The 56,213-nt window shown below is 71.1% G+C and carries 53 protein-coding genes (1 of these 53 running past the window's edge); 27 read left to right on the forward strand and 26 right to left on the reverse strand.

Annotation, left to right across the window (positions count from 1 at the left end; genetic code table 11):
- The first annotated feature begins 151 nt into the window (after positions 1-151).
- On the forward strand, positions 152-322 hold the full coding sequence (locus PUR53_RS30220) for a hypothetical protein (RefSeq protein ID WP_329910294.1): 171 nt from the start codon (positions 152-154) through the stop codon (positions 320-322).
- 712 nt (positions 323-1,034) lie between these two features.
- Here PUR53_RS30220 and PUR53_RS30225 read toward each other — a convergent pair.
- Entirely contained in the window at positions 1,035-1,493 is a 459-nt protein-coding gene (locus PUR53_RS30225) for a MarR family winged helix-turn-helix transcriptional regulator (RefSeq protein ID WP_329910295.1), read from the reverse strand.
- Positions 1,494-1,606: 113 nt separating this feature from the next.
- On the opposite strand from PUR53_RS30225, the gene PUR53_RS30230 reads away from it, so the two are divergent.
- The 4 genes from PUR53_RS30230 (at position 1,607) to PUR53_RS30245 (ending at position 6,222) form a co-directional block, all read left to right on the forward strand.
- Positions 1,607-2,005, forward strand: a complete 399-nt coding sequence (locus PUR53_RS30230) for an HGxxPAAW family protein (protein WP_329897484.1) — start codon at positions 1,607-1,609, stop codon at positions 2,003-2,005.
- Positions 2,006-2,151: 146 nt separating this feature from the next.
- Positions 2,152-3,267 (forward strand): LacI family DNA-binding transcriptional regulator, encoded by a 1,116-nt coding sequence (locus tag PUR53_RS30235; protein WP_329910297.1) that lies wholly within the window; start codon positions 2,152-2,154, stop codon positions 3,265-3,267.
- 259 nt (positions 3,268-3,526) lie between these two features.
- Entirely contained in the window at positions 3,527-5,587 is a 2,061-nt protein-coding gene (locus tag PUR53_RS30240; RefSeq protein ID WP_329897486.1) for a galactose-binding domain-containing protein, read from the forward strand.
- A gap of 29 nt (positions 5,588-5,616) precedes the next feature.
- The gene (locus PUR53_RS30245) at positions 5,617-6,222 is read left to right on the forward strand and encodes a TetR/AcrR family transcriptional regulator (RefSeq protein ID WP_329897487.1); all 606 of its coding nucleotides are present in this window, start codon (positions 5,617-5,619) and stop codon (positions 6,220-6,222) included.
- A 3-nt stretch (positions 6,223-6,225) separates the two neighbouring features.
- On the opposite strand, the gene PUR53_RS30250 is transcribed toward PUR53_RS30245, so the two are convergent.
- The 5 genes from PUR53_RS30250 to PUR53_RS30270 all read right to left on the reverse strand — a co-directional run bounded on the left by PUR53_RS30250 (position 6,226) and on the right by PUR53_RS30270 (position 11,349).
- Positions 6,226-6,807 (reverse strand): GTP-binding protein, encoded by a 582-nt coding sequence (locus PUR53_RS30250; protein ID WP_329897488.1) that lies wholly within the window; start codon positions 6,805-6,807, stop codon positions 6,226-6,228.
- On the reverse strand, positions 6,794-7,150 hold the full coding sequence (locus tag PUR53_RS30255; protein WP_239752096.1) for a DUF742 domain-containing protein: 357 nt from the start codon (positions 7,148-7,150) through the stop codon (positions 6,794-6,796). Before PUR53_RS30255 ends, PUR53_RS30250 begins: the two co-directional genes overlap by 14 nt.
- Position 7,151: 1 nt before the next feature.
- Positions 7,152-7,580 (reverse strand): roadblock/LC7 domain-containing protein, encoded by a 429-nt coding sequence (locus PUR53_RS30260; protein WP_020114533.1) that lies wholly within the window; start codon positions 7,578-7,580, stop codon positions 7,152-7,154.
- 49 nt (positions 7,581-7,629) lie between these two features.
- The gene (locus tag PUR53_RS30265) at positions 7,630-10,101 is read right to left on the reverse strand and encodes a nitrate- and nitrite sensing domain-containing protein (protein WP_329910299.1); all 2,472 of its coding nucleotides are present in this window, start codon (positions 10,099-10,101) and stop codon (positions 7,630-7,632) included.
- Positions 10,102-10,341: 240 nt separating this feature from the next.
- A complete protein-coding gene (locus PUR53_RS30270) occupies positions 10,342-11,349 on the reverse strand; it encodes a substrate-binding domain-containing protein (protein WP_329910301.1) in 1,008 nt (335 codons plus the stop codon).
- Between the two features lie 395 nt (positions 11,350-11,744).
- On the opposite strand from PUR53_RS30270, the gene PUR53_RS30275 reads away from it, so the two are divergent.
- The 4 genes from PUR53_RS30275 to PUR53_RS30290 all read left to right on the forward strand — a co-directional run bounded on the left by PUR53_RS30275 (position 11,745) and on the right by PUR53_RS30290 (position 17,145).
- Positions 11,745-13,802, forward strand: coding sequence for a pectinesterase family protein (locus PUR53_RS30275; RefSeq protein WP_329910302.1), 2,058 nt, complete (start codon positions 11,745-11,747; stop codon positions 13,800-13,802).
- Positions 13,803-13,940: 138 nt separating this feature from the next.
- Positions 13,941-15,440, forward strand: coding sequence for an alginate lyase family protein (locus tag PUR53_RS30280; protein ID WP_329910303.1), 1,500 nt, complete (start codon positions 13,941-13,943; stop codon positions 15,438-15,440).
- Positions 15,441-15,486: 46 nt separating this feature from the next.
- Positions 15,487-15,861: a DUF779 domain-containing protein gene (locus PUR53_RS30285; protein ID WP_329897493.1), complete on the forward strand. Its 375-nt coding sequence runs from the start codon at positions 15,487-15,489 to the stop codon at positions 15,859-15,861.
- 57 nt (positions 15,862-15,918) lie between these two features.
- Entirely contained in the window at positions 15,919-17,145 is a 1,227-nt protein-coding gene (locus tag PUR53_RS30290; RefSeq protein WP_443080376.1) for a phosphodiester glycosidase family protein, read from the forward strand.
- Positions 17,146-17,291: 146 nt separating this feature from the next.
- Here PUR53_RS30290 and PUR53_RS30295 read toward each other — a convergent pair whose 3' ends face one another.
- The 6 genes from PUR53_RS30295 to PUR53_RS30320 all read right to left on the reverse strand — a co-directional run bounded on the left by PUR53_RS30295 (position 17,292) and on the right by PUR53_RS30320 (position 22,666).
- Positions 17,292-17,486, reverse strand: a complete 195-nt coding sequence (locus PUR53_RS30295) for a hypothetical protein (protein ID WP_329910305.1) — start codon at positions 17,484-17,486, stop codon at positions 17,292-17,294.
- Positions 17,487-17,603: 117 nt separating this feature from the next.
- Positions 17,604-18,473 (reverse strand): phosphatidylinositol-specific phospholipase C/glycerophosphodiester phosphodiesterase family protein, encoded by an 870-nt coding sequence (locus PUR53_RS30300; RefSeq protein ID WP_329910307.1) that lies wholly within the window; start codon positions 18,471-18,473, stop codon positions 17,604-17,606.
- 193 nt (positions 18,474-18,666) lie between these two features.
- Positions 18,667-19,770 (reverse strand): acyl-CoA dehydrogenase family protein, encoded by a 1,104-nt coding sequence (locus PUR53_RS30305; protein ID WP_329897496.1) that lies wholly within the window; start codon positions 19,768-19,770, stop codon positions 18,667-18,669.
- Entirely contained in the window at positions 19,767-20,951 is a 1,185-nt protein-coding gene (locus tag PUR53_RS30310; protein WP_329897497.1) for an acyl-CoA dehydrogenase family protein, read from the reverse strand. The genes PUR53_RS30305 and PUR53_RS30310 overlap by 4 nt, the downstream gene beginning before the upstream one ends.
- Positions 20,948-21,925: an NADPH:quinone oxidoreductase family protein gene (locus PUR53_RS30315; protein ID WP_329897498.1), complete on the reverse strand. Its 978-nt coding sequence runs from the start codon at positions 21,923-21,925 to the stop codon at positions 20,948-20,950. The genes PUR53_RS30310 and PUR53_RS30315 overlap by 4 nt, the downstream gene beginning before the upstream one ends.
- A 144-nt stretch (positions 21,926-22,069) precedes the next feature.
- Positions 22,070-22,666 carry a helix-turn-helix domain-containing protein gene (locus tag PUR53_RS30320; RefSeq protein ID WP_329897499.1) on the reverse strand — a complete coding sequence of 199 codons (597 nt, stop codon included), beginning with the start codon at positions 22,664-22,666 and terminating at the stop codon, positions 22,070-22,072.
- 78 nt (positions 22,667-22,744) lie between these two features.
- Between PUR53_RS30320 and PUR53_RS30325 the strand changes: the two genes are divergently transcribed.
- From PUR53_RS30325 to PUR53_RS30345, 5 genes are all read left to right on the forward strand, one after another.
- Entirely contained in the window at positions 22,745-23,689 is a 945-nt protein-coding gene (locus PUR53_RS30325) for an NAD(P)/FAD-dependent oxidoreductase (RefSeq protein WP_329910308.1), read from the forward strand.
- A gap of 136 nt (positions 23,690-23,825) precedes the next feature.
- The gene (locus tag PUR53_RS30330; protein WP_329910309.1) at positions 23,826-25,364 is read left to right on the forward strand and encodes an ATP-dependent DNA ligase; all 1,539 of its coding nucleotides are present in this window, start codon (positions 23,826-23,828) and stop codon (positions 25,362-25,364) included.
- Entirely contained in the window at positions 25,361-25,828 is a 468-nt protein-coding gene (locus tag PUR53_RS30335; RefSeq protein ID WP_217176587.1) for an NUDIX domain-containing protein, read from the forward strand. The genes PUR53_RS30330 and PUR53_RS30335 overlap by 4 nt, the downstream gene beginning before the upstream one ends.
- Before the next feature lie 65 nt (positions 25,829-25,893).
- A complete protein-coding gene (locus tag PUR53_RS30340) occupies positions 25,894-27,279 on the forward strand; it encodes an NADP-dependent succinic semialdehyde dehydrogenase (RefSeq protein ID WP_329910310.1) in 1,386 nt (461 codons plus the stop codon).
- A gap of 25 nt (positions 27,280-27,304) precedes the next feature.
- Positions 27,305-27,538 carry a DUF6213 family protein gene (locus tag PUR53_RS30345; protein ID WP_329897503.1) on the forward strand — a complete coding sequence of 78 codons (234 nt, stop codon included), beginning with the start codon at positions 27,305-27,307 and terminating at the stop codon, positions 27,536-27,538.
- Between the two features lie 274 nt (positions 27,539-27,812).
- Here the strand turns inward: PUR53_RS30345 and PUR53_RS30350 are convergent, their stop codons facing one another.
- Both PUR53_RS30350 and PUR53_RS30355 read right to left on the reverse strand, forming a co-directional pair.
- The gene (locus PUR53_RS30350) at positions 27,813-28,226 is read right to left on the reverse strand and encodes a hypothetical protein (protein WP_329910311.1); all 414 of its coding nucleotides are present in this window, start codon (positions 28,224-28,226) and stop codon (positions 27,813-27,815) included.
- Positions 28,227-28,355: 129 nt separating this feature from the next.
- Positions 28,356-29,582 (reverse strand): acyl-CoA dehydrogenase family protein, encoded by a 1,227-nt coding sequence (locus PUR53_RS30355; protein WP_329897505.1) that lies wholly within the window; start codon positions 29,580-29,582, stop codon positions 28,356-28,358.
- A gap of 173 nt (positions 29,583-29,755) precedes the next feature.
- On the opposite strand from PUR53_RS30355, the gene PUR53_RS30360 reads away from it, so the two are divergent.
- On the forward strand, positions 29,756-30,400 hold the full coding sequence (locus tag PUR53_RS30360) for a TetR family transcriptional regulator (RefSeq protein ID WP_239752163.1): 645 nt from the start codon (positions 29,756-29,758) through the stop codon (positions 30,398-30,400).
- 96 nt (positions 30,401-30,496) lie between these two features.
- Here the strand turns inward: PUR53_RS30360 and def are convergent, their stop codons facing one another.
- Positions 30,497-31,036 carry a peptide deformylase gene (gene def / locus PUR53_RS30365; protein ID WP_329897506.1) on the reverse strand — a complete coding sequence of 180 codons (540 nt, stop codon included), beginning with the start codon at positions 31,034-31,036 and terminating at the stop codon, positions 30,497-30,499.
- Positions 31,037-31,188: 152 nt separating this feature from the next.
- On the opposite strand from def, the gene PUR53_RS30370 reads away from it, so the two are divergent.
- The 7 genes from PUR53_RS30370 to PUR53_RS30400 all read left to right on the forward strand — a co-directional run bounded on the left by PUR53_RS30370 (position 31,189) and on the right by PUR53_RS30400 (position 39,496).
- Positions 31,189-32,427 carry a Mur ligase family protein gene (locus tag PUR53_RS30370; protein ID WP_005475362.1) on the forward strand — a complete coding sequence of 413 codons (1,239 nt, stop codon included), beginning with the start codon at positions 31,189-31,191 and terminating at the stop codon, positions 32,425-32,427.
- A gap of 38 nt (positions 32,428-32,465) precedes the next feature.
- Positions 32,466-33,197, forward strand: a complete 732-nt coding sequence (locus tag PUR53_RS30375; RefSeq protein ID WP_220650223.1) for a type 1 glutamine amidotransferase — start codon at positions 32,466-32,468, stop codon at positions 33,195-33,197.
- 244 nt (positions 33,198-33,441) lie between these two features.
- A complete protein-coding gene (locus PUR53_RS30380) occupies positions 33,442-34,467 on the forward strand; it encodes a 6-phosphofructokinase (protein WP_329910312.1) in 1,026 nt (341 codons plus the stop codon).
- Between the two features lie 155 nt (positions 34,468-34,622).
- Positions 34,623-35,567: a cytochrome c oxidase assembly protein gene (locus PUR53_RS30385; RefSeq protein WP_329910313.1), complete on the forward strand. Its 945-nt coding sequence runs from the start codon at positions 34,623-34,625 to the stop codon at positions 35,565-35,567.
- Positions 35,568-35,777: 210 nt separating this feature from the next.
- Complete coding sequence (locus PUR53_RS30390) at positions 35,778-37,253, forward strand: DUF6777 domain-containing protein (protein WP_329910314.1); 1,476 nt, start codon at positions 35,778-35,780, stop codon at positions 37,251-37,253.
- A 16-nt stretch (positions 37,254-37,269) separates the two neighbouring features.
- Positions 37,270-39,318, forward strand: coding sequence for a serine/threonine-protein kinase (locus PUR53_RS30395; RefSeq protein ID WP_329910315.1), 2,049 nt, complete (start codon positions 37,270-37,272; stop codon positions 39,316-39,318).
- Between the two features lie 22 nt (positions 39,319-39,340).
- Positions 39,341-39,496, forward strand: a complete 156-nt coding sequence (locus PUR53_RS30400; protein WP_033529045.1) for a hypothetical protein — start codon at positions 39,341-39,343, stop codon at positions 39,494-39,496.
- A gap of 60 nt (positions 39,497-39,556) precedes the next feature.
- On the opposite strand, the gene PUR53_RS30405 is transcribed toward PUR53_RS30400, so the two are convergent.
- The 4 genes from PUR53_RS30405 to PUR53_RS30420 form a co-directional block, all read right to left on the reverse strand.
- Entirely contained in the window at positions 39,557-40,777 is a 1,221-nt protein-coding gene (locus tag PUR53_RS30405; RefSeq protein ID WP_329910385.1) for a sensor histidine kinase, read from the reverse strand.
- Between the two features lie 124 nt (positions 40,778-40,901).
- Positions 40,902-42,647 (reverse strand): sodium/solute symporter, encoded by a 1,746-nt coding sequence (locus PUR53_RS30410; RefSeq protein ID WP_239752197.1) that lies wholly within the window; start codon positions 42,645-42,647, stop codon positions 40,902-40,904.
- Between the two features lie 81 nt (positions 42,648-42,728).
- A complete protein-coding gene (locus PUR53_RS30415) occupies positions 42,729-43,112 on the reverse strand; it encodes a hypothetical protein (RefSeq protein WP_329910316.1) in 384 nt (127 codons plus the stop codon).
- Positions 43,113-43,121: 9 nt separating this feature from the next.
- Positions 43,122-43,889 carry a LytR/AlgR family response regulator transcription factor gene (locus PUR53_RS30420; RefSeq protein ID WP_239752199.1) on the reverse strand — a complete coding sequence of 256 codons (768 nt, stop codon included), beginning with the start codon at positions 43,887-43,889 and terminating at the stop codon, positions 43,122-43,124.
- Positions 43,890-43,991: 102 nt separating this feature from the next.
- Here PUR53_RS30420 and PUR53_RS30425 point away from each other — a divergent pair, with 102 nt between their 5' ends.
- The 3 genes from PUR53_RS30425 to rocD all read left to right on the forward strand — a co-directional run bounded on the left by PUR53_RS30425 (position 43,992) and on the right by rocD (position 46,659).
- Entirely contained in the window at positions 43,992-44,483 is a 492-nt protein-coding gene (locus PUR53_RS30425; protein WP_045562354.1) for an Lrp/AsnC family transcriptional regulator, read from the forward strand.
- Positions 44,484-44,605: 122 nt separating this feature from the next.
- Entirely contained in the window at positions 44,606-45,436 is an 831-nt protein-coding gene (gene ddaH, locus PUR53_RS30430; protein ID WP_329910317.1) for a dimethylargininase, read from the forward strand.
- The gene (gene rocD, locus PUR53_RS30435; protein WP_329910318.1) at positions 45,433-46,659 is read left to right on the forward strand and encodes an ornithine--oxo-acid transaminase; all 1,227 of its coding nucleotides are present in this window, start codon (positions 45,433-45,435) and stop codon (positions 46,657-46,659) included. Before ddaH ends, rocD begins: the two co-directional genes overlap by 4 nt.
- 34 nt (positions 46,660-46,693) lie before the next feature.
- On the opposite strand, the gene PUR53_RS30440 is transcribed toward rocD, so the two are convergent.
- Positions 46,694-47,569 carry a PP2C family protein-serine/threonine phosphatase gene (locus tag PUR53_RS30440; protein WP_443080377.1) on the reverse strand — a complete coding sequence of 292 codons (876 nt, stop codon included), beginning with the start codon at positions 47,567-47,569 and terminating at the stop codon, positions 46,694-46,696.
- Between the two features lie 621 nt (positions 47,570-48,190).
- Between PUR53_RS30440 and PUR53_RS30445 the strand changes: the two genes are divergently transcribed.
- Positions 48,191-48,910 carry a lysophospholipid acyltransferase family protein gene (locus PUR53_RS30445; RefSeq protein ID WP_329897514.1) on the forward strand — a complete coding sequence of 240 codons (720 nt, stop codon included), beginning with the start codon at positions 48,191-48,193 and terminating at the stop codon, positions 48,908-48,910.
- Between the two features lie 134 nt (positions 48,911-49,044).
- Positions 49,045-50,070, forward strand: coding sequence for an NAD-dependent epimerase/dehydratase family protein (locus PUR53_RS30450; protein ID WP_329910387.1), 1,026 nt, complete (start codon positions 49,045-49,047; stop codon positions 50,068-50,070).
- A 63-nt stretch (positions 50,071-50,133) separates the two neighbouring features.
- Here the strand turns inward: PUR53_RS30450 and PUR53_RS30455 are convergent, their stop codons facing one another.
- From PUR53_RS30455 to PUR53_RS30480, 6 genes are all read right to left on the reverse strand, one after another.
- Positions 50,134-51,723, reverse strand: a complete 1,590-nt coding sequence (locus PUR53_RS30455; protein ID WP_329910319.1) for an alpha/beta hydrolase — start codon at positions 51,721-51,723, stop codon at positions 50,134-50,136.
- Positions 51,724-51,887: 164 nt separating this feature from the next.
- Positions 51,888-52,685: an urease accessory protein UreD gene (locus PUR53_RS30460; RefSeq protein ID WP_329910320.1), complete on the reverse strand. Its 798-nt coding sequence runs from the start codon at positions 52,683-52,685 to the stop codon at positions 51,888-51,890.
- Entirely contained in the window at positions 52,682-53,365 is a 684-nt protein-coding gene (gene ureG / locus PUR53_RS30465) for an urease accessory protein UreG (RefSeq protein WP_329897517.1), read from the reverse strand. Before ureG ends, PUR53_RS30460 begins: the two co-directional genes overlap by 4 nt.
- A 281-nt stretch (positions 53,366-53,646) precedes the next feature.
- Positions 53,647-54,321: an urease accessory protein UreF gene (locus tag PUR53_RS30470; RefSeq protein ID WP_329910321.1), complete on the reverse strand. Its 675-nt coding sequence runs from the start codon at positions 54,319-54,321 to the stop codon at positions 53,647-53,649.
- 75 nt (positions 54,322-54,396) lie between these two features.
- Positions 54,397-56,118 carry an urease subunit alpha gene (locus tag PUR53_RS30475; RefSeq protein ID WP_329897519.1) on the reverse strand — a complete coding sequence of 574 codons (1,722 nt, stop codon included), beginning with the start codon at positions 56,116-56,118 and terminating at the stop codon, positions 54,397-54,399.
- Positions 56,111-56,213: the end of an urease subunit beta gene (locus PUR53_RS30480; protein ID WP_329910322.1), read on the reverse strand. The gene runs 209 nt beyond the window's last position; only the last 103 of its 312 coding nucleotides appear in the window; its start codon lies off the right edge, out of view; it ends in the stop codon at positions 56,111-56,113. Before PUR53_RS30480 ends, PUR53_RS30475 begins: the two co-directional genes overlap by 8 nt.

Consider the following 56,213-nt stretch of genomic DNA (forward strand, 5'->3'; position numbering starts at 1 on the left):
CACCCGGTCCACCAACCCCGGCGGATACACCCAGGTCAGAAGACCAAGACCCGATAAGTCAGACGCACTCGCAGCCACACCAACCACCCCCGGGGACCCACTGCCAACCAGCCTACGCCCACGGTAAAAGCAACGGCATTGCCTCTAGGGCGTGTTTCTGGCGGGTGTCTCCTACGGTGTCGTCACGACCTTGGGGGCGGCGATGGGCTCGTTGTTCGAGATGGACTGCCGCACTTCCGGCGGCGGAAAGGCGACCGTCATCTACGCCCGCGACAAGGGCCACACCGGCAACGGTCCCAAGCAGGCAATGCCAGAAGGCTGATCTCAGCGCTGCGGTGAGTTGGCCGGTGAGCAGTTCGAGCTGGACGCCGGTGTCCTGAAGCTGTCCGGAGAGGGTCAGTCGGGCCAGCATGGCCGAGTCCGGCCCCCACCCAACATGCGGCGCCCGGCTCCACCGACCGGTCCACGAGTCACAGACCGTCACAGATCACCGGTTCTGACACAGCTTCTGAACTTCTTGGCGTCAAAGAAAGAGAAGTCCGACGTCCTTTTCGACGCATAGACGCAGGACGACCGCCAACTGCCGAGCGTCATCGGTGTGCTGTCGAAGGAGAGGGTCGTCGGCCTGGTGCCGCCACTAGGCCGTGATCGCGTCCAGCCGAGGCAGGATCGTGGCGCACTCGGCAGCCGAGAGCTCACCACCGCCGCCGTCCGGACGATCGAACAGAATCAATCCCACGCCGTCCTCCTCATTCCCCGGGCGCACAGGATCAGCAGGAAAGAACGACATCTGCAACTGAGATGACCTCTGCGTGGCTGGTGTGGTCTGACCTCGGCGTGCAGCAGAGGCCGGTGGGTCGGCGTGGTCCGTTGGTGTGCAGGACGACCAGCGGTATTCGACCGCGCTCGAAACGCGCGGCGTGGGCTGAGGGGCGGCACTGACCCCCGGGGCCATCAGCGCCCCCGACCACATCGCCGTCCACGAGCAGGCCCCAGCCACTCCAACCGGCCACAACCACCGACCGAGGAAGCCATCAGGACTCGTCCAGATACCCCCGCGCCAGTTCACCCGCGCGCGTGAACCAGTCGACGAGCAGGGCCAGTTCGTCGGGTGAGTAGCGGGTGAAGAGTTCGGCGAGGCGGGCGTAGAACGGGCCGTAGATCGCCACCACCCGCTCCGCCGCGTCGGGGACCGCGACCACCCGGACCCGGCGCCGGTCGGCCGGATCGGGCTGTCGGGTCACGAAACCGCCGCGCTCCAGCCGGTTGAGGACACCCGTCACCGCTCCGGTGGTGACATGGGCGCGCGTGGCCAGATCACCGGCGGTGACCGGCGCGTCCCCGGCCTCCAGGACGTACGCGAAGCAGACGAGGTCGGTGACGCTCAGCCCGAGATTCCGGGCGAACTCCTGCTGGCCGACGATCATCGTCGCGATCAGGCCGTCCATGGCACTGATCGCCTCAGGGACGGTGGGGCGGCGTTCGGCCTCCATTGAAATTGCCTCCGGGGCAGGCTAAATTCCTTACTTGCTAAGATATCTTACGACGCCGTGGGCGTGGCCGCGGCATGCCGTGACGCGCCCCGGCGCGCGAGGGGAGCGGACACATGAGTCTCTACGACGAAGGACACACCGTCGCCGGCTGGACCGGCACCGCCATCGGCACCCTGGGCTCGACGGCCCTCGGCCTGGGCGTCTGCGGCTGGACCCCGGGGTTCGTGCTCGGCGCCGTCGTCTCGGTCGCGGCACTCGTCGTCACCTGGGTCCTGCACCTCGCCGGCTGGGGCAAGCCGCCGGGCCCCCGCCCCCGCGACCAGTGGAGCCTCCGGGTCCGCGACCGCTCCGCGCACGGCGGACACGTCGACTGCCTCGGCTGCCGCCTCGCCGGCCGCCGCCGCGCCCCGGCCCCGCTGCCCGCCGTACCCGGCGCCGCCACCGGTCCCGACCTCACCGCCGCCGACCTCACCAGCGCCACACCCGCCACGGTCCCGGCCGGCGAGGCGTAGCTCTGAGTCGCCCCAGTCGCCACAAGCCGTGCCGAGTCGCACTGATCGGAGTTCCCGACCGAGGAGAGTAAACGCTTACCCTCTCTCGGCATCTCAGTTCCGCGACCACCCGCCGTCATCAACCTCCCATGCAGTAACGTCGAACCGTGACGGTCAACGAAAACGGTCGCCGAAGCAGCACCGAACCCGGCGGTGCCAGGCGTCGACGGAGCAGCGCCTCGGGCGGCGAGCGGCCCAGCACGATTCGGGACGTCGCCGCGCGGGCCGGGGTCTCCGTAGCAACCGTTTCCCGCACGCTCGCCGGGAACTACCCGGTATCCACCGAGACCCGGGCCCGGGTCATGGCCGCGGTCGAGTCACTGCACTACGTGGTGAACGTGCACGCCAAGGCCCTCTCCGGCCGCGTCGCCGGGCCGGTCGCCCTGGTCATCAAGGACATCACCGGCCCGTCCCTCGCCCATGTCGCGGCCGGGGTGGAGCAGGCGGCCGCCGACCGGGGCCGGCTGAGCCTGGTGTGCGCCACGCACGACGACTCGGCCCGCGAGGACGACCTGGTGCAGCTGATGCGCGAGCAGCACGCGGCGGCGGTCGTCCTCGTCGGCGGCGCCCGCCAGGACGAGGCGTACCGGCGGCGGATGGCCGAGTACGCGACGGCGCTGGACGCGGCCGGCTCCCGCCTGGTGCTGGTGGGCCGTCCCCCGCTGCCCGGCACCCTGCCGGTCACGGTGGTGCAGTACGACAACCGGGGCGGCGCCTTCCAGGCCACCGACCATCTGCTGACCGCCGGGCACCGGCGCGTCCTCTTCCTGGGCGGCGACCCCGGGCTCAGCACCGCCGACCAGCGCCGGGACGGCTTTCTGCACGCCCTGCGCGCCCACGGCGTCGAGCTCGCCGAGGAGTTGGAGCTGCCGGGCCCGTACACCCGGGTCTCGGGATACCAGCGCACCCGGGAGGCGTTGGCGGCCGGCCTCGACTTCACGGCGGTCTTCGCGGGCACCGACATGGTGGCCACGGGCGCGCTCGCCGCGCTGCGCGAGGCCGGGCTCGACGTCCCGGGCGATGTCTCCCTGATCGGCTTCGACGACGTCCCGTTCGCCGCCGACCTCTCCCCCGCACTGACCACGGTGCGGGTGCCGTACGAGGATCTGGGGCGCACGGCGGTCCGGTTGGCGCTGGAGCGCGAGGAGCGCCTGGGCGGCGACGACCACGTGGTGCTGAGCACACAGCTGGTGATCCGCCAGTCGGTACGCACGCTTTCGTAGTCCGAGAGCGGGCACGCGCGCCTTCGTACCGTCGACCGACACCGCCGACCTACAGTTTGACGAAGCGTCACTCCGTCGTGGGGTCGAAGGCGCCATCAGGTCAACCGTCCCGGACTATTGACTCGGATCACCCCAGTAGCGATTCTCGTCACATCGCTTGTGCCAGCCATGACAATCGGACTATGGCGTCGTGGGTGTTCAACGCGTCCCGCAACGGTCTGGCCGATCGACCGCGCACCCCCCGACCGAGGACGTGAGTATGACCAGGACTCCACGCGCCCACCGCAGACGCAGACCTCTCATGGTGCTGGCGCTGTTCCTGACCGCGATGGGCATGCTGCTCAGCCCGTCGTCGAGTTCGGCCGCCACCGGCGAATGGTGGCTGCCCACCTCACGGCCGTCCCCCGACTCCCAGATCAATGTGACGGGCGAGCCGTTCAAGGGGACCGACTCGGCGGGTGACGTGCGCGGGTTCGTCGACGCGCACAACCACCTGTTCTCCAACGAGGCGTTCGGCGGCCGGCTCATCTGCGGCAAGGTGTTCTCGACGTCCGGTGTCGCGGACGCGCTGAAGGACTGTCCCGAGCACTACCCGGACGGCTCCCTCGCGATCTTCGACTACATCACCCACGGCGGCGACGGCAAGCACGACCCGGTCGGCTGGCCGACGTTCAAGGACTGGCCGGCGTACGACTCGATGACCCACCAGGCCAACTACTACGCCTGGATCGAGCGCGCCTGGCGCGGTGGTCAGCGGGTGCTCGTCAACGACCTGGTCACCAACGGGATGATCTGCTCGATCTACCCGTTCAAGGACCGCAGCTGCGACGAGATGACCTCGATCCGGCTCCAGGCGAAACTGACGTACGACCTCCAGGCGTACATCGACGCGCAATACGGCGGCACCGGCAAGGGCTGGTTCCGGATCGTCACCGACAGCGCGCAGGCCCGTGAGGTCATCAAGCAGGGCAAGCTCGCCGTCGTCCTGGGCGTGGAGACGTCCGAGCCGTTCGGCTGCAAGCAGATCCTCGACATTGCGCAGTGCAGCAAGGAGGACATCGACAAGGGTCTCGACGAGCTGTACGACCTGGGTGTGCGCAGCATGTTCCTGTGCCACAAGTTCGACAACGCGCTGTGCGGCGTCCGCTTCGACGAGCACGGTCTCGGTACGGCCATCAACGTCGGGCAGTTCCTGTCGACCGGCACGTTCTGGCAGACGGAGAAGTGCAAGGGCCCGCAGAAGGACAACCCGATCGGCGGCGCCTCGACGGAGGCCGAGCAGGACCTGCCGGCGGGCACCGAGGTGCCGGAGTACGACGCGGACGCGCAGTGCAACGTGCGGGGGCTGACCGATCTCGGTGAGTACGCCGTCCAGGGCATGATGAAGCGCAAGATGATGCTCGAGATCGACCACATGAGCGTCAAGGCCACCGGCCAGGTGCTGGACATGTTCGAGGCCGCGTCCTACCCGGGCGTGCTGTCCTCGCACAGCTGGATGGACCTCAACTGGACCGAGCGGGTCTACTCCCTCGGCGGTTTCGTCGCCCAGTACATGCACGGGTCCGAGGAGTTCAGCGCGGAGGCGAAGCGCACCGACGCCCTGCGTGCGAAGTACGACGTGGGCTACGGCTACGGCACCGACTTCAACGGCATCGGCGACCACCCCGCCCCGCGCGGCGCCGACACCTCCAACCCGGTGAAGTACCCCTTCAAGAGCGCCGACGGCGGCTCGACGATCGACAAGCAGACCACGGGCCAGCGCACCTGGAACTACAACACCGACGGTGCCGCCCATGTCGGCATGGTCCCGGACTGGATCGAGGACATCCGGCTCGTCGGCGGACAGGGCGTGGTGGACGACCTCTTCAAGGGCGCCGAGTCCTACCTCGGAACCTGGGGTTCCTCCGAGGCCCACCAGGCGGGGGTGAACCTCGCCAAGGGCGCGGCGGCGACGGCCAGTTCGTCGGAGTCGAACCCCGTCACCAGCTACCAGCCCGGTCGGGCGGTGGACGGCGACGGCGGCACCCGCTGGGCGAGCGACTGGAGCGACAGCCAGTGGCTGAAGCTGGACCTCGGTTCCTCGCGCGTCATCAAGAAGGTCACCCTCGACTGGGAGCGGGCCTACGGTAAGGCGTACCAGGTCGACGTCTCCACGGACGGCTCGACCTGGAGGACCGTGTGGTCCACGACCTCCGGTGACGGCGGTCTGGACACGGCCGCGTTCTCCGCGGTGTCGGCCAGATATGTTCGAATGCTGGGGACCGACCGCGGCACGGACTGGGGTTACTCCCTCCACGAGGTCGGCGTATACAGCGGCTGACCGCACACCACGGGGGAAAGAGGCACCAGATGGCACGCCTGCCGTCGGCCGAGCGTCGCAGACAGCTCACCGAGGCCGCGATCCGCGCGATGACCCGGGACGGCGTCCCCAGGACGACGACCCGGTCCATCGCGGCCGAGGCGGGCGTGTCACTGAGCGTCTTCCACTACTGCTTCGAGTCGAAGCAGGAACTGCTCGAGTCCGTCATCACCACCATCACCGGGCACTACGTCGCGCTGGTACGGGAGGCGATCCGGCCCCGGGACACCCTCAGGGAGACCGTGCGGGCCGGGTTCCAGGCCTACTGGGACCATGTCGCCGCCCACCCGGGCGAACACATGCTGACCTACGAGCTCACCCAGTACGCCCTGCGCGAGCCGGGCTTCGAGCATCTGGCGCGGCGGCAGTACGAGATGTACCAGGACACCTACGCCGAGCTGATCGAACAGCTGAGGCTGTCCATGCGATTCGAACTGATCGTCCCCGTCCCGGTCCTGGCCCGCTACCTCGCCGCCATGACCGACGGCCTCACCCTGAACTTCCTGGTCCTGGGCGACGACGCGGCCTGGACGAACATCCTCGACACGATCACGGACCACGTGGCGGGTCTGGTGCGCGAGGAGGTCGGCCCGTAGCCGTCAGCGCGCCGACGCCGCGATCAGTTGGTCCAGGAGGGCGATCAGGACGTCGCGGGACGAAGCGCGTTCGCGGGCGTCGAAGAGGATCACGGGGGTGTTCTCGGGGAGGGCCAGGGAGTCGCGGATGTCGTCGGGCTCGTAGGGGTGTTCGCCGTGGAAGCCGTTGACGCCGATGACGAAGGGGATCTTGCGGCGTTCGAAGAAGTCGATGGCGGCGAAACTGGACTCGGGGCGGCGTACGTCGACGAGGACGACGGCGCCGAGGGCGCCGATCGCGAGGTCGTTCCACATGAACCAGAACCGCTGCTGTCCGGGCGTGCCGAACAGGTAGAGCACGAGGTCCTGGCCGATGCTGATGCGGCCGAAGTCGAGGGCCACCGTGGTGGCGTGCTTCTCTGGGATGCCGTCGAGGTCGTCGACCCCGAGCCCGGCGGTGGTGAGGGGTTCCTCCGTGCGCAGCGGGACGATCTCACTGACCGACCCGACCATGGTCGTCTTCCCGACGCCGAATCCGCCGGCGATGAGGATCTTCACCGTGTCGGGTGCCGGAATGCCCTGTGCGGTGTGGTCAGAGCCGGCCAAGGCCGTCCCTCACTTTCTTCAGCAGGTCCAGGTCGGGGGCGCGGGCGATCAGGCGTGGCTGGCGGACGCTGATCCGGCCCGCTTCCAACAGGTCGCAGAGCATGATCGCGACCACGCTCACCGGGAGGTCGAGCTTGCTGGCCAGCTCCGCCACCACGATCGGCTTCGCGCACAGCCTGACGATCCGCGCGTGCTCCGGCTGCGGCCGGGTGCCCCCGGCCGGCTGCGGGTCCACGGCCGTCACCATGGTGATGAGGGTGAAGTCGCCACGGGCGGGCCGGGTCCGGCCGCCCGTCAGGGTGAACGGGCGAACCAGCCGGCCCGCCGCGTCGCCTCCGTTCACCTCACTCGCCGCTGTCGGCCGCGACGACACCGGCGCGTGGGGCCGCGCTGAGGTGCTCGCCGATCTTCTTCACCAGCATGTTCATCTGGTACGCGACGACGCCGACGTCGGCGCCCTGCCGGGTCAGCACGGCGAGGTTGGCGCCGGGTCCGGCGTTGGTGAGGATCAGGAAGGCGTTGCCCATCTCGATGAGCAGCTGGCGGACGGGCCCGCCGCGGAAGTCCATGCTGACGCCCTTGCTGAGGCTCATCAGGCCGGACGCGGTCGCCGCCAGCCGCTCGGCGTCGTCGCGCAGGAACGCGGTGGACTTGCTGACGACCAGTCCGTCCTCGGAGAGCACGACGGCGTGGTCGACCTCGGCGACCCGGTCCACCAGTCCGGTGAGCAGCTGGTCGAGCTGGCTGTGGGTGGCGGGGATGGGGCGTGTCATCTGTGTGTCCTTCAATGAGCGGTCTGCGGGGGAAGGAGTCGTGGGGACGTCAGGTGCCGGAGGCGGGGACTCGGTCTCCTGGGTCTTCGGATGCGGTTTCCTCCCCTGGTGCGAGTTCGGGTTCCGCGTCGTCACGCGCCTGGAGCGTTCCGCGCTGGAACCCGGCGAGCGAGGAGGCGGCCCGCTCGGCGGTGAAGTCGTCGGCGTCGCCGTCCGGGCAGGGCTCCGCCTCCTCCTTCAGCTCCGCCGCCAGACTGGTCTGCGGGATCCGGCGGGGCAACGGCATCGGGCCGCCCTTCTTCCCGGCTCGGGGCTTCCCGGCGCGGGCCGGCCGTGTCCCGTTCGCGTCCTCGACGGTGTCGGCGGCCCGCGCGTGCGCGGTGGATCGTTCCTCCGGCATACCGTCCCGCGTGACGCCGTCCCGCGTCGCGCCATCCCCGGTCGCACCGTCCCGTGTCGCGCCGTCCGGGTCCTGCCGTGCGGCTTCGGGCTGCGGCTCCGCTGTGGCGGCGGCGACGCGTGCGGCCATCAGCGAGGTACGGGACGGCGGTTCGACGGGATCGGTGCCCTCGTCCTCGTCGGGAACGGGGGCCTCGCGCACCACGATCTCGTCCGGGATCAGCACGATCGCGGTCGTTCCGCCGTACGGCGAGGCGCGCAGCGTGACGGTGATGCCGTGCCGGGTGGCGAGCCGGGCGATGACGAACATGCCGAGCCGGAGGTCGTCGGCGAGCGCGACCACGTCGAACTGGGGAGGCACCGCCAGCTGGGCGTTGAAGGCGGCGTAGTCCTCCTCGGACATGCCGAGGCCGCGGTCCTCCACTTCGAGGGCGAGCCCCTTGGCGACGATCGCGGCGCGGACGCTCACCGGGCTGGGCGCGGGCGAGTACGAGGTGGCGTTGTCGATGAGTTCGGCGAGGAGGTGGATGACGTCGGCCACGGCGGGCGGGGCGATCCACACCTCGTCGTCGGCGTGCACCTCCACCCGCTGGTACTGGGCGACCTCGCCGACGGCGCTGCGCAGGATGTCGATCAGGGCGACCGGTTCGGTCCAGCTGCGGCCGGGGCGCTCGCCGCTGATGATGACCAGGTTCTCCTCGTAGCGGCGCAACTGGCTCGCGGTGGAGTCCAGTTCGTACAGGCCCTTGAGGATCTCCGGGTCCTGGTGCTGGCGCTCCAGCTGGTCGAGCTTGGTGAGCTGGAGGTTGACCAGGTTCTGGCTCTGCCGGGCGATGCCGAGGATGACGCGCTGGAATCCGCGCCGGGTGTCGGCGAGTTCCACGGCGGTGTGCACGGCGGTGCGCTGGGCGGCGTTGAACGCCTTGGCGACCTGGCCGAGTTCGTCGGTGCCGTAGTCCAGCGGTGCCGCGGCCTCGTCCACGTCGACCTTCTCGCCCCGGTCGAGGCGGGCGACGACGTCGGGCAGCCGGTGCTCGGCGAGGCTGAGGGTGGCCGTGCGCAGGCCGGTGAGCCGCCGGGACAGGGAGCGGGTGATGCGCCAGGAGATCACAACGCACACCAGCAGCGCGGCGAGGCCGCCGGCGCTCAGCGAACCGGCCGTGATCAGCAGCCCGCGCGCCTCCTGGCCGCTGCGGTCCAGCAGATCCTGGGTCTGGCTGCGGATCAACTTCTCGTACTGGGCGGACAGTTTCGCCATCGCGGCGTCCCAGCGGTCCTGCGCGTCGGGCAGCTTCGTCCTGCGGGAGGCCCCGGTGCCGGTCGTGTGCGCCGAGAGGACCTGGTCCTCCACGGCCTGCAACGACTGCCAGTCCCGGCCCTGCACGATCCGCTCGACCTCGGACTTCACCTCGCCCTCCAGTGAGGGGACGAGCTGGTTGTCGACGAGCCAGCGGCGGGCGTTGACCACCTGGGCGAAGCGGTCCCGGTCGGCCTCGTCCAGTTCGCCGACAGGCCAGTTGAGGGTGAGGAGGGCGTCCTCCTGGGAGACCAGTTCCGCGGCCTGTTCGAGGGTGACGAGCGGGCCGGCCTGCGAGGTGAGGTCGCCGTCGTCGACCTGGGAGAGCGCCTGGAAGGCGTGGATCTGGCCGTCGATGATCTCGGTGTACTGGTCGAGGATCTGCTCGGGGGTGATGTCGGTGGGGCTGTCCACCTGGTCCCGGTAGTACTCCAGGCTGCCGGAGCCGGCCATCACCGAGTACAGCCGGTCACCGATGCGGTCGGGGGCGTCCTCGATGGCGCTCGCGCGCGCGGCGAGTTTCGCGACCGCCTTGTCGGTCTGCCGGCGCTGCTGCTCCAGGGCGGTCATGGAGCTGCCGGGGGCCGCCATGTAGGCGGCCGACAGGGCGCGCTCGCGCTGGAGGGCGAGGGTCGCGTCGGTTCCCATGGCGCCGGTGGACTTGCTCAGTCCTGTCTGCGTCCGCAGCCGCAGGCCCTCCGAGAACATCTGGGACGTCGTCACACCCCAACTCACGGCCAGTGTGACGCTGGGGATCAGAGCCAGGAGGATCAGCGAGAGACGTATGGAGCCGAGACGGCGCCGGGCGCCGGTCCGTGGGGGCATCGTCGTCCTTGGGCGGTTGGCGGGGAGCGGAGGGATCGGGGGTGGGGGCGACAGGGGTCCGGGGATGGTGGGTGGACACCTGTCAGTACGGCGCACAGGGGATGCGCAGGATGTTATCCGCACAAGTGAACGCACGTCGCAGGGGTGGCCGGAAGTTTGGGGTCGCCGTTACACGACCGTTCCGGATGCTTGGGTTCCGGTGCGCGGTCATGTCCGAACGGAAGGTTCCGTTTGCCGGTGTCAACGGGTCCCGTTCGCCGCGAACTCGGCGATTCCGGCGATGTTCTTCTTGGTGACGAACGCCGGACCGGTGAGCACGGGCTCGACGCCGCCGCCGCTGGTGTTGCCGTTGGTCCGGTAGAGCCAGAGCCCGTCGACCGCGAGATAGCCCTGGAGGTAGGGCTGCTGGTCCACCGCGAACTGGACGTCACCGTTCTTCACCGCCTCGACCAGGTCCTTGTTGAGGTCGAAGGTGGCGACCTGGGCCTTGCTGTTCACGTCGTCCACCGAGTCCACGGCGGCGAGCGCGAACTGGGCGCCGAGGGTGACGACCTCGTCGATGGTGGGGTCCTGGCGGAGCTTCGCGGCGACGGAGGCGGTCACCGAGTCCCGGTCGGTGCCGTCGACGTAGAGGTTCTCGGTCCGACCGGCGAAGGTCTTGCGCACACCCGCGCAGCGGGCCTCCATGGCGACGTTGCCGCGCTCGTGGATGACGCACAGGGCGTGTTTGGCGGCGCGGGCGTCGAGTTCGTTGCCGAGGGCGCGCCCGGCGACGCTCTCGTCCTGGCCGTAGAAGGCCAGCAGGCCCTGCGCCTGCCAGGCGTCGATCCCGGAGTTGAGGCCCACCACGGGTATCCCGGCGGCGCGGGCCTCGGCGACCGCGCCGCGCATCGCCTGCGGTTTGGCGAGGGTCACGGCGATGCCGTCGACCTTGTCGGCGATCGCGTCCCGCACCAGCTTCGCCTGCCCGGCGGAGTCGGGGTCGCTGACGAAGGTGAGTTCGACACCGTCCTTCGCCGCCGCGACCTCCGCGCCCTTGCGGACCAGGTCCCAGAAGGCGTCCCCCTCGGCGCTGTGCGTGATCAGCGCGATCTTCATCCCGCCCGAGGATCCCGGCGCGCCCGTGTCCGAATCGGCGTCCGAGCCGCCGAACACCGAGCAACCGGCGACGGTCAGACAGACGGCCGCGGCGAGCGCCGTGGCACGGAACGCCGTGAAGATCCTGTGGGGCGCGGGGGGTGGGTTCATGGGGGCGCGGCACCTCGCTGTGCGACCGGTGTGGGACGTCTGGGGAGAGCAGAATCGCCGGCGTCACCGCGATGACGTGCGGTGACTGGCCGACTTTCGCTGGGCGGAGCCAATCGCGTGTGACGCCCGGTAGTCAAGTGAACAACGAAATCGATGTACTGCTGTGACAGCCCCGGCCTGACCTGCGCACACGTGTCAACGCCCGCCGGGGGCCCGGCCCGAGCGGACTGAACTGTTCCGCCCTCGAAACGGGGGGCGATTCTCGGCCACCCGCCGCCTGCGATGCGAAGTTCCGTTTCTCTGACCGAAATTCGTTCCGGAGGACGGCAACCTCTCCCGATCCGGCGGCGACTGCTCGGCTGACGACCCTCCCCCGGACGGAACGGAAGCGACGCGTGAGCGACAACCACGGCAAGGCCCGCCACCGCAGAAGGAAGACGGCGCTCGTGGCCGGTGTCCCCCTGGCCCTGGCCGCCGCCGGGACCATGGCCTACGGCACCGTCTTCGGTGTCTTCGGCGAGGCCGCGCAGCCCCGCGCGGCGGCGGCCACCACCGCCTGGGCCGGCGAGACCGCCGACGGCTTCGCCTCGGTGAACGCGCTGGGCCAGAACGGGACCTACGGCGGCCGGGACGGGAAGACGGTCACCGTGCGGACCCTGGCCGACCTGGAGAAGTACGCGACCGCCGCCGAGCCCTACGTCATCGTCGTGGCCGGGACCATCGACATGAACCCGGTGGGCAAGGAGATCAAGGTCGCCTCCGACAAGACGATCGTCGGCTCCGGCACCTCGGGCCACATCGTGGGCGGCGGCTTCTTCCTCGGCTCCGGCGTCCACAACGTCATCATCCGCAATCTGACGATCCGGGACTCCTACCAGGGCACCTGGAACGACAAGGACCACGACTTCGACGCGATCCAGATGGACGGCGCCCACCACGTCTGGATCGACCACAACGATCTGCGGCACATGGCGGACGGTCTGATCGACAGCCGCAAGGACACCACGTACGTCACGGTCTCCTGGAACAGGCTGAGCCAGAACAACAAGACCTTCGGCATCGGCTGGACCACCAACACCACCGCCGACCTGACGATCCACCACAACTGGTTCCGCGAGACCGAGCAGCGCAACCCGTCCACCGACAACGTGGCGCACGCGCACCTGTACAACAACTTCCTGGAGGACGTCTCGGGGACGGACATCACCTCCTCGTACGGCAACTACGCGCGCGGCAACACGAAGATGGTCCTGGAGAACAGCTACTTCCAGGGCATGCGGAACCCGGTCACCAAGGACGCCACGGCCGCCCTGGTGCAGCGCGGCAACGTCTTCTCCGGCACCTCCGGCCGCAACGAGAGCGGCGGCACGGCCTTCGACCCGAAGACGTACTACAGCTACACCCTCGACAAGGCCGCCGACGTGCCCGCCCTCCTGAAGTCCGGTGCGGGCCCCCGGAGTTCCATCGGCACGACGGCGACGACCAAGGCCGCCGCGGCCACCACGCTCACCGTCGCCAAGGACGGCAGCGGCCAGTTCACCAGTGTGCAGAAGGCCGTCGACGCCGTGCCCGCGAACAACGCCTCGCGCGTGGTGATCTCGGTCGCGCCGGGCACGTACCGCGAGGTCGTCAAGGTCCCGTCCAACAAGCCGCACGTCACCATCCAGGGCTCGGGCGGCAGCCGCAAGGACACCACGATCGTGTACGGCAACGCCGCCGGTATGCAGAAGCCGGACGGCTCGGGCACCTACGGCACCCCCGGCAGCGCCACCGTGTCCATCCAGTCCGACGACTCCCAGGTCCGCAACCTGACGGTCACCAACGACTTCGACGAGGCCGCGAACCAGTCCCTGAACGGTCACCAGGCCGTCGCGCTCCTCACCCAGGCCGACCGGATCGTCCTCGACGGCGTCATCGTCAACGGCGACCAGGACACGCTGGAGATGGAGACCGCCGCCAAGGACAAGCTCGGCCGGGTCTACGTCACCAACTCCTACATCACGGGCAACGTCGACTTCGTCTTCGGCCGGGCCACGGTGGTCGTCGACAAGTCGGTCATCACCCTCAAGAAGCGCTGGAACGGCACCTCCGCCGGGTACATCACCGCCCCCAGCACGCCCGCGAACCGCAAGGGCATCCTGATCAACCGCTCGACCGTCAACGGGGACGTGTCCGCCGCGAGCTTCTTCCTCGGCCGCAACTGGCACCCCGGCGGCGACACCACCGTCGACCCGCAGACCACGGTCCGCAACTCCACCCTGAGCGCCGCGATCAAGTCCACGCCCTGGTCCGACATGGGCGGCTTCTCGTGGAAGGACGACCGCTTCGCCGAGTACAAGAACACCGGCGCGGGCTCCGGCAGCGCGAGCGGCGACCGTCCGCAGCTGACGGACGCCCAGGCCGCCGACCAGGAGGTCGCGGACTGGCTGGGCGGGTGGGCCCCGGGCGCCTGACCCCGAGTACGACGAGAGACGCACCGCCCCGGTTTCTGTTATCCGCCCCGGGGCCGGTGCGTCTCCTGTGCGTGGCCGCCCGCGCGGGCCGACGCGGGCACCGGCCGCCACCTGTACCCGAGACCCGAGGACCCCCACGTGACTGCACAGATCAGCCGCCGGAGCACGCTGAAGATCGCCGGTATCGCCGCGGGCGCGGCGGGCCTGGGAATCGGCACGGGCACGGCGGCGACGCCCGCCTCCGCGGCGGGCGCCGGCTTCGCGCACCCCGGTCTGCTCCACACCACGGCCGACCTCGCCCGGATGGCGGCGAAGGTGAAGGCGGGCGCCGAGCCCTACACGGCGGGCTTCGCGAAACTGACCGCCAACGCCCACGCGCAGACCTCCTGGACGCCACGCCCGGCCGCCACCGTCTACCGGGGCGGCGGCTCCCCGCAGAACTACGCCGCGCTCTACAAGGACATCCACGCCGCCTACCAGAACGCCCTGCGCCATCGCATCACCGGCGAGACCGCGCACGCCGACACCGCCGTGCGGATCCTCAACGCCTGGTCGGGGACGCTGACCAGCGTGCAGGGCAGCGCCGACCGCTTCCTCGCGGCGGGACTGTACGGCTACCAGTTCGCCAACGCCGCCGAACTCGTCCGCGACCACGACGACTTCGAGCTGGACCGCTTCAAGACGATGCTCAGCGAGGTCTTCGCCCCGCTCAGCGACGACTTCCTGGTCCGCCACAACGGCGCCGTGATCACCAACTACTGGCCCAACTGGGACCTCGCCAACATGGCCTGCGTCCTGGCCACCGGCATCTTCTGCGACGACAAGGCCCAAGTAGCGCGCGCCGTCGACTACTTCAAGAACGGCGAGGGCCTCGGCGCGGTCCGCAAGGCCATCCCCGTCGTCCACGACGACGGACTCGCCGAGTGGCTGGAGGCCGGCCGCGACCAGGGCCACGCGCTGCTGGGCGTCGGCCTGATGGGCACCTTCTGCGAGATGGCCTGGAACCAGGGCATCGACCTGTACGGCTACGACGACAACCGCTTCCTCAAGGGCGCCCAGTACGTGGCCAAGTGGGCCATGGGCGGCGAGGTCGCCTACACGGCCAACACCCGCGCGAAGGGCGCGGTCGACGGCTGGTCGGGCAGGGAGACGGCGTCCGACGCGGCCGGTGTCGACCCGAACATGACGCGCCCCATCTGGGCCATGATCGCCAACCACTACACCAGGCGGCGGGGCCTCGACGCCTCCTACCTCACCCGCATCGCGGCCAAGGCGGCACCCGAGGGCGGCGGCGGCGACTACGGCCCCAACAGCGGCGGCTACGACCAACTGGGCTTCGGCACCCTGGCGTTCACCCGGGACAAGGCCACGGCCGCCGAGGCGAGCGCGCCCCCGTCGGCGTCCACGGACGCACACTCCGGCACCGGCACCGGCACCGGCACCGGCACCGGCACGAAGAAGAGCGCGTCGTCCGCCTCCCCCTCCGCGAGCGCCCAGGGCGGCCGCGGCGAGGACCTGGCCGCGACAGGCACCTCCGACTTCCCGGCCTGGACGGCCGCGGGCGGCCTCGCGGCCCTCACGGGCGGCCTCCTCCTGCTGCGCCGCCGCACCCGCACCGGCGGCGGGCGGCAGAGCTGAGGGACACGCAACGTCCTCGCAACCTGACGAGGCGTTCACTGCGCCCATGGATGTCGTCCCGCGCGTAGAGCTCACCCCCGCGGCCGCCGATCTCGTCCGGCGGCTGCGGGCGGCCCACGGCCCGTTGATGTTCCACCAGTCGGGCGGCTGCTGCGACGGCAGCGCCCCCATGTGCTACCCCGACGGCGAGTTCCGTACGGGCAACTCGGACGTCCTCCTCGCGGAGCTGACCGTCGACGGGGTCGACGAGGCGGTGGGGTTCTGGATGTCCCGCAACCAGTACGAGGTGTGGAGCCATACCCGGCTCATCGTGGACGTCGTGCCGGGCCGGGGCAGCGGCTTCTCCCTGGAAGCACCCGAAGGGGTGCGTTTTCTGATCCGTTCCCGCGTCGTCGAGGCGGAGCCCCCGCCCGGCCGGTAGTCGTCTGGTGCACTTCCCCTGAGTCCTGGGACATTTGACGAGACATCAGGGGGCACCGTGACACGGCGTGCTCGACGGTTCAGAACGGTACTGACGGTTCTCTCGGCGTGGAGCGTGCTGGCCGGCGCGGCCCTCGTGGGGGCGGCACCGGCCAGTGGCGCGCCCAGGGCCGTCGCCGTCGCGCCGGGCGTGGAGTACAGCCAGTTCGACATCCAGGCCGCCAAGGGCCTGACGCACGCCCATGTGCTGAGCGTCGACCTGAGCCATCCTCAGGTGGGCGTAGGGCTGCTGTACCCGGGGAAGGTGGCCTCGCGCGCGACCGTGTCCCGGCTGGCCGCCGCGGCGGGTGCCGTGGCCGGGGTCAACGGCGACTTCTTCAACATCACCGAGACCCAGCACCCCGGCGTCGCGGCCACCGGAGCGCCGGTCGGTCCGGCGATCGCCGCCGGGCACGCGCTCAAGGCCGCCGTACCGAAAGGTCAGCGCTTCGGCCCCGCCCTGCCGCCGGGCACCGCCACCACGGACGTGCTGGGCGTCACCACCGACGGTACGGCCCGCCTCGACCGCATCGCCCTCGACGGTTCCGTCACCACCGCCGAGGGCGATCTCCCGCTCCGCGGCCTCAACCAGTACGCCCTGCCGGTCGGTTCCGTGGGGGCGTTCACCTCGGACTGGGGCAGCGTCTCCCGGCTGCGCGCCGTCTGCGGCACGGACACCGACCGGGCCGCGCCGTGCAGCACCGACACGCACGAGGTGCTGGTCGAGGACGGCCGCGTGGTGGGTACGGCGGGAACCCCCGGCAGCGGTTCGATCGCGGCCGGGGCGACCGTTCTGGTCGGCCGCGAGGCGGGCGCCCAGCAGCTGCGCAAGCTCGCGCCCGGTGACACGGTGGAGGTACAGCACCTCCTCGTCTCCTCGACGGGCACGCCGTACGCGTTCGCGCTCGGCGGCTACCCGGTCCTGCGGGGCGGCCAACCGCTGCCCGGCCTCGACGGCACGACCTCGGCGGTCCGCACGGCCGCGGGTGTCGCCGACGGTGGCCGCCGCCTGCTGCTGCTCGCCCTGGACGGTGCCGCGACCTACCGCACCGGGCTGACCATCGCCGAAGTCGCCACCACCATGCGGGGCTTGGGTTCGGTCGACGCGTTCAGCCTGGACGGCGGCGGCTCCTCCACGCTCGTGGCCCGCGCCCCGGGAGCGAGCGCGGTCACGGTCCGCAACCACCCGAGCGACGGCACGGAACGAGCCGTCCCGAACGGCATCGGAGTCTTCACCAAGCCATGATCGACGCGTTCTCCGGCTGCGGGGCGTAGCCCCTGCTTTTCAGGGGCGCGGGGAACTGCGCGAGAAGCCCCACCGGAGCCGCACCCGCCGACGCACCCGCCGACGCACCCGCACCCCCCACCCCATCAGGCGCCCCCGGTCTCACCTCACGGCTTCACACTGCTCACGATGTCCGCCGTGGCCGTCAACCCGTCCTGCACCGTCGGCGCCAGACTCGTACCGGCCATGGAGAACCCCAGCAACACACAGACCGCGGCGTGCGTGAACTTCAGCGCGCCGCTCCGCAGGAAGACCACCGTCAGGATCATCAGCAACACCACCACAGAGATGGAAACGGCCATCGTCAACCTCCTCCGCCACGCCCACTTCGCGGCATTCGGCCGCAAGTGTGGCGTAGCGGAGGGTTCGTCCGTGCGGTGGACGTGTCCGCCGAACGAGTGGTGTCGACCGTGTCGCGGCTACGCCGACCGGCGGCTGTCCAGGAACGCTTCGAGCCCCGCGAGGTCATCCGTGTTGAGGTGGTCGACCCCGGCCGCGAGCAGTTCGCCCCACAGCGCGTCCCGCGCCGGCCCCGCCTGGTCGGGCGTCGCCCAGAACCGCACCCTCTGCCCGCGCCCGTGCGCCGTCGAGACGATTTGCCGGAGCTTGGCGCGCTCGGCCTCCGGGAACGGGCCGACGCCCTGCCAGGTGAAGTTGAGCAGCCAGTTGTCGGAGATCAGCGGGATGAAGGAGGCGGGCGCGGGCGTCGTGGACACGAGGTCGGCGAGCCGCCCGTCGTAGAAGGCGCGCCGCACGGTCTGCGCCTGCATGGGCATCCGGGCGGCCCGGTCCCCGGAGATCACGGCCGTGACCGCGCCCGGGTGGACCCGGCCATGTGCGTACGTGGTGAACAGGTGCCGGTATCGCCGTAGATGGCGGTCGAGTTCGAGGTAGGTGGAGGCGCCCTCGGTCTTGATGTCGATGAGCAGCTGCAGCGGCCTGCGGTGTCCCCGGTACACCGAGCCGTGGTGGGCGCGGACGCGGGCGGCGAGCGGGTCCAGGTAGAGGGCTTCGAGGGTGCGGGCGGGGTCGAGATCGGCGAGGTCGTGGGCGACGAGGAGTTGGTCGCCGACGAGGAAGATGTCGGCCTCGACGCTGCCGAAGCGGTGGTCGAGGGCGTCGAGAAGGGGCCGCGGGTGCTCGTAGTCGTTGTGCGCGTGGGCCCGCCACAACGGGCGCGGCCGGTGCTTGTGTTCGTCGGCCAGCGCGCGCGTGGCGGGCAGGGCGACGGCGCCCGTGAGGGCGGCGCCGAGGGTGGTGAGGGCTCTGCGACGGGTGGTGAGGGCCATGCTCTGCCTCCCGGGTGGGCCGGTTGCGGACCCAGCGAGTATGCGAGCCGGAAGGGGCCGATGAGCAGGTCCGTGCGGGGAGTTGGCCGGACAGCCGTCGTGCGTTCACCCGTGTTCACCGGGGCCGCCGGGCGCACACGGAAAAGCCCGCCCCAGGTGGGGCGGGCTTCCCTCGCTCTTCTTCCGGTGTACGTCAGGGGGCCTGGAGGTCGACCAGTTCGGCCAGGGCGGCCCGGTGGGCGCCCGCCGTGCCGTACGCGATCGAGTCGGCCTTCGCCCGCTTCAGATACAGGTGGACCGGGTGTTCCCAGGTCATGCCGATCCCGCCGTGGAGTTGCAGCGCCTCCTCGGCCGCGTGGACGGCCACGGGCGCCGCGAAGGCCTGGGCGACGGCCACCGCGAGGTCGGCGTCGTCGCCGCCGGTGGCGAGCTGGTCGGCCGCGTTCCGGGCGGCGGCCCGCAGGTTGACGACCTCCAGCCACAGTTGCGCGAGGCGGTGCTTGAGCGCCTGGAAGCCGCCGACGGGCCGGTTGAACTGCTTGCGTTCCTTGAGGTAGCGGACCGTCTCGGTCAACGTCCACTCCGCGAGGCCGAGTTGCTCGGAGGCCAGCAGACCGGCTCCGGCACGCAGGGCGCGGCGTACGGCGGGCTCGGCGTCCCCGAGGAGGCGGCCCGGCGCCCCGTCGAGCGTGACCTTCGCCAGTGGCCGGGTCAGGTCCAGGGACACCTGCGGGGTGACGGTCACGGCGGAGGCGTCCACCGCGTAGAGGCCGCCGTCGTCGGCGGGCACCAGCAGCACATCGGCGACGGCCGCGTCCGCGATGCCGGTCAACTCCCCGTGCAGGGCGCCGTCCTCGAACCGTACGACCTTGTAGGCGGTCCCCGCGGAGACGTTCAGGGCGACGGCCAGGGCACCGATCCTGCGCCCCGACGCCAGGTCGGCGAGCAGCTCACCGGCGTCGGCGGCCAGCAGCGCCTCCGTGGCGACGACGGCGCTGGTGAGGTACGGAACGGGGGCGACGGACCGCCCCAACTCCTCCAGGACGACGGCGGCTTCGCGATGCGTGGCGCCCTGGCCGCCCAGTTCCTCGGGGACGAGCAGCCCGGCGAGGCCCATGCCGTCGGCGAGCAGCTTCCACAGTTCACGGTCGTGCGGGGCGTCCGACTCGACGCGGGCGATGACACCGGCCGCGTCGCAGTGGTCGGTCAGCAGGTCGCGGACGGCGGCGCGGAGGGCCTCCTCGTCCTCCGAGTACAGCAGGTCGGGCTCGGCGCGCCGGTTCGGCTGGGTGCTCATCGGGCGAGGTCCTTCCACGCGACGTCCTTGTCGGTGCGCGGCTCGCCGGGCAGGCCCAGGACGCGCTCGGCGACGATGTTCAGCAGGACCTCGGTGGTCCCGCCCTCGATGCTGTTGCCCTTGGAGCGGAGGTAGCGGTAGCCGGCGTCGCGGCCGACGAAGTCGACCAGTTCGGGCCGGCGCATGGTCCAGTCGTCGTACAACAGGCCTTCCTCGCCCTGGAGTTCGACCTCCAGGCCGCTGATCTCCTGGTTGAGGCGGGCGAAGGCGAGCTTCATGCCGGCGCCCTCGGGGCCGGGCTGTCCGGCGACGAGCTGCTGGCGCAGCCGTTCGGCGGTGAGCCGGGCGGCCTCGGCCTCGACCCAGAGCTTCAGCAGCCGCTGGTGGAGGTCGTGGGTGCGCAGCTCCGGACGCTCGCGCCAGGTCCTGGCGACCGGGCCGATCATGCCGCCCTCGCGGGGCAGCCGCATGCCGCCGATGGCGACGCGTTCGTTGTTGAGGGTGGTCTGCGCGACCTTCCAGCCGTCACCGACGTCACCGAGACGACGGGCGTCCGGGATCCGTACGTCGGTGATGAACACCTCGTTGAACTCGGCCTCGCCGGTGACCTGCCGCAGCGGCCTGACCTCGACACCGGGGTCGGTCATGTCGCAGATGAAGTAGGTGATGCCCCGGTGCTTGGGCACGTCCGGGTCGGTGCGGGCGATGAGGATGGCCCAGCGGGCGACGTGGGCGCTGGACGTCCACACCTTCTGCCCGTTGACCATCCAGTCGCCGTCGCCCTCCCGGACGGCCCGGGTGCCGAGGGCGGCGAGGTCGGAACCGGCGCCGGGCTCGCTGAAGAGCTGGCACCAGACCTCCTCACCGGTCCACAGCGGCCGCAGATACCGCCGCTTCTGCTCCTCGGTGCCGTAGGCGAGGATCGTCGGCGCGGCCATGCCGAGGCCGATGCCGATCCGACGCGGATCGTTGTCGGGGGCGCCCTCCGCCTCCAGGTCGGCATCCACCACGGCCTGGAGGGAGCGCGGGGCGCCGAGGCCGCCGAGGCCCTCGGGGTAGTGCACCCAGGCGAGCCCGGCGTCGAAGCGGGCCCTCAGGAAGTCCAGCTTGTCGGTGGTGGCGGGCGGGTGGGCGGCCAGCAACTCGGCCGTGCGGCGCCTGAGGTCGGCTGCGTCGGTCATGCGGCGGCTCCGTTCTCCAGCGAGGGCACCACGACGACCCGGCCCGTGGTCACGCCGTCGGCGACGCGCTGCACGGCGGCGGCCGCCCCGTCGAGCGGTGCGCGCTCGCTCACCAGCGGCTTGACGACGCCCCGGGCCGCCAGCTCGGTGAGCTGCTCGTGGCAGTGCTGGACCAGCTTCGGGTTCTTGGTGTTGTACAGGCCCCAGTGCAGGCCGAGGATCGAGTAGTTCTTGACGAGGGCGTGGTTGAGGCCGGGGCTGGGGATCGTCCCGCTGGCGAAGCCGACGACCACGATGCGCCCCTCGAAGGCGACGACCTTGGTCGACTGCGTGTAGGCCTCGCCGCCCACGGGGTCGTAGATCACATCCGCGCCCCGGCCTCCGGTGGCTTCCTTCACGGCGGAGACGACGTCCTCGCTCCGCCGGTCGATCACCACGTCACAGCCCAGCTCCCGGGCCACGGCGGCCTTGTCGGCGCCGCCCACGACACCGATGACCGTCGCTCCGGCCGCTTTGCCGAGCTGCACCGCCGCGCTGCCGACCCCTCCGGCGGCAGCGTGGACGAGGAGGGTCTCCCCCGCTTCGAGGCGGGCCCGGCGGTGGAGGCCGAACCATCCGGTCTGGTAGCCGATGTGCAGGGCCGAGGCCTCGGCGTCGTCCAGCGACTCGGGCGCGGGCAGCAGGGCGGCGGCGTCGGCGACCGCGTACTCGGCGAGACCGCCGTACGGCAGCGCCGGGTTGGCGAGGACCCGGCGGCCGTCCTCCGTCTCCCCGCAGATCTCCACGCCCGGGGTGAACGGCAGCGGCGGCCGGACCTGGTAGTGCCCCCGGCACATCAGCACATCGGGGAAGTTGATGTTCGCGGCGCGCACCTTCAGCAGGACCTGGCCGTCACCGGGCGTGGGGCGCTCCACGTCCTGGAGCCGCATCACCTCGCGCGGCTCGCCGTTCTCGTGCACTTGCCATGCCTGCATGCGGTGCCTCCACGGACTGCTTCGGACTGCTTCGTCGGCCCGGGGGCCGACTGCCGCATGCATACTAAGCGGTCGCTTGCTCTCCGGGGAACAGCCGGGAACGAGTAGCGTGCGTCACCACCGCGCGCCTCACGGCCGCGTACGTCACGACCGTGCCGGCCGGGCCCGCACATGCATCCGCTCCCCCTGCGGCCCGAACAGACTGAGGAACTCCACCGGCCCCTCCCCCGTCGACCCGAACCAGTGCGGCACGCGGGTGTCGAACTCGGCGGCCTCCCCGGCCACCATCACCACATCATGTTCGCCGAGCACGACGCGGAGTTTTCCGGACATCACATAAAGCCACTCGTAGCCCTCGTGACTGCGCGGCTCCGGCTCCTGCTTCGACTGGGGCACCAGCACCTTGAAGGCCTGGAGGCCGCCCGGCTGACGGGTGAGCGGCCAGTACGTCCGCCCGTGCCGCTGGATCGGCTTCGACCGCACCCGGGGGTCGCCCACCGGCGGCTCCCCGATCAGCTCGTCCAGGGGCACCTGGTGGGCCCGTGCGATCGGCAGCAGCAACTCCAGGCTGGGCTTGCGCAGCCCCGACTCCAGCCGCGACAGCGTGCTCACCGAGATCCCGGTCGCCTGGGACAGCCCGGCGAGCGTCGCCTCCCGCTCCTTGCGGATCCGCCGCAGCCGCGGCCCCACCCCGGCGAGCACCTCGTCCGTGCCGCCCGTCTCCTCACCCGTGTCACTCATCCCGTCATTGCAGTTTCGGCAAAGGCATTTGTCAATACGGCAGCGTTCACGCGACCGTCGGTCGTGGAGGTGGTCACCATGACCGAGCAGTACGAATCGACCGAGCAGTACGAAGTGATCGTCATCGGCGGCGGCGCGGCAGGGCTCTCCGCCGCCCTGGTCCTGGGCCGGTCCCGGCGCCGCACCCTTGTCGTCGACGCGGGCGAGCCCCGCAACGCGCCCGCCGCGCACATGCAGGGCTTCCTGTCGCGGGACGGCATGTCCCCGGCGGAGTTCCTTGGCGTCGGCCGTGCGGAGATCACCCGCTACGGCGTGGAACTGGTCCGGGGCCGGGCGGTCGACGTGACCCGGGAGGACGACGGCCGGCACCTCACCGTCGCCCTCGCGGACGGCCGGACCGTGCGCGCCCGTCGCCTGGTCGTCGCCACCGGCCTGAAGGACGAACTCCCGGCCGTCCCCGGCGTCGCCGAACGCTTCGGCCGGGACGTCCTCCACTGCCCCTACTGCCACGGCTGGGAGGTCCGCGACCAGCCCTTCGGCGTGCTCGCGACGTCCCCGCTGAGCGTCCACCAGGCCCTGATCGTCTCCCAGTGGTCCAAGGACGTGACCCTGTTCCTGCACGAGGTCCCCGAGAGCGACCTCTCCGACGACGACCTGCGCCGCCTCGCGGCAGCCGGGGTCTCGGTCGTCCCCGGCGAGGTCGCGGGCCTGACGGTGGAGGACGACCGTCTCACCGGCGTGAGGCTCGCCGACGGCACGACCCACGCCCGCTCGGTGCTCTTCACCGCGCCCCGGCCCCTCCCGCAGACCGGCCTGCTGGAGAAACTGGGCGCCGACCTGCACGAGACCCCCTTCGGCGCCTACCCCGTCATCGACCCGACCGGCCGGACCACGGTCCCCGAGGTCTGGGCCGCAGGCAACGCGATGGGCTTCTCCGAACAAGTGATCAACGCAGCCTCCTCGGGCTACCGAGCGGGCGCCACGATCAACGGAGACCTCCTGATGACGGACCTGGACACCTGAAGGGGCGCGGGGCTGTGCTGAATATGCGGCTACCGCCGCGTGGGCGCGACAAGCCACGACCCACCCGCACCCGCCGACGAACCCCGCACCCCCACCCCAATAGGCGCCCGGCGAAACTCCGTAGGACCATGGCTCCATGCTCTTCGCCCGGCTCGCCCGCGTGTCGCAAGAGATCGCCGCCACCTCGGCCCGGTCCCGCAAGACCACCCTGCTCGCCGAACTCTTCCGGGACGCCGACGCGGCGGACGTGCCGATCGTCATCCCGTACCTCGCGGGCCGACTGCCCCAGGGCAGACTCGGTATCGGCTGGAAGGTCCTGGACCAGCAGATCCCGCCGGCCGGCACCCCCACCCTCACGGTCCGCGAGGTCGACGCCCGGCTGACGGTGATCGGCGCGGTCACCGGCACCGGTTCGCAGGCCGAACGAAGGCGCCTGGTCGGCGAGTTGCTGGCCGCGGCCACCGAGGTCGAGCAGCGCTACCTGTTCGGCCTGCTCACCGGGGAGGTCCGCCAGGGCGCCCTGGACGCCCTGGCCGTGGAGGGGCTGGCCGGCGCCACCGGCGCCCCCGCCACCGACGTACGGCGGGCGGTGATGCTGGCCGGCTCGCTCCAGACCGTGGCCCAGGCCCTGCTGGCGGAGGGCGCGTTGGCGCTCGACGCGTTCCGGCTCACCGTGGGGCGGCCCGTCCAGCCGATGCTGGCGCACAGCGCGTCCTCCGTCGCGGAGGCCGTGGCCAAGCTGGGCGTGTGCGCGGTCGAGGAGAAGCTCGACGGCATCCGCGTCCAGGTCCACCGCGACGGCGACCACGTGCGCCTCTACACCCGCACCCTGGACGACATCACCGACCGACTGCCCGAACTCACCGCGGCCGCACTGGAGTTGCGGGGCGAACGGTTCATCCTCGACGGAGAGGTGATCGCGTTCGACGAGACCGGCCGCCCCCGCTCCTTCCAGGAGACCGCCGGACGGGTCGGCTCCCGACTGGACGTGGCGACGGCCGCCGCACAGGTCCCCGTCTCGCCGGTCTTCTTCGACGCCCTGTCCGTGGACGGGCAGGACCTCCTCGACCTGCCCTTCACCGCCCGCCACACCGAACTGACCCGTCTCGTCCCCGAGCCGATGCGCGTCCGCCGCACCCTGGTGAACGGCCCCGGCGACCTCGCCGAGGCGGAGGACTTCCTCGCCGCCACCCTGGAACGCGGCCACGAGGGCGTCGTGCTGAAGGCCCTCGACGCCCCCTACAGCGCGGGCAGGCGCGGGGCGTCCTGGCTGAAGGTCAAGCCCGTGCACACCCTCGATCTGGTGGTCCTGGCCGCCGAGTGGGGGCACGGCCGCCGCACCGGCAGGCTCTCCAACCTCCATCTCGGCGCCCGCACCGCCGACGGCTCCTTCGCCATGCTCGGCAAGACCTTCAAGGGCATGACCGACGCCCTGCTGGCCTGGCAGACCGAACGACTGACGGAGCTGGCCGTGGAGGAGCACCGGTGGGGCGTGACCGTGCGCCCCGAACTCGTCGTCGAGATCGCCTACGACGGCCTGCAGCGTTCCACCCGCTACCCGGCCGGCGTCACCCTCCGCTTCGCCCGTGTGATCCGGTACCGCGAGGACAAGACCCCCGCCGAAGCCGATACGGTCGAGGCCCTGCTCGCCGCACACCCCGAGGTGACCCGTTGACCACACCCAAGCGCAGTGCCGGCCTGCTGCTCCACCGCCGCACCGAGCACGGCGTCGAGGTGCTGCTCGGCCATATGGGCGGCCCGTTCTTCGCGCACAAGGACGCGGGGGCGTGGAGCGTGCCCAAGGGCGAGTACGAGCCGGACGAGCCCGCCTGGGACGCGGCCCGCCGGGAGTTCCAGGAGGAACTGGGGCTGACGCCGCCCGACGGGGAGGCCGTACCGCTGGGCGAGGTCCAGCAGAAGAACGGCAAGATCGTCACGGCCTGGGCGATCGAGGCGGACCTCGACCCGGCGACCGTCGTCCCGGGCACCTTCCGTATGGAGTGGCCGCCGAGGTCAGGGCAGCTCCAGGAGTTCCCGGAGCTGGACCGCGTGGAGTGGCTCACCGTCGAGCGGGCGCGGGCCGTGATCGTCCCGGCGCAGGCGGAGTTTCTCGACCGTCTCCTGGAGCACTCGGACTGAGTCCGCGTTGCGGCGTGCGCCGTCGCGCGGGAAGGTCGAAAGACAGCCCACGCAGGAGGCCAGCCATGCCCATCGCCACGGTCAACCCGGCGAACGGCGAGACCCTGAAGACGTACGACGCCCTGGGCGAGGAGGAGATCGAACACCGCCTCGCCACCGCCGACGCCACGTTCCGCACCTACCGAACCACCTCCTTCGCGGAACGCGCCCGGCTGCTGCGCCGGGCCGCCGACCTCCTCGACGAGGACGCCGAGGACGTCGCCCGGGTGATGACCACGGAGATGGGCAAGCCCGTCAAGCAGGCCCGCGCCGAAGCCGCCAAGTGCGCGAAGGCGATGCGCTGGTACGCCGACCACGCCGAGGTGCTGCTCACCGACGTGGAGCCGTCCGACGCGGACGTGAAGGACTCGGGCGCCTCCCGGGTCCTGGTCCGCTACCGGCCGCTCGGCCCGGTGCTCGCCGTGATGCCGTGGAACTTCCCGCTCTGGCAGGTGATCCGCTTCGCCGCGCCCGCCCTGATGGCCGGCAACGTGGGTCTGCTGAAGCACGCGTCCAACGTCCCGCAGACCGCGCTCTACCTGGAGGACCTCTTCCGCCGGGCGGGCTTCCCCGAGGGCTGCTTCCAGACCCTGCTCGTCGGCTCCGGCGCCATCGAGGACATCCTGCGCGACCCGCGCGTGAAGGCCGCCACCCTCACCGGCAGCGAGCCCGCGGGCCGGGCCGTCGCCTCGGTCGCCGGGGACGAGGTCAAGAAGACCGTCCTGGAACTGGGCGGCAGCGACCCGTACGTGGTGATGCCGTCCGCCGACGTCGAGAAGGCGGCGCAGACCGCCGTGACGGCCCGGGTGCAGAACACCGGCCAGTCGTGCATCGCCGCCAAGCGGTTCATCGTCCACGCCGACGTGTACGACGCCTTCACCGAGCGGTTCGTCGAGGCGATGCAGGCGTTGAAGGTCGGCGACCCGCTGGACGAGGACACCGACGTCGGCCCGCTCTCCAGCGAGCGGGGCCGCGAGGACCTGGAGGAGCTGGTCGACGAGGCCGTGGAGAGCGGCGCCACCGTCCTGTGCGGCGCCGAACGGCCCGACGGGCCCGGCTGGTTCTACCCGCCGACCGTCCTCGCCGACATCACCCCCGAGATGCGGGTCCACCAGGAGGAGACGTTCGGTCCCGTCGCCACGCTGTACCGGGTCTCCGACCTCGACGAAGCGATCGCGATCGCCAACGACACGCCCTTCGGGCTCAGCTCCAACGTGTGGACCCGGGACACCGCCGAGGTCGACCGCTTCGTGCGGGACCTCGACGCCGGCGCGGTCTACGTCAACGGGATGACCGCCTCCCACCCGGCGTTCCCGTTCGGTGGGGTCAAGCGGTCCGGATACGGGCGTGAGCTGTCCGGACACGGAATCCGGGAGTTCTGCAACATCACCACGGTATGGCACGGGGCGTGAGCGTTCCGCGGCTACCATCCCCGTTGTGAACCGCGAAGTGACTCTGCCTCTGATCGTCGACGACCGCGGGACCCTACAGGTGTCTGCGGCCGATGTGAGCAAGCTGCTGCGGACGGTGGGCGGGCGCTGGCTGCACCTGGTCGAGGCGGGTGAGGAACTCGACGAGGACACGGTGGCGACACTGACGATCGAACTGGCGAAGCTGGCGGACCGGATCGACGTGGCGTGCATCGCGCACAGCAGCGGGGCCGCACAGTGACGGCCCCGCACCGCGTTCGGCGTTCAGGAGTGCTGCAACGTGGTCCAGAACATCGACTCTTGACATCCTCACCTGCGCGAACGTAGGCGATTCCGGTCAGCACCGCTACGCGGTGCTCCCTCGGGTTCCTGCTTCATCGGCCCCTGCCACCCGAGGGTGGTCTGACAAGGTCTCCACAGGCTTGACGTCCCGCCAGTCCGGCGGTAGGTCCGCCAACCACGTTGGCGGACAAGGCGACTTTAGCCGGTCCCCGGGCCGCTCGGCCCAGGATGCCCTACGCCTCCACCCTGAAGGGTGGAGTCCTGGGCGAGTGTTTGGTAGCTCTGCAGAGATCGACCGAATGCGTGCGCCCGTTTTCTCGCTGCTCCGCCCGGTGTCCCACCCCGCCTGCACCGCCGCCTCGACCGCTCCTGCGGTTCCGGTGCCGCCCCGCCGCCACCGCCTCCCCCTCCGCGAGCATCTCGAAGAAGGGGACGGCGGCCGGCTCCTCGACCGCCGACCGCTCAGCCAGGTGGCGGAAGGAGCGCAGGTCCGCGGCGATGACGAGCCGCTGCTCCAGCCCCAGCACGGCAAGCGTGCCGAGCCCGGCCGCACCGGAGGCGATCAGGGGCAGCAGGGGGTTGGCATCGGGGTCGGGGGCGAGCCGCGCGGCGGTGGCTTCCAGCACTTCTCCGGCCGTACGCGTCATCGAGCACTCCCGTCGGGTTGATGTGTCGTCACCGCTGTGCGACAACCGCGCCCGCCCAGGGGCGCGGGGAACTGCGCGAGCAACCACGAATCACCCGCAGCCCGACCGACACAGTCACACCCCGCGGCGCTACCGGATCGGCATCCCCGACAAGGTCCGGGCGATCACCAGCCGCTGCACCTCACTCGTACCCTCGAAGATGGTGTAAATAGCCGCATCCCGGTGCATCCGCTCGACCGGGTACTCCCTCGTGTACCCGTTGCCGCCCAGGATCTGAATGGCCTGCGCCGTGACCTTCTTCGCCGTCTCGCTCGCGAACAGCTTCGACTGGGACCCCTCGGCCGCCGTGAACTGCTTGCCGTTGATCGCCATCCAGGACGCCCGCCACACCAGCAGCCGCGCCGCGTCGACGGAGGTCCGCATGTCCGCGAGCTGGAAGGCGACGCCCTGGTTGTCGATGATGGGCCGGCCGAACTGCTCGCGGGTCTTGGCGTAGTCGAGGGCGACCTCGTACGCGGCACGGGCGGTGCCCACGGCCATGGCACCGACGGCCGGGCGGGACGCCTCGAACGTGGCCATCGCCGCGTTCTTCACACGCTCGCCGCCGGCCTTGGCCCGCTCACGGGCCCGCGCCAGGCGCTCGTCGAGCTTCTCCTTCCCGCCGAGGAGGCAGGAACCGGGGATCCGTACGTCCTCCAGGACGACCTCGGCAGTGTGGGAGGCGCGGATGCCGTGCTTCTTGAACTTCTGCCCCTGGGACAGACCGGGCGTGTTCGGCGGGACGATGAAGGACGCGTGGCCCTTGGAGCCGAGCTCGGGGTCGACGACGGCGACGACGACGTGGACGTTGGCGATGCCGCCGTTGGTCGCCCAGGTCTTGGTGCCGTTGAGGACCCACTCGTCCTTGGCCTCGTCGTACACCGCGCGGGTGCGCATGGAGGCGACGTCGGAACCGGCGTCGGGCTCGGAGGAGCAGAACGCGGCGACCTTGACGTCGTTCGCGTCGCCGTACATCTGGGGGATCCAGGTGCCGATCTGCTCCTCGGTGCCGTTGGCGAGGACGCCCACGGCGGCGAGGCCGGTGCCGACGATGGACAGGGCGATGCCCGCGTCGCCCCAGAACAGTTCCTCCATGGCCATGGGGATGCCGAGGCCGGTGGGGTCGAAGTACTGCTGGGCGTAGAAGTCGAGGGAGTAGATGCCGACCTTGGCGGCCTCCTGGATCACCGGCCAGGGGGTCTCCTCGCGCTCGTCCCACTCGGCGGCCGCGGGGCGGATCACATCGGCGGCGAATCCGTGGAGCCAGTCGCGGACCTCTCGCTGTTCCTCGTTGAGTTCCATGGTGAACTCGGCCATGACGCGCCTCCAGCACTGCACTAAGATGTTACCTGCGGTAACTGGAGTCTGTTACCGGTCGGTAGGAAAAGTCAACTCCCGGGGCGGGCTCGGTAGCCCGTTCGATCCGGTCGTGTCAATCAGTGTTAGTTTGCGCAGGGCGTCACTGTCATCAGTATGTGGGGGAGAGACTCATGGACACCACGCAGCGGACCGACCAGGAGCGGTCCGCCGACCGCCGTCGGCGCGAGCTGCTGGAGGCCGCGGACCGAGTCGTGCTCCGCGACGGCCCCGGAGCGTCGATGAACGCCATCGCCGCCGAGGCCGGCATCACCAAGCCGATTCTGTACCGCCACTTCGGCGACAAGGGCGGACTCTACGCCGCCCTCGCCCAGCGTCACACCGACGCCCTCCTCGACTCCCTGCGGGCCGCGCTGGACGCCCCGGCGGAGCGCCGCGAACGCGTCGAGGCGACCCTCGACACCTATCTGGCGGCCATCGAGGCCCGCCCCCAGGTGTACCGCTTCCTCATGCACCCCGCCGAGGGCGGCCAGCCCGGCGACCAGGGCTTCGACGTCGGCAAGCACTCGGCCCCCCTCCTGCGCCGCATGGGCGAGGAGCTCGGCACGGTCATAGAGGACCGACTCGACCTCGGCCCCGACAGCCGCCAACTGGCACGTGTATGGGGCCACGGCATCGTCGGCATGATGCACGCGGCGGGCGACTGGTGGCTCGGCGAACAACCCCTCACCCGGGCCGAATTGGTCCGCAGCCTCGCAGACCTCCTCTGGGGCCGCCTGGCAGCGGCGGGCGACAAGGTCGGCGGCCCGGGGTTCTAGAGGGTTCCCTGTCGGCGGGGCCAGGGATCAGCGCCCCTGAAAGGGGCGCGGGGAACTGCGCGAGAAGCCCCACCGAACCCGCACCCGCCGACGAACTCACGCCCCCCACGACGCCCGGGCGACCTTCCTCATCACCCGAGATCGTCTCCACCCCGACAGCCGGTCCACATACACCCGGCCCTCAAGATGATCACACTCGTGCTGCAGGCACCGCGCGAAGAACCCGCTCCCCGACACCCGCACCCGATCCCCGTCCACCGTGAACCCCTCCACCACGGCCTCGTCGTACCGCTCCACCCCCGCCTCCAGCCCCGGCAGCGACAGGCACCCCTCGGGCCCCCGCAGCACGATCCCCTCCGCCGAGACCAGCCTCGGGTTCACGACATGGCCGAGATGACGCACATCGTCGTCGTCCGGGCAGTCGTACACGAACACCCGAAGCCCCCGGCCCACCTGGTTCGCGGCGAGCCCCACCCCCCGCGCGTCGTACATCGTCGCGAACATGTCCTCCACAAGCCGCACCAGTTCGGGCCCGAACTCCGTGACCTCTTCACAGGGCGCCTGCAATACGGGGTCCCCGAGCAGTGTCATGGGGAGAACGCGCCCTCGGGCGCCGGGAATCGAGCCGCTTCGCATGGCCGCAAGGGTACGTTCGGACCCGATATCGCCGCTCCGGCCAGGGCAACGGCCCGGTCGAGATTCGGGCGAGTGAGTGGATCTCGATAGGCTTTGGTCCACACGTTGCCGGGACTGGGCGCGGCGCTGTACGCAAGGAGGATCGAGAACTGATGGCAGGCAACTCGGACCCGCTCACGCCGCGGGCCAAGCTGGCCGTGACGGCGGGCAAGGCGGTCGCGGCGGCATCGCGTGCCGCGGGGCGCGGTAGCGGATCTGTGATCGGCGGCCGGGTGGCACTGAAACTCGACCCCGACCTCCTCGCCCGGCTCGCACAGAGCCTGGACGTCGTCCTGGTCTCCGCCACCAACGGCAAGACCACCACGACCCGGCTGATCGCCGAGGCGCTGCGGGCCGCGGGCCCCGTCGTCTCGAACGCGCTCGGCGCCAACATGCCCGCGGGCATCACCTCGGCCCTCGCCGGGAACTCGGACGCCAAGTTCGCGGTGATCGAGGTCGACGAGAAGTACCTCGCCGGTGTCGCGCGGGACACCGACCCCAAGTGCATCGCACTGCTCAACCTCTCCCGCGACCAGCTCGACCGCGCCGCCGAGACCCGCATGATGGCGGAGGCGTGGCGGGAGGGCCTGGCCGGCACCAAGGCCGTCGTCGTGGCCAACTGCGACGACCCGCTGATCGTGTGGGCGGCCTCGTCGTCCCCGAACGTGATCTGGGTCGCGGTCGGCCAGATGTGGAAGGACGACGCCTGGTCCTGCCCGTCCTGCGGCGGTGTGATGCAGCGCCCCGGCGACGACTGGTTCTGCGGCGAGTGCGGTTTCCGCCGCCCCACCCCGAGCTGGGCGCTCTCCGGCGACCACGTCCTCGACCCGCACGGTTCGGCCTGGCCGATCCATCTGCAGCTGCCGGGTCGCGCCAACAAGGCCAACGCCGCCTCGTCGGCGGCCACCGCCGCCGTCTTCGGTGTGCCGCCGCAGGTCGCCCTGGAACGCATGTACCAGGTTCAGGCGGTCGCCGGACGGTACGACGTGGTCCAGTTCATGCAGCGTGACCTGCGGCTGCTGCTCGCCAAGAACCCGGCGGGCTGGCTGGAGACGTTCTCGCTGATCGACCCGCCGCCGTCGCCGGTGATCCTGTCGGTGAACGCGCGCGGCGCCGACGGCACCGACACCTCCTGGCTGTGGGACGTGGACTACACCCGGCTCACCGGCCACCCGATCTTCGTGCTCGGTGACCGCAAGCTGGACCTCGCGGTGCGTCTGGAAGTCGCCAATCAGCACTTCCAGGTCTGCGACACCCTCGACCAGGCGGTGCAGATGTGCCCGCCCGGTCGGATCGAGGTCATCGCGAACTACACCGCGTTCCAGGACCTGCGCCGTCGCGTGGGCAACTGAGCATCCGACCACATACGACTCTGAGGGGCACTGACTTCATGAGTGACAACAGCCTGCGGATCGTCTGGGTCTACCCGGACCTGCTCAGCACGTACGGCGACCAGGGCAACGTCCTCGTCGTCGAGCGCCGGGCGCGCCAGCGCGGCCTGGACGTGGCCCGGCTGGACGTGCGCAGCGACCAGCCGATCCCGACCTCCGGCGACATCTATCTGATCGGCGGCGGCGAGGACCGTCCGCAGCGGCTGGCCGCCGAGCGGCTGCGCCGCGACCGGCACCTGTACCAGGCGGTGAACAACGGCGCGATCGTCTTCGCGGTCTGCGCCGGCTACCAGATCCTCGGCCACGAGTTCGTCAACGACCTCGGCCAGCGCGAGCCCGGCCTCGGTCTGCTCGACGTGACGACGACCCGGGGCGAGGGCGAGCGGTGCGTCGGCGACGTCCTCGCGGACATCGACCCGCGCCTCGGGCTGCCGCAGCTGACCGGGTTCGAGAACCACCAGGGCGTCACCCACCTCGGCCCCACCGCCCGCCCGCTGGCGCAGGTGCGGCTCGGCAAGGGCAACGGCACGGGCGACGGTACGGAGGGCGCGTACAACGACACCGTGTTCGGTACGTACATGCACGGGCCGGTGCTGGCGCGGAACCCGCAGATCGCGGACCTGCTGCTGAAGCTGGCACTGGATGTGAACGCGCTGCCGCCGACCGACGACCGCTGGTTCGAGGCGCTGCGCGACGAGCGGATCTCGGCGGCCCAGCAGCAGCCCGCGTAACGCGTCCGGCAGGGGGCCCGGGCACCTGAGAAACGGTTCTTCAGTGCCCGTACGACAGCCCATCCGTAGTGGCTCTCGCTCACCTGTGAAAGCCCGTCTGACCAGGCCTCCGCTCACCTGTGCGGGGCCGTCCAGCAGGCGGACGCCCGCTACGGCCCCGCCCCCTGCCGCCGGTAGGGTGGCGGGGATTCCAGCCGGACAACGTGGTCCGGTCCCCGGCCCACGTCGAGAAGGTATTCGGGCTATGCGCATTGGTGTCCTCACGTCCGGCGGCGACTGTCCTGGACTGAACGCCGTCATCCGGTCCGTCGTGCACCGCGCCGTCGTCGACCACGGCGACGAGGTCATCGGCTTCCGGGACGGCTGGAAAGGTCTCCTGGACTGCGACTACCTCAAGCTCGACCTGGACTCCGTGGCCGGCATCCTGGCCCGCGGCGGCACGATCCTCGGATCCTCCCGGGTCCAGCCCTCGCATCTGCGCGACGGCGTGGAGCGGGCCAAGGGCCATGTCGAGGAGCTGGGTCTCGACGCGATCATCCCCATCGGCGGTGAGGGCACGCTCAAGGCGGCCCGGCTGATGTCCGACAGCAGCCTGCCGGTCGTGGGCGTGCCGAAGACCATCGACAACGACATCGCGGTCACGGACGTCACGTTCGGCTTCGACACGGCCGTGGGGGTCGCCACGGAGGCGCTGGACCGGCTGAAGACCACCGCCGAGTCCCACCAGCGGGTGCTGGTCGTGGAGGTCATGGGCCGCCACACCGGCTGGATCGCGCTCCACTCCGGCATGGCGGCCGGCGCGCACGCCATCGTCGTACCGGAACGGCCCTTCGACATCGAGGAGTTGACCTCGAAGGTCGCCGAGCGGTTCTCGGCGGGCAAGCGGTTCGCGATCGTCGTCGCCGCGGAGGGGGCCAAGCCGAAGGCCGGGTCGATGGAGTTCGACGAGGGCGGCAAGGACATCTACGGGCACGAGCGGTTCGCGGGGATCGCGCGGCAGCTGTCGATCGAGCTGGAGCAGCGCCTCGGGAAGGAGGCGCGGCCGGTGATCCTCGGGCATGTGCAGCGGGGCGGTACGCCGACCGCGTACGACCGGGTGCTGGCGACCCGGTTCGGGTGGCACGCGGTGGAGGCCGTGCACCGGGGTGAGTTCGGACACATGACCGCGCTGCGGGGGACCGACATCGTGATGGTGCCGCTCGCCGAGGCGGTGGAGACGTTGAAGACGGTGCCGTCGGAGCGGTACGCGGAAGCGGAGTGCGTGCTTTAGCTCTGTGGGCGAGTGCGGGTGGTTCGTGGCTGGTCGCGCAGTTCCCCGCGCCCCTTGGGTCGGCTGCTCTGCCCCCGGTCATGATCGTGACCGGGGGCAGTTCTAGTCTGGGGGCGGACAGACAGCACAACCCCCCACGAAGCAGGAGCCGGCGGATGGATCACAGCGGGCACGGTATGGGGCTTCTGCCCTTCACCCTCGGGCGGGGGCTCGCGTGGTCGGCCGACCCGTTCTTCCTCGTCGCCTGTCTGACGGCCCTCGGTCTCTACGGCTGGGGGGTCGTGCGGCTGGTGCGGCGGGGGGACAAGTGGCCGGTGGGACGGACCGTCTCGTTCGTCGTGGGTGTGCTGTTGGTGCTGCTGGTGACGTGTACGGGGCTGAACGACTACGGCATGGTCATGTTCAGCGTGCACATGGTGCAGCACATGGTGATCAGCATGCTGGCGCCGATCGTGCTGTTGCTGGGGGCGCCGATGACCCTGGCGCTGCGGGCGCTGCCGGTGGCGGGGAAGGGGCGCACGGGGCCGCGCGAGCTGCTGCTGAAGTTCCTGCACAGCTGGTACATGAAGATCGTCACGCATCCGGCGTTCACGATCCCGATGTTCATCGCGAGCCTCTACGGGCTGTACTTCACGCCGCTGTTCGACTTCCTGATGGGGTCGACGCCCGGGCACATCGTGATGATGACGCACTTCCTGCTGGTCGGGCTGTTCTTCTTCTGGCCGATCATGGGCGTGGACCCGGGCCCGCACCGGCCCGGCTACCTGATGCGGATGCTGGAGCTGTTCGCGGGCATGCCGTTCCACGCCTTCTTCGGCATCGCGCTGATGATGGCGTCCGCCCCGATGGTCAAGACGTACAAGAACCCGCCCGCCTCCCTCGGCATCGACGCCCTCGCCGACCAGAACGCGGCCGGTGGCATCGCCTGGGCCTTCAGCGAGATCCCCTCGGTGCTCGTGCTGCTGGCGCTGCTCTTCCAGTGGTACAACTCCGAGCAGCGGCAGGCCCGGCGCACGGACCGCGCGGCCGACCGGGACGGCGACAAGGAACTGGAGGCGTACAACGCCTACCTCGCCTCACTCAACGCTCGTAGTCGCTGAGCCTCATTTCTTTTTCTTGCCCTGCGTGTCCTCATTCTTTTCTTTGGCCACAGGACCGTGCCCCTTTTCTTTTCTCTTGACGGAAAGGCTTTGCCCTTCAGTAGCATGATGCGTGAGCCCCGCATACGCTCTGCGGGGTGACGGGGGAAACCGCGGGGGGGGGGAGCGGTCATGACAATTCGCGCACGCTTGCGAACATGTTTGCTATTGATGGGCGTACTGATTCTCAGCGGTTGCGGCGAGTCGGCCCCGTCACTGCTCGCGGTGACGGCCGTGGCCGCGGGGGTCCCGTCCCTCGCCCCCTTCTTCGACGAGGGCGAACGGCTCGGCCGGGACCAGCCCGACCTGCGGTCCCTCAAGCCGCACAGCGGTCTCCAACAGGGCAGCACCCCTGGTCTCTACGGGGGCACCCGTAAGCCGAAGATCTGCGACGTGGGCAAGCTGGAGGATTTCCTCACCGCGCCCGAGAACAAGAAAAAGGCTCAGGAATGGGCCCGGATCGTCGGGGTCGGAGTCGACCGCATCCCCGATTATCTCGGCGACCTCACCCCTGTTCTTCTGCGCCACGACACCCTGGTGAAGAACCACGACTACAAGAAGGGCAGGGCCGTCCCCTTCGACGCGCTGCTGGAAGCCGGGATCGCCGTATTGGTGGACGACCAGGGACTGCCGGCCGTGAAGTGCAGCTGCGGAAATCCGCTGCGCTCGTTCGCGGCGGACCCTGACCGCATCCGGGTGGACTTCGCCGGCGACAACGAGGAGTGGGCGGGCTACGACAAGGCCGCGGTGGTCGTCGTGAAGCCCGCGCCCGAGCAGTTGAAGGAGATCAAGCTCGTCGATGTCGACGATCCGGACCGGGGCATCAGCCGGGACGTCGGCACCACCGGTGAGTCCGACACGATGTTCGACACACGTGCGCGGCAGGCCGTGCCGAAGGTGCGGGGGTTGACCTTCGGCGAGGCGAGCGCGGCCATGGCGGAGAAGGGCTTGGCGGTGACGGTCGCCGGGGACGAGATGCCGCCGCGGGACGCGCCGGTGACCGGGTCCAGCCCCGGTCCGGGCGCCCAACTGGAGTTCGGCACCCCGGTGGCACTGCACGTGGAGTGGCCGGACGAGGCGTCCGAAACCGGCACCGACGATTCGGGCCCCGGTTCCGGGCCCGGCTCGAACGGTGGCTCGACCTCGGATGACGGGTCGGGATCGGACGGCGGCTCAACCTCGGACGGCGGTCCCACATCGGACGACGGGTCCAGCTCGGACGGCGGCCCGACATCGGACGGTGGGTCGGAATCGGACGGTGGGTCGGGATCGGATGGTGGCTCAACCGGGACGGATCCGGGGCCGACGGAGCCCTCGGACTCGGGCGAGTCGCCGACGGAGAACAGCTCGACGCCGACAGATCCGGGCACGACACCGTCGGACGGTGGCTCGTCCCCGACGGATGACATGTCGTCGCCCGCGGAGTCCAGCACTCCCCCGCCCACGGAAGTCACGTCTCTCACGCCCACGCCCTCCCCGTCCTCCGAGCGCCCCACGGAGGGCCCCTCTCCGGACCCCACCCCCACGTCCGCTCCCGATCCGACCGGTGATCCACCGTCCGGCGTCCCGGGAAGTCCCGGGGATCCGAGCGATTCGGGGGCACCGGGCGACCCCGTCGAGGAACCGGCCCAGTTCATGCGGATCTGAACCCTGGGAGTGACCGATGCAGTCAGGAGCACCGCATTCGGATTCGGGGGTCGGCCGGGTCATCGCCGACCGCTATCTCCTGCTGAACCAGCTGGGCAGCGGCGGCATGGGCCATGTCTGGCTGGCGCACGACCGTCAGCTGGACTGCGAGGTGGCGCTCAAGGAGATCGTGTTCCGCCATCCCGGCGAGGCCGAGCGGGACCGCGCCGCCCGGGTGGCCCGTGCCCGCGCGGAGGCCCGGCACGCGGCGGGACTGCGCGCCCACCCGAACGTGGTCACCGTGCATGACGTCCTGGAACACGACGCGCTGCCGTGGATCGTCATGGAGTACGTGCCGGGCGCCCTCGACCTCAAGGCGCTGGTGGCCCAGCGGGGCGCCCTCGCACCCGCCGAGTGCGCCCGGATCGGGCTCGCCGTGCTGGACGCGCTGACCGCCGGGCACGAACGCGGCGTCATGCACCGGGACGTCAAGCCGGCCAACATCCTGCTCGCCCCGGACCGCACCGGATCGCCGTACGCGCGTGTCCTCCTCACCGACTACGGCATCTCCGTCCAGCCGGACACCCAGGAGACCCGGTACACCAGGACCCACGTCCTGGTCGGGACCGCCGGGTATCTGGCACCCGAGCGGGCGCAGGGCGGGCCGCCGACCGCCGCGTCCGACCTGTTCTCGCTGGGCTGCACGCTCTACCACGCCGTCGAGGGGTACGGGCCCTTCGACCGCGACTCGGAGATCGCGGCGCTCACCGCCGTCGTCCTGGAGGAACCGCGTCCCATGCTGCGGGCGGGCGCGCTGGAGCCGGTGCTGGCCGCCATGCTCACCAAGGATCCCGTGCGCCGGATCACCGCCGCCGAGACCGAGGCGGCGCTCTCCGCGATCGTCACACCCCAGGCCCACCCGCGCACCGCGCCCGACCTCGGCTCGCAACCGCAGTGGGCGAGCGAGCCCACGCACACGGCGGAACGGCGACACCCCTTTGGCCTGCCCGTCGCCCACGAGACCCCCTGGTACGTGCCCCCGGCCGGACACGGTGGACACGGTGGACACGGCGTGCCGGAAGGAGCGGGAGCCCAGGAGCGTGAGGACGGCTGGTCCCCGGCGGGGCACCGGGCGACAGGCGCGGGCGGCGACGTCTTCGCCCCTCCCCCAGGGTCCCCCGGCGGGGGCACGGCATCCGGTTCCGGCTCGGGCTCGGGCTCGGGTGGACATCGCCGTCGGCACCGCAGCCGGGCTCTGCTCGCGGGCGTGGCCACCACCCTCGGTCTCGCCCTGGTCGTCGGCGGGACCTGGTACGCCGGGGGCAACATGAAGGAGTTGACGGACGGCCTCGGCGGCGGAGTCACCGGGAGCGCCGTGCTGCCGTACGGCGGGACCGTGGGGCTGACCGAGCCGCTCAAGGACGGCGACTGCGTGGACGTCACCTGGACCGACGCTCCGTTCACGGACGCCGCCCGGCTCCGGATCGTGCCCGGGTGCGCGGGGCCCTCGATGGACGGACAGGTGATGGCCTCCTACGAGGCCTCTTCCGCCGAGGACGCCCGCGCGGGCGGAGCCGCCCAGTGCGAGCAGCTCACCGGAGAGGCCCGGGACAGGCTCGTGGACGTCCGCACCTACGCCGTGCTGCCGACCGTCGACGGCTTCGACGCCGCCGGGCATCGGGTCGCCTGTCTGCTGCTGGGCGAGCGCAGGCCGGTGTTCGGGCCGATCGGTGAGTACCGGACGGAAGGTGAGACGGTGCTCGTCGACGTGGCCACCTTGCAGAAGCAGGACTGCCTCGACACGATCTCCAGCAACAAGCTCCGGCTGGTCTCCTGCCAGGAACGTCACGACGAGAAGGTGCTCGGATTCCACGAGATGAGTCCCGGCACCGCCTACGACGATGCCCAGGAGCAGGCTCGCGCCGCCTGCAAGAAGAACCTGCCTCCGCAGGAGTACGGCTATGAGCCCGGCCGGACCGGCTCCGGTTTCTGGCTCAGCGAGGACGGCTGGAAAAAGGGGGCACATTTCGTCGTCTGCACTGTCATTTCCGATACAGGGGGCACCATGGAGGGAGAAGAAGCCTGAGGACCTGAGAAAGGGTGTTGCGATGCCCGGTTCGACGAAGGCCATGGGGGTGCTCACCGTGGGTGGGCTGGTCATGGTGACCGCCTACTCGGTGGCCCTCGGCAGCAACGGCTGGCTGTGGTTCGGCTGGGTCGTCCTGGGCCTGCTGACACTGGGCATGGTGGCGTCGCGCACCTGAGACCCGTCGACGGCTCACCGACGCGCTCACCGAGAGCTCACCGCCGGTGATCCTCAGGTCTCAGGTCCGGGGTATTCCCCCGTCCGGGTGTACGCCCGGCTGGTATTTGGGCAGCCGGGCGGTGATCTTCATGCCCGCGCCCACCGCGGTCTCGATGACCAGGCCGTGGTCGTCGCCGTACACCTGGCGGAGCCGCTCATCGACGTTGCTGAGGCCGATGCCGCCCGAGGGGCTGGTCTCGCCGGCGAGGATACGGCGCAGCACGTCGGGCTCCATGCCGACGCCGTCGTCCTCGATGACGACAAGCGCCTCGGCGCCGGCGTCCTGCGCGGTGATGCTGATGTGGCTCTTGCCCGCGGCGGTCACGGACCGGCCTTCGAGGCCGTGCTTCACCGCGTTCTCCACGAGGGGCTGGAGGCAGAGGAAGGGCAGGGTGACCGGCAGGACCTCGGGGGCTATCTGGAGCGTGACCGAGAGCCGGTCGCCGAAGCGGGCCCGTACCAGCGCCAGGTAGTGGTCGATGGCGTGGAGTTCGTCGGCGAGGGTGGTGAAGTCGCCGTGGCTGCGGAACGAGTAGCGGGTGAAGTCGGCGAACTCCAGCAGCAGTTCACGGGCGCGCTCGGGATCGGTGCGGACGAACGAGGCGATCACCGCGAGCGAGTTGAAGATGAAGTGCGGGGAGATCTGGGCGCGCAGGGCCTTGATCTCGGCCTCGATCAGGCGGGTGCGGGACTGGTCGAGGTCGGCCAGTTCGAGTTGGACGGAGACCCAGCGGGCGACCTCGCCGGCGGCTCTGACGAGCACGGCGGACTCGCGGGGCGCGCAGGCGACGAGCGCGCCGTGGACGCGGTCGTCGACCGTGAGGGGGGCGACCACCGCCCAGCGCACCGGGCAGTCGATGATGTCGCAGGTCAGCCGGAAGGCCTCGCCCCGGCCGGTCTCCAAGGGGCCGGCCAGGCGTCCCATGATCTCGGCGCGGTGGTGCTCCGCGACGCCCTCCCAGGCGAGGACCGACTCGTGGTCGGTGAGGCAGAGCGCGTCCGTGCCGAGCAGGGTGCGCAGCCGCTTGGCCGATCTGCGGGCCGTCTCCTCCGTGAGGCCAGCGCGCAGCGGGGGCGCGGCGAGGGTGGCGGTGTGCAGGGTCTGGAAGGTGGCGTGCTCGACGGGTGTGCCGAGGCCACCGAGGCTGTTGCGCGGGTGTGCCGTGCGGCGGCCGAGCCAGAAGCCGGCCGCGAGCAGCGGGAGCACGGCCACGCAGAACCCGGCCAGGAAGCCGGTCACTTCACCACTCATCACTCACCTCCTGCATGTGGTACACCGCTCACCGCTCGTGGGTTCCCTTCCGCCGGTCCGCACGCGGCCCCGGTCCGGTCCGCACGCGGCCCCGGTCCGGTCGGCCCGGTCCTCAGCGCCGCCACAGTTCGATCTCCTTGGTGGCCGCGCGGGTGCGGCCGCCGACGAGTTCCTCCGGGAGGTGGAAGCGGGCCAGGATCGCCGGTGTCTCGGGCGGCACCTTGCCGGGGGTGGCCAGGGACACCAGGGCCATGGTGAGGAAGCCGAGCGGTACGGACCAGAGGGCGGGCCAGGCCAGCAGGGCGTGCAGGGTGCCGGTGCCGGGGTATCCGGCCATGGTCGCGGCGACCGCGAGGAGGGCCGCCCCGCCGCCGACGAGCATGCCCGCGGCGGCGCCCGGCGGGGTGAGGCGCCGCCACCAGATGCCGAGGACGAGCAGCGGGCAGAACGAGGAGGCCGAGACGGCGAAGGCGAGGCCGACCGCGTCGGCGACGGGCAGCCCGCCGACCAGGACGCTCGCGGCGAGCGGCACCGCCATGGCGAGGACCGTGCCGAGCCGGAAGTGCCGTACGCCCCGGGCGGGCAGCACGTCCTGGGTGAGCACACCGGCGACCGCCATGGTCAGTCCGGAGGCGGTGGACAGGAACGCGGCGAAGGCGCCGCCCGCGACCAGCGCGCCGAGCAGGTCGCCGCCGAGGCCGCCGATCATGCGGTCCGGGAGCAGGAGGACGGCCGCGTCGGCGTCGCCGGTGAGGGTGAGGTCGGGGGCGTAGAGCCGGCCGAGTGCCCCGTAGATCGGTGGGAGGAGGTAGAAGACGCCGATCATGCCGAGGACGACGACCGTGGTGCGGCGGGCGGCGACCCCGTCCGGGCTGGTGTAGAAGCGGACGACGACGTGGGGCAGGCCCATGGTGCCGAGGAAGGTGGCGAGGATCAGCCCGTAGGTGGCGTACAGGGGGCGTTCCTCGCGGCCGGAGGCGAGTGAGGTGGACATGCCGCCGTTGGTGCCCCGGTCGGCGACGGGGACGGTGTCGCCCTCGGTGAAGGTCAGTCGGGTGCCGCGGTCGATGCGGTGGGTGCCGGTGGGCAGGTCCACGCGCCGGTCGTCGTAGCGGCGGCCGTCGATCGTGCCGGTGGCGGTGACGGTGAGCGGGCCGCTGAGCTTCAGGTCGAGGGTCTCGTCGACGCGGACGACACGCTGCTCGCGGAAGGTGGCGGGCTCGTCGAAGGCGTGGCGCGGGGCGCCGTCGCCCTGCCAGGCCAGGACGAGGAAGAGGGCGGGGACGAGGAGTGCGGTGAGCTTGAGCCAGTACTGGAAGGCCTGGACGAAGGTGATGCTGCGCATGCCGCCGGCGGCGACCGTGGCGGAGACGACGACGGCGACGATGACGCCGCCGAGCCACTCGGGCGCGTCGGTGAGCACGTTCAACGTCAGTCCGGCGCCCTGGAGTTGGGGCAGGAGGTAGAGCCAGCCGACGCCGACGACGAAGGCCCCCGCGAGCCGTCGCACGGTCTTGGAGGCGAGCCGGGCCTCGGCGAAGTCGGGCAGGGTGTAGGCGCCGGAGCGGCGCAGCGGGGCGGCGACGAAGAGCAGGAGGACGAGGTAGCCGGCGGTGTAGCCGACCGGGTACCAGAGCATGTCGGGGCCCTGGACCAGCACCAGTCCCGCGATGCCGAGGAAGGAGGCGGCGGAGAGGTACTCGCCGCTGATGGCGGCCGCGTTGAGGCGGGGGCCGACGGTGCGGGAGGCGACGTAGAAGTCGGAGGTGGTGCGGGAGATGCGCAGGCCGAAGGCGCCGACGAAGACGGTCGCCACGACGACGAGGGCGACCGCGGGGACGGCGTAGTTCTCGTTCATGCCTTGCTCTCGTTCATGCCTTGCTCTCGTTCATGCCTTGCTCTGGGTCTCCTCGTTCACGGGTTCACTGCTCGCGGCGCCTCAGCGGTCCTCGACGAGGCGGACGAGGTCCTGTTCGTTGCGTTCGGCGCGGCGTACGTGTCGGCGGGCGAGGAGGACCAGCGGTGGGTAGACGCCGAAGCCGAGGAGGGCCCATTCCAGGCCGGCGCCGTCCGGCATCGCGGCGAAGACCAGGGGCAGCGGGCCGACCAGCAGGACCAGTACCGCGAACACGGCGAGCGCGGAGCGGAGTTGGCTGCGCATGAGGGAGCGGACATAGGTGTGGCCGAGGGTGGTCTGTTCGTCGATCTCGGTGCGGGGGCGCTGGTGGCCGGAGGGGCGGGGGGTGCGGCGGGGCACCCCGGTGACGACGACACGGCGTTCGACACGGCGCTCTACATGGCGTTCGGTGGGGTCGTTCGGCATGGCCGCTCCTCAGCCCGTGGTCCGGCGCATCAGCAGATCGCGCAGTTCGCGGGCGTGGCGGCGGCTGACCTGGAGTTCCACGGGGCCGACCAGGACGCTGACGGTGCCCGCGTCCAGGCGGAGTTCCCCGACGTGCCGCAGGGCGACGAGATGGCGGCGGTGGATGCGGACGAAGCCGCGTGCGCGCCAGCGCTCTTCGAGGGTGGAGAGGGGAATGCGGACGAGGTGGCTGCCCTGCGGGGTGTGCAGTCGGGCGTAGTCGCCCTGGGCCTCGACGTGGGTGATGTCGTCGACGGCGACGAAGCGGGTCACCCCGCCGAGCTCGACGGGTATCTGGTCGGGGTCGGGTTCGTGGACGGGGATCGGCGGGGCGGGGGCCGTGGTCGCCTCACGGAGCTGGGCGGCCCGGCGGATCGCCTCGGCGAGGCGTTCGCGGCGTACGGGCTTGAGGACGTAGTCGACGGCCTTGAGGTCGAAGGCCTGGACGGCGAAGCCCTCGTGCGCGGTGACGAAGACGACCAGCGGGGGCCGGGCGAAGCCGGTGAGGAGACGGGCGAGGTCGAGGCCGTCGAGTCCGGCCATCTGGATGTCGAGGAAGACGACGTCGATCGCCTCGGGTCCGTCGGGGCCGGACTCCAGGGCGCGGTTGATCCGCCGCAGTGCCTCGGTGGCGTCGTTCGCGCCCTCGGCGCTGCCGACCCGTGGATCCGCGTTCAGCAGGTACAGCAGCTCCTCCAGGGAGGGTTTCTCGTCATCGACGGCGAGCGCGCGCAGCATGAACGTGGAGTGTAGGAGTAATTCGTACTCATGCACACGGGCGCGCGGCGGAGGCCTTCGCGCCGGGGGTCGCGGACGCCTCCCGCTGGCTACAGTGCCCTCATGAACAGCAAGTCCGCTGCGTTCGACGAGCTCGACCGCAAGATCATCACTGCGTTGATGGCGAACGCGAGGACCAGCTTCGCCGAGATCGGCTCGGACATCGGTCTGTCGGCCACCGCGGTCAAGCGGCGGGTGGACCGGCTGCGCGAGACCGGGGTCATCACCGGCTTCACGGCCACGGTGCAGCCGGCGGCGCTCGGCTGGCGCACAGAGGCGTACGTGGAGGTGTACTGCGAGGGCGCGGCGCCGCCCCGGCGGCTCGCGGAGGTGGTGCGCAACCATCCGGAGATCACGGCGGCGATGACGGTGACCGGGGGCGCGGACGCGCTGCTGCACGTCCGGGCGGTCGACGTGGAGCACTTCGAGGAGGTGCTGGAGCGGATCCGCACCGAGCCGTTCATCCGGAAGACGATCAGCTACATGGTGCTGTCGCACCTGCTGCCGGAGGCTCCGGAGGCCGCCGCGACCCAGGACGCAGCGAACGTGCGCTGAGCTCGGCCAACACGCAGCATTACTGCGCGAACACGCAACGTTCGTTCCTTGTCGTGCGCCTGGCCCGATTCCTACCGTGGTGTCATCCCCGTCGACACCGTCAGGAAGCGGAGAAACCCTCTGTGCCCGACAGCCGTGTGCCGCGCCTTCGGCGCTTTCTCGTCTGCGAACCCAGACACTTCGCCGTGCAGTACTCGATCAATCCCTGGATGCATCCGGACACCCCCGTGGATGTCGACCTCGCCCAGGATCAGTGGCAGGAGCTGATCCGCGCCTATCGGGCCCATGGTCACACCGTGGACTCCGTGGAGCCGGTGGCGGCGCTGCCGGACATGGTGTTCGCGGCCAACTGCGCGCTCGTCCTCGGCGGCCGTGTCCTCGGCTCGCTGTTCCACGCGCCCGAGCGGCGCCCCGAGTCCACCGCCTACGACGCCTGGTTCAAGAGTGCCGGGTACGAGGTGTTCCGCTCCGAGTCGGTGTGCGAGGGAGAGGGCGATCTGGTGCCGACCGGTCGCTATCTGCTCGCCGGGACCGGCTTCCGCACCACCCGTGAGGCGCATCGCCTGGCGCAGGAGTTCTTCGGCGTCCCCGTGATCAGCCTCCAGCTGGTGGACCCGCGTTTCTACCATCTGGACACGGCGCTGTTCGTCCTGGACGACGGCGGCGACGGCTCCGCGGGCAACATCGCGTACTACCCGGAGGCCTTCTCCCCCGGCAGCCGCGCGGTCCTCGCCCGCCTCTACCCGGACGCGGTGATCGCCACCCGCGAGGACGCCATGGCCTTCGGTCTGAACTCGGTGTCCGACGGCCGCCATGTGTTCATCTCGCCCCGCGCCAAGGAACTCGCCGACCAGCTCGCCCGGCAGGGCTACGTTCCCGTCCCCGTCGACCTGTCGGAGTTCCAGAAGGCCGGCGGCGGCATCAAGTGCGTCACTCAGGAGATCCGCTCATGACCGCTCCCGTCCGCGCACGTTCGTCGGCCGACCTCATCCGCGCCGAGGAGCCCGTCCTCGCGCACAACTACCACCCGCTGCCCGTGGTCGTCGCCCGTGCCGAGGGCACCTGGGTCGAGGACGTCGAGGGCCGCCGCTATCTGGACATGCTGGCCGGCTACTCCGCCCTCAACTTCGGCCACCGCCACCCGGCGCTGATCGAGGCCGCGCACCGCCAGCTCGACACCCTCACCCTGACCTCGCGGGCCTTCCACAACGACCGGCTCGCCGAGTTCGCCGAGTCGCTGGCCGAGCTGACCGGCCTGGACATGGTGCTGCCGATGAACACGGGCGCCGAGGCGGTGGAGAGCGCGATCAAGGTGGCCCGCAAGTGGGCGTACGAGGTGAAGGGCGTCCCGGCCGACCGGGCGACCATCGTGGTGGCCGACGGCAACTTCCACGGCCGGACCACGACGATCGTCAGCTTCTCCACGGACCCGGTGGCCCGGGACGGCTTCGGCCCGTTCACGCCCGGGTTCCGGGTGATCCCGTACAACGACCTCGCGGCGCTGGAGGCGGCGGTCGACGAGACGACGGCCGCCGTGCTCATCGAGCCCATCCAGGGCGAGGCGGGCGTCCTCATCCCGGACGACGGCTATCTGCGCGGGGTCCGCGAGCTGACCCGGCGCACCGGTTGTCTGTTCATCGCGGACGAGATCCAGTCGGGCCTCGGCCGCACCGGCCGGACGCTCGCCGTCGAGCACGAGGACGTGCTGCCCGACGCCGTGCTGCTCGGCAAGGCGCTCGGCGGCGGCATCGTACCGGTGTCGGCGGTGGTGGCCCGCCGGGAGGTGCTGTCGGTCCTGCGGCCCGGCGAGCACGGCTCGACGTTCGGCGGCAACCCGCTCGCCGCGGCGGTCGGGGCGGCGGTGGTCGAGCTGCTGCGCACCGGGGAGTTCCAGCTCAGGGCGGCCGAACTGGGCGGGGTGCTGCGGGAGGGGCTCACGGAACTGGTCGGCCGGGGCGTGGTCGGCTTCCGGGCGCGCGGACTGTGGGCGGGCGTCGACGTCGACCCCTCGATCGGCACGGGCCGCGAGATCAGTCACCGGCTCATGGAGCGGGGCATCCTGGTCAAGGACACCCATGGCTCGACCATCCGCCTGGCGCCGCCCCTGACGATCACGGGGACGGAACTCCGCTCGGCGCTGAGGACGTTGGGGGAGGTTCTGGGCGAGGCCTCCTGAGCCGCACCGCGCCGCGCCGCACCGCCGGGTCCGGTCACGGTTCGGCGGTGCGGCGGGGCCTGAGCAGCAGCAGGGCGATGTCGTCGGTGTGCCGGCCGGTGCGGTGGGTGTGGTGGACGAGGTCGTCGACGAGTCGGTGCAGCGGGAGGTCACCGGACTCGCCGAGGTGGTGGGCGAGGTCGGCGATGGTCCGACCGATGTCGGTGCCGGGGTCCTCCACCAGGCCGTCGGTGTAGAGGGCGAGCAGCGTCTCCGGGCCCAGGGACAGCGTGGTGAGCGGGTAGGCGGGGGTCCCGATACCGATGCCGAGCGGGGGGCCGGGGCGGATGTCGACGGGGTGGGTGCGGCCGTCGGGCGCGCGCAGCAGCGGTGGGGGGTGTCCGCCGCCGGCGAGGGTGGCCCGGTGACGGGCGAGGTCGAGGTGGGCGTAGAGGCAGGAGACGAAGCGGCCGGCGTTCAGGTCGGCGAGGTCGCGGTCGGTGCGGGTGAGGACCTGGTCGGGCGTGGCTCCGGCCGTGGCGTGGGCGTGGACGGCCATGCGCACCTGCCCCATGAGGGCGGCGGCCGCCATGTCATGGCCCTGCACGTCGAGCGTGCCGAGGGGCAGGCGTTCCACCTGCCGGGCAGCCTCGGACCCGGACTGCGGTACCGGCTCCGTGCCGTCGGGGCGGACGAACCGGGGCCGGTCCGGGATGGAAGGCGGCAGGGCGGCCAGGTCCAATACCCGGGCGATACGGCGGGCGCCGGCCATGATCCGGCCGCGCTCCCGGCGGCTGAGGACCGGCGACCGGCCCGGGGACCACATCAGCAGCAGGGCGCCCCGGCAGTGCCGGATCCCGGTGAGCGGCACGACCGCGAACGCGACCTGGTAGGGGATGCTCGCCGCGACGCGCGGATAGCAGCGGGCCAACTCCTCCAGGGAACCACCCAGACGAGACGCTCGTTGCGTACCGCGTCCTGGCTCGGGCCGTGGACGGCGTAGGGGGCCCGCCACCACGGCGCGAAGGCGTCGACCGGGACACCGCACAAGGCGATCAGGCCGAGTACGGCCTCGGCCGGGTCCAGGACGTAGACGCCGGCGGACCTGGCGCCCGTACGGCGCACCACCGCCGCCAGGGCCTCACCGAGCGGATCGTCCACGCCCGGCTCCGCACTGGGCCCGATCATTCGGCGCCACGCCCTACGCGCATATGCCGACGCCAAGCCCGCTCACGGGAGACGGCGTGTCGATCAGGGCGCGGCCGGTGCGGCCGCGCGGGCGTGGCGCACCCGGTCCGCTGCACGGGGACGGGTATGGGTACGGGGACGGGTACGCGCGGTTCCGATCACGCCGTACCCGGCGTCCCCGCTGTTCGGTTTACTGCTGCCTCCTCCCGGTGACGTGGCACGTCGGGCTACGATCAATCGTCGACACGCAGGACGAGGCCCACCAGCGCTCATGCGCCTGACGCAGCGTCAGCGAGGTCAGCGAGGAGTCCTCGTGAGTCCGAACACGTCCACAGAGCCGATCCGGTAGCGCGAGGGAGACGCCGTGTTCTATTACCTGCTCAAGTACGTGCTTCTGGGCCCCCTGCTGAGACTGGTCTTCCGGCCTCGCATCGAGGGCCTCGAACACGTGCCGTCGTCGGGCGCGGCCATCGTCGCGGGCAATCACCTGTCCTTCTCGGACCACTTCCTGATGCCCGCGATCCTCAAGCGCCGCATCACGTTCCTGGCGAAGGCCGAGTACTTCACCGGCCCGGGTCTCAAGGGCCGCTTGACGGCGTTCTTCTTCCACAGCGCCGGACAGATCCCGGTCGACCGCTCCGGCAAGGACGCGGGCCAGGCCGCCATCCGCGAGGGCCTCGGCGTGCTGAGCAAGGACGAACTCCTCGGCATCTACCCGGAGGGCACCCGCTCGCACGACGGCCGTCTCTACAAGGGCAAGGTCGGCGTCGCGGTCATGGCGCTCAAGGCCGGGGTGCCCGTGATCCCCTGCGCCATGATCGGCACCTTCGAGGCGCAGCCCCCGGGCAAGGTCATCCCCAACATCCACCCCGTCGTCATCCGCTTCGGCAAGCCCCTCGACTTCTCCCGCTACGAGGGCATGGAGAACGAGAAGGCCGTGCTGCGCGCCATCACCGACGAGATCATGTACGCGATCCTCACCCTCTCCGAGCAGGAGTACGTCGACCAGTACGCGGCCGTCGTGAAGGCGGAGGAGGCGGCCGCGGCGAAGGAGCGCAAGTTCCCGCGCCTGCCGCTGAGTTGAGCGGACCCCGGCGGAGCACACCGGGCCGGGGCCTGCCGGTGTCCTGCCGGTGTTGCCGGTGTTCTGCCGGTGGCAGAGCAGCGCGACGCCCGGTACCCGGACGTCGTACGGTCGGGGCCATGACACGACGTGTTGTGGTGGTAGGAGCGACGGGACAGATCGGACGACCGGCCGTGGGTGCGCTGGCGCGCGACGGGTGGGCGGTGACGGCCGTCTCGCGGGGCGGCGGCCGCGACGACGGCTGGCCGGAGGAGGTACGGACCGTCGCAGCCGACCGGGGCGACGACGCGGCGCTGGCGGCCGCGGTCGGTGACGGCTGCGACGTGCTGGTGGACGTCGTCGCGTACGGTCCCGAACACGCCCGGCAGTTGCTGTCGTTGGCCGACCGGGTGGGCTCGGCGGTCGTCGTCTCCAGCGTCTCGGTGTACGAGGACGACAAGGGCCGCAACTTCGACACGCAGGCGGAGCCGGGCGGCTTCCCCGAGTACCCGCTGCCCCTGCCCGAGAGCCAGCGCACGATCCAGCCGGGCGACACCTCGTACAGCACCCGCAAGGCGGGCCTGGAGCGTGAACTCCTCGCCGGGGCCGACCGGTTGCCCACGACCCTGCTGCGCGCGGGCGCCATCCACGGGCCGCACTGCCGTACCCCGCGCGAGCTGTACTTCGTGAAGCGCAACCTGGACGGCAGACCGCGCCGCGTCCTCGCCCACGGCGGTGCGAGCCGCTTCCATCCGGCGAGCGTCCACAACATCGCCGAGCTGATCCGGCTGGCCGCCGCCCGGCCCGGTGCGCGGGCGCTGAACGCCGTCGACCCCGACGCGCCCACCGTCGTGGAGATCGCCGCCGCCATCGACGCGGTGATGGGCGTACGAACGGAGAACGTGCTCGTCGACGGCCCCGCCCCGTCGCCCACGGTGGGCCACACTCCGTGGTCCGTGCCGGTGCCCGTGGTGTGCGACATGTACGCGGCCGAGCAGGAGTTGGGCTACCGGCCGGTGGTCCGGTACGCGGAGTCGCTGCCGGAGACGGTCGCCTGGATCGAGGGCCGGCTCGCGGGCGGACGGGACTGGCAGGAGGCCTACCCCAAGATGGCCGAGGTGTACGGGGACCTCTTCGACTACGCGGCGGAGGACGCCTGGCTGGCGGGACGGCCGAAGTGAGCGGGTGAGCACGGAGGGAGGGGGCGACCGGACGTCCCGGTCGCCCCCTCCCTCCTCACGGTCCTAAGGCGTCGGCGTGGCGTGCGGGGCGCACTTCACGTCGGCCTTGCCCACCTTGCCGGTGAGCAGGTAGGTGTCCACGCGCCCGTTGACGCACGGGTTGACCAAGCCGGTGACTCCGTGGGAGCCGGCCTTCGTCTCCGTGATCAACCGGGAGCCCTTGAACCGCTTGTGCAGCTCGACGGCGCCCTCGTACGGCGTGGCCGCGTCCCGCTCGGACTGGACGATCAGGACGGGCGGCAGGCCCTTCCTGGTCTTCACGTCCACCGGGGTGTACTGCTTGGACGGCCAGGTGGCGCACGGCAGGTTCATCCAGGCGTTGGCCCAGGTCATGAACGGGTAGTTCTTGTGCAGCCGGGTGTTGTCGCGATCCCACTTCTTCCAACTGGTGGGCCACTTGGCGTCGGTGCACTCGACCGCCGTGTAGACGGCGTTGCCGTTCTCCGAGGCGGCGTTGCCCGCCGTGTCTGAGAGGTCCGGGGCGGCCGCGTCCACCAGCGCCTGGGTGTCACCAGCGGCGTACTTGCTCCACACCTGGGCGGTGGGCGCCCACGCGGAGTCGTAGTACGGGGCGCTCTGGAAGAAGGAGATCAGCTCGGCCGGGCCGACCAGGCCGCCGAGGGGGTTCTTCTTCGCGGTGGCGCGCAGCTTCAGCCAGTTCGCCTGCACCTTGGCCTGGGTGTCACCAAGGTGGTAGGTCGCGTCGTTCGCCGCGACCCACGTCGTCCAGTCCTTCCAGCGCATCTCGAAGGCGACGTCCTGGTCCAGGTTGGCCTGGTACCAGATCTTCTCGCGGGAGGGGTTCACCACGCTGTCGACGACCATGCGGCGCACGTGGTTCGGGAAGAGGGTTCCGTAGACGGCGCCGATGTACGTGCCGTACGAGACACCGAGGAAGTTGAGCTTCTTCTCCCCGAGGGCGGCCCGGATGACGTCCAGGTCGCGCGCCGTGTTCGGGGTCGTCATGTGCGGCAGCATCTCGCCGCTGCGCTCCTTGCAGCCGGCCGCGTACTTCGCCGCGAGCTCGCGCTGCTTGCGCTTGTCGGCCTCGGAGTCCGGGACGGGGTCCATCTTGGGCGCCTTCACGAACTCCTGCGGGTCGGCACAGGAGATGGGCGCCGACTTGCCGACACCGCGCGGGTCGAAGCCCACGAAGTCGTAGGCCTTGGACGTGTTGACCCACAGGGGGTTCTTGGTCGTGACCCGGCGCGGGAAGCGCAGGCCCGAGCCGCCCGGACCGCCGGGGTTGTAGACGAGCGCGCCCTGGCGCTCCTCCTTCGTACCGGTGCTGCCGATCCGGTCCACGGCGAGCTTGATCTGCTTGCCGTTCGGCTTGGCGTAGTCCAGCGGCACGGTGACCCAGCCGCACTGGATGGGCTTCTCCAGACCCCAGCTCTCGGGGCAGTCCTGCCAAGTGACGCCCTGCTTCGCCGCCTTGGCTGCGGCGACGGCGACACCCTTGGCCTCACGGTCCTGCGCGCTCGCGCCGTCCGCGGCGCCGGCCGCGGGAGCCGTGACGGCACTGGCTATCAGGGTCGCCGTGACGAGCAGTCCGGCGGAGCCGAACGCTCCCGCCCTTCTCGTCGGCCTCATACCTCTCAAGAGGGAACTCCCCGTACATCGGTGCGAAATGTCGAATGGTCACGGGGATCCTCGTGCCTGTGAGGCACCTGAGAACAGGGGCCTGACGCGTTCTTTACTAATCCGATAACCGGTGCGGAAAGTCCCGTTCAGCGGATCTCAGGTCTCATGCCTCCTCAGCCGTCCAACTCGGCGAGAGCCTGGTCCAGCACGCGCCGCAGCCGCAGCGCGTCGGGCGCGAGCGCGCTGACGAGTACGGCGGGTCCGGCGAGCGGGGTGAGCGCGGCGGTCTCCCCCAGCACCCTCGGCTCGGGGAGCTTGTCGACAAACTCCGGCCGTACGACGAGGAGTTGCCCCAACGCCCGGTGTCCGCCCAGCACCGCGGGCCCGTCCCAGCCGCCGGGCGCGCCGGGCCCGCACCCCACCTCCTGATCGAGCAACGGCCGCCCGCCGAGCAGTACGGTGATCCGACTCCGCAACCGCCCCGGCTGCTCCCCTGCCCGGCCGAGCACCTGCTCCTCGCGGAACACCAACCGGGCCCCGGGAGTGAGGTCGACGCGCGTCGACACCGCCAGATCGCTACCCTGAGCGGAGATCAACTGCTCGGGCAGCCACCGCAGTTCGCCTCCGTCGGCCACGTCGAGCCGTACGTCGTAGCGGGCCTCCCCCTTGGCCTGCCCGGGCAGCGCGATCGTCGCGGCGGCCGACCCGACATCGAGCCGGGCCCCCGCTCCGACCTCCGCCTCGACGGCGAACCGGTCACCGCCGAGCGGCCCGCTCATCGCCCCGACCAGCATGACCCGCGCCGCGTCCCCACTGCCCCGGGTGCGGCGCAGCGCCAGCGGTCCGTCGCTCTCCAGCACGGGCAGGGCCGTACCGCCCCGCCCGTCGGCGCGGGCCGCGATGCGCGCGGTGGCCCTGACGCCGGTGGTCCCCATGCCCTGCTGTGCCGTGCCCCCTCGGAGAGCCGTCATGCCGTCCACGCCGCGAGCTTCTCCCGCACCCAGGCGGCGACTTCTCCGACCCCGGCCTCTTCGCGCAACGACTGGAACACCACCGGCAGCTGCGCGCGCTGCGCCTTCGCGTCCGCGGCCATCCGGGCGAGGTCGGACCCGACGTACGGCGCGAGGTCCGTCTTGTTGACGACGAGCAGGTCGGCGGTGGTGACACCGGGCCCGCCCTTGCGGGGGATGTCGTCGCCGCCGGCCACGTCGATGACGAAGATCTGCGCGTCGACGAGCCCCTTGGAGAAGGTGGCGGTGAGGTTGTCGCCGCCGGACTCGACGAGGATGAGGTCCAGCGGGCCGACCTCGTCCTCCAGGTCCTCCACGGCCTCCAGGTTGGCGGAGATGTCGTCCCGGATGGCGGTGTGCGGGCACGCCCCCGTCTCCACGGCCGTGATCCGCTCCGGCGGCAACACGGCCTCCCTGAGCAGGAACTCGGCGTCCTCCCGCGTGTAGATGTCGTTCGTCACGACCGCGAGCGACAACTCGTCCCGCAACGCCCGGCACAGCGCGGCGACGGTCGCCGTCTTCCCGGACCCGACGGGCCCCCCGAGCCCCACGCGCAAAGCGCGCCGGCTCCCGTCGGGCCGGTGCGCGTCCGCGCCGATGGCTGAGGGGCCGTCGTGGGAGTGGGCGTGATCGAGATGCATGACTGCGGCTCCTTGTTCGAGAGGGGGGAGTAGGGGGTGGTGGCGAAGAGCTCGGAGGGATCGGTCGTTGGGCGGGTGCGGGCGGGTGGGGCGTCTCGCGCAGTTCCCCGCGCCCCTGAAAGGCCTACGGCCTTTCGGCCCGAAAAGCACGGGGCGCAGCCCCTGCTCTTCAGGGGCGCGGGGAACTGCGCGACCAGCCCCCACCGGACGGACGCCTGGGGGTCGAAGGGGCGCAGCCCCTTGAGGATGGGACGGGTAGGGGCGGCGGGGGCGACCCCCGCTCAGGACGCGAACAACCGCACAGGCCAACCCGCATGCACCTCCGCACTGATCTCCAACAACGGCCCGGAAGCCACCGGCAGCACCCCCACCCCACCGGCCCCCACCCCCCGCGCCGCCTCGACCGCCGCCCCCACCACCGCATCCATCTCGGAAGCCAACCGCGCCAACACCCCGGTCGCCTCGAACGGATCGAGACTCAGCAACCGCACCGTCGCACTGGCGGCCCCACTCACACTCTCGTACACGGAGCAGTACGCCGCGTCGTCCGCCCCCAGCCCGGCGGACCGGGCCGTCACCCCCAGCACGACCGGCTGATGCGCCCCCTTGGGGAACACCCGCGCCACCGCGTCCAGTTCCCCGGAGGGCCACGTGGCCCGCGCCGCCCGCATCAACTGCCGCCCCAGCTTCCGCGAGGCGACCCGCAGCGCGAGCGACGGCGTACGGGCGTCGGCGGCCCTATCCAGCTCGACCGGGTCGACCCCCAGCGCGGCGGCGGCGGCGAGAGACGCCGACACCAGCCCGGCGGTGTGCAGACGCCCCCGGCAGAACGCCTCCAGCCCCTCCGCCCCGGTGATCCGCCCTGCCTTGACGGCCGCCTCGGCCCCGCCGGAGTGCGCGTGCCCCCCGGCGGGAAAGCGGCCGTCGGCCAGGACGAGAAGAGCCGCCCTAGACATCACGGACCCCAGCCGTCATGAACCCGGCCCTCGCGAACCCAGCCATCACGAACCCAGCCATCACGAGCCCAGCCATCAGAAGAGGAAGTAACGCTGGGCCATGGGCAGTTCGGCGGCGGGCGTGGCCTCCACCAGCTCCCCGTCGATGTGCACGGCGAAACTGTCGGGGTCGACGCGCACCTCGGGCCGCGCGTCGTTCTCCCGCATGTCGGCCTTGGTGACCCCTCGGGTCGACTCGATGGCGACGAACCGCTTCCCCAGCGCGAGCCTCTCCGGCAGCCCGTCCTCGATGGCGAGCGGCGCCACGAAGTTGAACGAGTTCGCGGCGGGGGCCCGCCCGATCGCCCCGAACATGGGACGCGGCAGGATCGGCTGCGGCGTGGGGATGGAGGCGTTGGCGTCGCCCATCTGCGCGTACGCGATCTGGCCGCCCTTGATCACGAGCTGCGGCTTCACGCCGAAGAACGCGGGCTCCCAGAGGACGAGGTCGGCGAGCTTCCCGGTCTCCACGGACCCGATCTCCTTGGCGAGCCCCTGCGCGAGTGCCGGGTTGATCGTGTACTTGGCGACATAGCGACGTACCCGTCGGTTGTCCGCCCGCCCGTCACCGGGAAGCGCGCCGCGCCGCCTCTTCATCACGTGGGCGGTCTGCCAGGTCCGCAGGATGACTTCGCCGACCCGGCCCATGGCCTGCGCGTCGGAGGAGATGATCGAGATGGCGCCCAGATCATGCAGGATGTCCTCGGCGCCGATGGTCGACGGCCGGATCCGGGACTCGGCGAACGCGAGGTCCTCCGGCACGGCCGCGTTCAGGTGGTGGCAGACCATCAGCATGTCGAGGTGTTCCTCGGCGGTGTTGACGGTGTAGGGCCGGGTCGGGTTGGTGGAACTGGGCAGGACGTGCGGCTCGGAGACCACGGTCATGATGTCGGGCGCGTGCCCGCCGCCGGCGCCCTCGGTGTGGTACGCGTGGATGCCGCGCCCGCCGATCGCCGCGAGCGTGTCGCCGACGAACCCGGCCTCGTTCAGCGTGTCCGTGTGGATGGCGACCTGGATGCCCGTCCGGTCGGCGACGGTCAGGGACGCGTCGATGACGGCCGGGGTCGAACCCCAGTCCTCGTGCAGCTTCAGGCCCAGCGCGCCGCCCCGGATCTGGGACAGCATCGCCTCGTGCGAGACGGTGTTGCCCTTCCCCAGGAAGCCGATGTTGAGCGGGTACTGCTCCATGGCCTCCATCATCCGGGCCAGGTGCCACGGGCCGGGGGTGACGGTGGTGGCCTTCGACCCCTCCGCCGGACCGGTACCTCCGCCCACCAGCGTCGTCACACCCGCCGACAGCGCCTCGTCGGCGATCTGCGGGCAGATGAAGTGGACGTGGGCGTCGACGCCACCGGCGGTGACGATCCGCCCGTTGCCCGCGATGATCTCCGTCTCGGGGCCGATGACCAGATCGGGGTGGACCCCGTCCATGGTGTCGGGGTTGCCGGCCTTGCCGATGCCGGTGATCCGGCCGTCACGGATGCCGATGTCGGCCTTGACGATGCCCCAGTGGTCGATGATCACCGCACCGGTGATGACCGTGTCCGGGGTGCCTTCTGCGCGCGTAGCACGGGCCTGGCCCATGGATTCGCGGATGACCTTGCCGCCACCGAACACCGCCTCGTCACCGGCGAGGCCGGGCCCGCCGGAGCGGTCCTCCTCGATCTCGACGAGCAGATCGGTGTCGGCGAGCCGGATACGGTCACCGGTGGTCGGGCCGAAGAGGTCGGCGTACGCGGCACGCGAGATCTCAGGCATCGAGGGCACCTCCGGTCTCCCCGCGCAGTCCGGGCACGACACGGGCGCCGGTGAGCGGTACGAGTTCGATGTCGACGGGGATCCCGGGCTCGAAA

The sequence above is a fragment of the Streptomyces sp. SP18BB07 genome, assembly GCF_036322545.1.
GTDB lineage: Bacteria > Actinomycetota > Actinomycetes > Streptomycetales > Streptomycetaceae > Streptomyces > Streptomyces deccanensis.

What these genes read in the sequence shown, in the direction of transcription:
- PUR53_RS30225 (WP_329910295.1), bottom strand. Translation starts at nt 1,493, where the DNA reads ATGGAGGCCGAACGCCGCCCCACCGTCCCTGAGGCGATCAGTGCCATG.
- PUR53_RS30230 (WP_329897484.1), top strand. Translation starts at nt 1,607, where the DNA reads ATGAGTCTCTACGACGAAGGACACACCGTCGCCGGCTGGACCGGCACC.
- PUR53_RS30240 (WP_329897486.1), top strand. Translation starts at nt 3,527, where the DNA reads ATGACCAGGACTCCACGCGCCCACCGCAGACGCAGACCTCTCATGGTG.
- PUR53_RS30245 (WP_329897487.1), top strand. Translation starts at nt 5,617, where the DNA reads ATGGCACGCCTGCCGTCGGCCGAGCGTCGCAGACAGCTCACCGAGGCC.
- PUR53_RS30260 (WP_020114533.1), bottom strand. Translation starts at nt 7,580, where the DNA reads ATGACACGCCCCATCCCCGCCACCCACAGCCAGCTCGACCAGCTGCTC.
- PUR53_RS30265 (WP_329910299.1), bottom strand. Translation starts at nt 10,101, where the DNA reads ATGCCCCCACGGACCGGCGCCCGGCGCCGTCTCGGCTCCATACGTCTC.
- PUR53_RS30270 (WP_329910301.1), bottom strand. Translation starts at nt 11,349, where the DNA reads ATGAACCCACCCCCCGCGCCCCACAGGATCTTCACGGCGTTCCGTGCC.
- PUR53_RS30285 (WP_329897493.1), top strand. Translation starts at nt 15,487, where the DNA reads ATGGATGTCGTCCCGCGCGTAGAGCTCACCCCCGCGGCCGCCGATCTC.
- PUR53_RS30295 (WP_329910305.1), bottom strand. Translation starts at nt 17,486, where the DNA reads ATGGCCGTTTCCATCTCTGTGGTGGTGTTGCTGATGATCCTGACGGTG.
- PUR53_RS30300 (WP_329910307.1), bottom strand. Translation starts at nt 18,473, where the DNA reads ATGGCCCTCACCACCCGTCGCAGAGCCCTCACCACCCTCGGCGCCGCC.
- PUR53_RS30305 (WP_329897496.1), bottom strand. Translation starts at nt 19,770, where the DNA reads ATGAGCACCCAGCCGAACCGGCGCGCCGAGCCCGACCTGCTGTACTCG.
- PUR53_RS30310 (WP_329897497.1), bottom strand. Translation starts at nt 20,951, where the DNA reads ATGACCGACGCAGCCGACCTCAGGCGCCGCACGGCCGAGTTGCTGGCC.
- PUR53_RS30315 (WP_329897498.1), bottom strand. Translation starts at nt 21,925, where the DNA reads ATGCAGGCATGGCAAGTGCACGAGAACGGCGAGCCGCGCGAGGTGATG.
- PUR53_RS30320 (WP_329897499.1), bottom strand. Translation starts at nt 22,666, where the DNA reads ATGAGTGACACGGGTGAGGAGACGGGCGGCACGGACGAGGTGCTCGCC.
- PUR53_RS30325 (WP_329910308.1), top strand. Translation starts at nt 22,745, where the DNA reads ATGACCGAGCAGTACGAATCGACCGAGCAGTACGAAGTGATCGTCATC.
- PUR53_RS30330 (WP_329910309.1), top strand. Translation starts at nt 23,826, where the DNA reads ATGCTCTTCGCCCGGCTCGCCCGCGTGTCGCAAGAGATCGCCGCCACC.
- PUR53_RS30340 (WP_329910310.1), top strand. Translation starts at nt 25,894, where the DNA reads ATGCCCATCGCCACGGTCAACCCGGCGAACGGCGAGACCCTGAAGACG.
- PUR53_RS30350 (WP_329910311.1), bottom strand. Translation starts at nt 28,226, where the DNA reads ATGACGCGTACGGCCGGAGAAGTGCTGGAAGCCACCGCCGCGCGGCTC.
- PUR53_RS30355 (WP_329897505.1), bottom strand. Translation starts at nt 29,582, where the DNA reads ATGGCCGAGTTCACCATGGAACTCAACGAGGAACAGCGAGAGGTCCGC.
- PUR53_RS30360 (WP_239752163.1), top strand. Translation starts at nt 29,756, where the DNA reads ATGGACACCACGCAGCGGACCGACCAGGAGCGGTCCGCCGACCGCCGT.
- def (WP_329897506.1), bottom strand. Translation starts at nt 31,036, where the DNA reads ATGCGAAGCGGCTCGATTCCCGGCGCCCGAGGGCGCGTTCTCCCCATG.
- PUR53_RS30370 (WP_005475362.1), top strand. Translation starts at nt 31,189, where the DNA reads ATGGCAGGCAACTCGGACCCGCTCACGCCGCGGGCCAAGCTGGCCGTG.
- PUR53_RS30375 (WP_220650223.1), top strand. Translation starts at nt 32,466, where the DNA reads ATGAGTGACAACAGCCTGCGGATCGTCTGGGTCTACCCGGACCTGCTC.
- PUR53_RS30380 (WP_329910312.1), top strand. Translation starts at nt 33,442, where the DNA reads ATGCGCATTGGTGTCCTCACGTCCGGCGGCGACTGTCCTGGACTGAAC.
- PUR53_RS30385 (WP_329910313.1), top strand. Translation starts at nt 34,623, where the DNA reads ATGGATCACAGCGGGCACGGTATGGGGCTTCTGCCCTTCACCCTCGGG.
- PUR53_RS30390 (WP_329910314.1), top strand. Translation starts at nt 35,778, where the DNA reads ATGGGCGTACTGATTCTCAGCGGTTGCGGCGAGTCGGCCCCGTCACTG.
- PUR53_RS30395 (WP_329910315.1), top strand. Translation starts at nt 37,270, where the DNA reads ATGCAGTCAGGAGCACCGCATTCGGATTCGGGGGTCGGCCGGGTCATC.
- PUR53_RS30400 (WP_033529045.1), top strand. Translation starts at nt 39,341, where the DNA reads ATGCCCGGTTCGACGAAGGCCATGGGGGTGCTCACCGTGGGTGGGCTG.
- PUR53_RS30410 (WP_239752197.1), bottom strand. Translation starts at nt 42,647, where the DNA reads ATGAACGAGAACTACGCCGTCCCCGCGGTCGCCCTCGTCGTCGTGGCG.
- PUR53_RS30415 (WP_329910316.1), bottom strand. Translation starts at nt 43,112, where the DNA reads ATGCCGAACGACCCCACCGAACGCCATGTAGAGCGCCGTGTCGAACGC.
- PUR53_RS30420 (WP_239752199.1), bottom strand. Translation starts at nt 43,889, where the DNA reads ATGCTGCGCGCGCTCGCCGTCGATGACGAGAAACCCTCCCTGGAGGAG.
- PUR53_RS30425 (WP_045562354.1), top strand. Translation starts at nt 43,992, where the DNA reads ATGAACAGCAAGTCCGCTGCGTTCGACGAGCTCGACCGCAAGATCATC.
- rocD (WP_329910318.1), top strand. Translation starts at nt 45,433, where the DNA reads ATGACCGCTCCCGTCCGCGCACGTTCGTCGGCCGACCTCATCCGCGCC.
- PUR53_RS30455 (WP_329910319.1), bottom strand. Translation starts at nt 51,723, where the DNA reads ATGAGGCCGACGAGAAGGGCGGGAGCGTTCGGCTCCGCCGGACTGCTC.
- PUR53_RS30460 (WP_329910320.1), bottom strand. Translation starts at nt 52,685, where the DNA reads ATGACGGCTCTCCGAGGGGGCACGGCACAGCAGGGCATGGGGACCACC.
- ureG (WP_329897517.1), bottom strand. Translation starts at nt 53,365, where the DNA reads ATGCATCTCGATCACGCCCACTCCCACGACGGCCCCTCAGCCATCGGC.
- PUR53_RS30470 (WP_329910321.1), bottom strand. Translation starts at nt 54,321, where the DNA reads ATGTCTAGGGCGGCTCTTCTCGTCCTGGCCGACGGCCGCTTTCCCGCC.
- PUR53_RS30475 (WP_329897519.1), bottom strand. Translation starts at nt 56,118, where the DNA reads ATGCCTGAGATCTCGCGTGCCGCGTACGCCGACCTCTTCGGCCCGACC.